Origin of the sequence: Streptomyces sp. NPDC002055 (assembly GCF_040296705.1) — a bacterium.
Taxonomy (GTDB): domain Bacteria; phylum Actinomycetota; class Actinomycetes; order Streptomycetales; family Streptomycetaceae; genus Streptomyces.
On the sequence record NZ_JBEOXS010000036.1, the window covers coordinates 1 to 55,509 of the forward strand.

A 55,509-nucleotide genomic window follows, 5' to 3' on the forward strand; every position below is an offset into this window, starting at 1 on the left:
TACATTCCGAACCCGGAAGCTAAGCCTTTCAGCGCCGATGGTACTGCAGGGGGGACCCTGTGGGAGAGTAGGACGCCGCCGAACAATCATTGAGAAAGCCGGAGTTCCCGGAACCGTTTGGTTCTGGGGACTCCGGCTTTTCTGTGTTTCCGGGCAAGTTTTCCGTATTCGGACGCTCAGGGCCCCTCTGTGCACTCCGCCGAGCCCGACGGGTAAGGTCGGGGGGCATCGTCGGTACGTTCCCCCAGGAGGCACCCGGGTGGAGGTCCAGGAGACGCGAGTTCATACGGACCGCGTCCTCACCATCCCGAACATCCTCAGCATGGCGCGGCTGCTCGGCGTACCGCTCTTCCTGTGGCTGATCCTCCGGCCCGAGTTCGGCGGTCCCCAGAGCGACGGCTGGGCCCTGCTCGTGCTGGCCCTGAGCGGCGTCACCGACTACCTGGACGGCAAGCTCGCCCGCCGCTGGAACCAGATCAGCAAACTGGGCCGGCTCCTCGACCCGGCAGCCGACCGGCTCTACATCCTCTCCACCCTGGCCGGGCTCACCTGGCGGGAGATCCTTCCGTGGTGGCTCACCGGCATCCTGCTCGCCCGTGAGCTGATGCTCCTGATCATGGTCTGGATCCTCCGCCGTCACGGCTACCCGCCGCCACAGGTGAACTTTCTCGGCAAGGCGGCGACGTTCAACCTCATGTACGCCTTCCCCTTGCTCCTGCTGAGTGACGGCAGCGGCTGGCTGCCCTCACTCGCCGCTGTCTTCGGCTGGGCATTCGCCGGTTGGGGTACAACCCTGTATTGGTGGGCAGGAATCCTCTACGTGGTGCAGGTCCGCCGTCTTGTCCGGGCGGACGCCGCGGCCGGCTGAACCGCCTCATTTCGGCACCACTGCTGTGGCGGCGGTCCTGGCCCGTGAACCGGGTGCCCATGTGCGGGGGCAGGGGGTCATCCGGACGGGTGCGGTCGGGGTGACAGTCATCTCTTCGAGGAGGACGCTTCCGACATGAAGGCCGTCGTGATGGCCGGCGGTGAGGGCACCCGCCTTCGCCCCATGACCTCGAGCATGCCCAAGCCGCTCCTGCCGGTGGCCAACCGGCCGATCATGGAGCATGTACTGAGGCTGCTCAAGCGGCACGGTCTCACCGAGACCGTGGTGACCGTCCAGTTCCTCGCCTCACTCGTCAAGAACTATTTCGGCGACGGCGAGGAGCTCGGTATGGAGCTCACCTACGCGAATGAGGAAACGCCACTCGGCACCGCCGGGAGCGTCAAGAATGCCGAGGAAGCGCTGAAGGACGACGCTTTCCTCGTCATTTCCGGTGACGCGCTGACCGACTTCGACCTCACTGAGCTGATCAATTTCCACAAGGAAAAGGGCGCACTCGTCACGGTGTGCCTGACGCGGGTGCCCAATCCGCTGGAATTCGGTATCACCATCGTCGACGAGAACGGCAAGGTCGAGCGCTTCCTGGAGAAGCCGACCTGGGGACAGGTTTTCTCGGACACCGTGAACACGGGCATCTACGTCATGGAGCCCGAGGTCTTCGACTACTTCGAGCCCGGTGTCTCCGTGGACTGGTCCGGTGACGTCTTCCCTCAGCTCATGAAGGAGGGCAAGCCGATCTACGGCTATGTCGCCGAGGGCTACTGGGAGGACGTCGGCACCCACGAGAGCTACGTCAAGGCGCAGGCCGATGTGCTCGAGGGCAAGGTGGAGGTCGAGCTCGACGGGTTCGAGATCTCGCCCGGCGTCTGGGTCGCCGAGGGAGCAGAGGTCCACCCCGACGCCGTACTCCGCGGGCCGCTGTACATCGGTGACTACGCCAAGATCGAGGCCGGTGCGGAGCTGCGGGAGCACACGGTCGTCGGATCCAATGTTGTGGTGAAGAGCGGTGCCTTCCTGCACCGGGCCGTGGTGCACGACAACGTCTACATCGGGCAGCAGAGCAACCTGCGGGGCTGCGTCGTCGGCAAGAACACCGACATCATGCGGGCCGCCCGCATCGAGGACGGCGCCGTCATCGGCGACGAGTGCCTCGTCGGCGAAGAATCGATCATCCAGGGCAATGTGCGGGTCTACCCGTTCAAGACCATCGAGGCCGGCGCCTTCGTCAACACCTCGGTCATCTGGGAGTCCCGCGGCCAGGCCCACCTCTTCGGCACCCGCGGCGTCTCCGGCATCCTCAACGTCGAGATCACCCCCGAGCTCGCGGTGCGGCTGGCGGGTGCCTATGCGACCACGCTGAAGAAGGGCTCGACGGTCACCACGGCGCGTGACCACTCACGTGGTGCCCGGGCCCTGAAGCGAGCCGTCATCTCGGCGCTCCAGGCGAGCGCGATCGATGTCCGGGACCTGGAGAACGTGCCACTGCCCGTGGCCCGGCAGCAGACGGCGCGCGGCAGCGCCGGCGGCATCATGGTCCGGACCTCACCGGGTGTCCCGGACTGCGTCGACATCATGTTCTTCGACGAGCGCGGCGCCGACCTCTCCCAGGCCGGCCAGCGCAAGCTCGACCGGGTCTACGCCCGGCAGGAGTACCGGCGGGCCTTCCCCGGCGAGATCGGCGACCTGCGCTTCCCCGCCAGCGTCTTCGACTCCTACACCGGCACCCTGCTGCGGGACGTGGACACCGCCGGCGTGGAGGAGGCCGGACTGAAGGTCGTGGTGGACGCCTCCAACGGCAGCGCGGGCCTCGTCCTGCCCAGCCTGCTCGGAAGGCTCGGCGTGGACGCCCTGACCATCAACCCCGGACTCGACGAGTCCCGGCCCACGGAGACCGCCGAGACCCGGCGGGCCGGGCTGGTGCGGCTGGGCGAGATCGTCGCGTCCGCCCGGGCCGCGTTCGGTGTCCGCTTCGACCCGGTCGGCGAGCGGCTCTCCCTCGTCGACGAGCGCGGCCGGATCATCGAGGACGACCGTGCGCTGCTGGTCATGCTCGACCTGGTCGCCGCCGAGCGGCGGAGCGGCCGGGTGGCGTTGCCGGTGACCACCACCCGGATCGCCGAGCAGGTCGCTGCGTACCACGGCACCCAGGTGGAGTGGACGACCACTTCGCCGGACGACCTGACCCGGGTCGGCCGCGACGAGGCGACGATCTTCGGCGGCGATGGGCGGGGCGGCTTCATCGTGCCCGAGTTCAGCAGCGTCTTCGACGGAACGGCCGCCTTCGTCCGGCTGCTCGGTCTGGTGGCACGCACCCAGCTGACGCTCAGTCAGATCGATGCCCGGATTCCGCGGGCCCATGTCCAGCGGCGGGACCTGGCCACCCCGTGGGCGGTCAAGGGGCTCGTCATGCGCAGCGTGGTCGAGGCGGCCGGTGACCGGTCCGTCGACACCACGGACGGCGTCCGGGTCGTCGAGGCGGACGGGCGCTGGGTGATGGTGCTGCCCGATCCGTCGGAGGCCGTCACCCATCTGTGGGCCGAGGGCCCCGACGCCACCTCTGCCGAGGCGCTGCTCGACGAGTGGGCCGCGGTGGTCGAGGGCGCCGGCCGCTGAGCCGGTAGGCCGCCGGCCGCTGTGGGGTACCGTGCCCGCGGTGCCCCACACCGGCGCGCCGGTGGGGCCATTCGGCGGTAGCGGCCGCGACGTGCGACGATGTGCGGCATGTCGCAGCAGCACCCCGTTCGGAGCACCGCTTCGCCGCCTTCGCGCCCCGACGCCTCGATGTCGCTGCTGACCAACGTGATGGACCACAGCCTCGACGACGGATACGCCGAGGCTGCGGCCCGGCGCAGCGCCGGCAGCGGCAAGGGGCTCCCGAGGACACTCCGTGCCAAGCTGGGCCTCGCCGCCGGACTGGTCCTGGCCGCGGCCGTGGTGACCGTCGGAGCGGCGCAGGCGCAGATATCGGCACCTGCCATCGCCAAGGAGCGGCAGGAACTGATCGACCGGATCGAGGCGGAGAACTCGTCCGTCGACAGTCTGCAGAAGAGCGTGGACCGGCTGCGCGACGATGTGGGGGACCGCCAGCGCGAGGCCCTGCTGAAGCACGGTGGCGAGAAGGGCCGGCAGCTCGGTCTGCTGGCCGCCGCCACCCCGGTCCACGGCCCCGGTGTGAAGCTGGTGGTCAACGACGCCAAGAAGGCGGAGTCGAGCGGCGGTGGTCCGCGGGAGAGCAGCGGATTCTCCGACACGGGGCGAGTGCGCGACCGGGACCTCCAGCGGGTGGTCAACGGCCTCTGGGAGTCCGGGGCGGAGGCGATCGCGGTCAACGGCCAGCGGCTGACCGCCCTCTCGGCGATCCGGGCGGCGGGCGACGCCATACTGGTCGACAACAAGCCACTGGTGCCGCCGTACACGGTGCTCGCGGTGGGGGACGGGCAGCGCCTGGCGACCACGTTCCAGGACAGTGCCGACGGGCAGTACCTGCATGTGCTGCAGGAGAACTACGGGATCCGGACCAGCATTTCCGCGCAGGAAGAGGTGCGGCTCCCCGCCGCGCCGAGCCTGATCGTGCGTTACGCGGAGCCGGTTGCCGGGGGCGCGGGCAGAAGCGCCGATGACACAGGGAAGGGCACATCGTGATCGCCGTACTGGGCCTCGTCGTAGGAGTCGTGGTGGGACTGCTCGTCCGACCCGAAGTTCCGGCGGTGGTCGAGCCCTATCTGCCCATTGCCGTCGTCGCTGCGCTCGACGCGGTCTTCGGCGGTCTGCGGGCCATGCTGGACGGCATCTTCGACGACAAGGTGTTCGTCGTGTCGTTCCTCTCCAATGTGGTCGTCGCCGCGCTGATCGTGTTCCTCGGTGACAAGCTCGGGGTCGGCGCGCAGCTGTCCACCGGTGTCGTCGTGGTGCTGGGCATCCGCATCTTCTCCAACGCCGCGGCGATCCGCCGGCACGTGTTCCGGGCGTGAGGCCGATGAGCAACGACGAGACGCCGGAGAACCCGCGGACGCCGGACTCCCCGGAGGAGTCGGAAACACCGAGGAAGCCGGAACAGCCGGGTCCGCGTGAGGCCGGGGAGACCCAGGAGCCCACCGGGGCCCAGGAGTCGGAGGGGCCCCAGGAGCCGAAGGGGACCCCGGAGCCGAAGGGGGCCCCGGAGGAGCGGGAGACGCCTGAGGTGCCTGAGGCCCCGGAGTCGCCGGGAGCCTCGGCCGGGCCGCACCCTCCTGCCCCGGACGCGAAGGACGGTCCGGCCGCGGGTGCCGACGCAGGCGCGCCGGAGCCCCCGCGGCGCCCGGGCCCCTCGGAAAGGGATGACTCGGAGAGGGGCGAGGCAGACCGGCCGCAGCCGCAGCCGCAGCTGCGGTCCGGGCCTGGTCCGCAGCCCGCGGACCGGCCGGCGGCGGGCCCGCAAGGCCCCGGGAGAAGCGGTCCGGGACCACGTCCGCAGGACGCGTGGGCCGCGGAACCGGCTGCACCCGAACCAGGCCCCGAGCCGGGCGAGGAGGAGCTCTCCGGCCGTCGGCGGCTGGTCGCGGGGCTCTGGCCGCCGCGGGTCACCCGGGCCCAACTGACCGTCGCCCTGCTGCTGTTCGTCCTCGGACTGGGCCTGGCCATCCAGGTGAGTTCCACCAGCGACAACAGCGCGCTGCGGGGTGCCCGCCAGGAGGACCTGGTGCGCATCCTGGACGAACTCGACGACCGGACCCAGCGTCTGGAGGACGAGAAGCGCCGCCTGGAGAACCAGCGCACCGAGCTGGAGAACAGCTCGGACCAGGCGGAGGAGGCCCGCAAGCAGACGGTCCAGAAGGAACAGCAGCTCGGCATTCTGGCCGGTACGGTGCGGGCTCAGGGGCCGGGGATCACGGTCACCGTGCGCGACACCAAGCGTGCGGTGCAGGCGGACATGCTGCTCGACGCGATCCAGGAACTGCGGGCCGCCGGGGCGGAGGCCATCCAGATCAACGGAGTCCGGGTGGTCGCCGACACCTATGTCTCGGACGCCGTGGGAGGGGTGCGGATCGACGGGAAGAGAATCGCCCAGCCGTACCGTTTCAAGGTCATCGGCAAGCCGCAGGATCTCGAACCGGCGCTGAACATCCCCGGTGGGGTGGTGCAGACGCTGGAGAAGGAGCAGGCCACGGTGTCCGTCGAGGCCTCCGGCCGGGTCACGGTGGACGCCTTGCGGCCGGCGAAGCGGCCTGACTACGCTCGGTCGTCCTCGCAGTGACATGTCCGCGCATGGCGGGCACACGGCGGGGCAAGAGGTTGCGGGGGGTCGGCGTACCAGTGGTGTGGTGTGTGGTGGAAACTGTCTGACGGTCACGGACGTTGTGTGGATGTCCGGGTCGGCCGGTGTGTGCAGCGAGGTTGTTCATCCTGCCCCACGGGCGGGTCTGTTTCGGTCAAGGGGAATCGCCCGTGAAGTTGTTTGGAAAGTTGTTCGGTAAGAGCGCACGCGAGGACGGCGGCAGCGAGACAGCACGCCACCGCGCGGGGCGCACCGCGGACGAGAGCGCCGCGGGTGAGGAGCGCCCGCTGTTCCGCGACGAGGTCGCGGGCGCCGAGGGCGGTATTTCCGGGGGGCACGGCGCGTCTGCTGTTGACCCTGCGGGTGCGGGCCGCATAGGTTCCCAGGAACCAGCAACCTCAAGTACGGGTGGAGGGTTTGCCGCTTTGCCTGTTTGCGCGAGGTGTGGTCACCGGAACGCGGAGTCCAGCCGGTTCTGCTCCAACTGTGGCGCTCCGCTGCGTGCCGGCGCCCAGCCCGAGCGGCCGTCGGAGACGACGTCCACCATTTCGATCTCGGGCCTGGAGGCCTACGAGTCCGAGAGCACGGGGCAGACGGCGCCGCCGCTCTCCCCCGAGGCACAGGCCGCGGTCGACGCGCTGCCGATGGGCTCGGCGCTGCTCGTGGTCCGCCGCGGACCGAATTCGGGCAGCCGCTTCCTGCTGGACGGCGACCTGACCACGGCCGGGCGCCACCCGCAGAGCGACATCTTCCTGGACGATGTGACGGTCTCACGTCGGCATGTGGAGTTCCGCCGCGGTCCGGAGGGCGGGTTCACCGTCTCCGACGTCGGCAGCCTGAACGGCACGTACGTCAACCGGGAGCGGATCGACTCGCTTCCGCTGGCCAACGGCGACGAGGTGCAGATCGGCAAGTACCGTCTCGTCTTCTACGCGAGCCAGCGGGGCATCTGACCCGTCGGGGAAGGAGCCATGGCGCAGACACCGTCGGGCGGTGCCGGTACCGGCACCGCCACCGCGGCAGGCAGGCTCATGAGCATCGGTGCGGTGCTGAACCGGCTGCGCGAGGAGTTCCCCGAGATCACCATCTCCAAGATCCGTTTCTTGGAGTCGGAGGGGCTCGTCGAGCCGCGCCGCACGCCCTCCGGGTACCGCAAATTCACCCCGGAGGACGTGGAGCGGCTCGGGTACGTCCTGCGCATGCAGCGGGATCTCTACCTGCCGCTGAAGGTCATCCGGGAGCAGCTCGACGCGCTGGCCAGGGGCGAGCGCGTCGAGCTCCCGGCCCCCTCCCGGCCCCGTGAGCTGCTCGACGGGGCGCTGGAGGACTCCGCCGCGGAGGCGACCGCCACCGCGGCCCGTATCGGCCGTGCGGAGCTCCTGGCGGCCGCCGAGGTCGACGAGGGCCGGCTCGCCGAGTGGGAGTCCTACGGCCTGATCGGGCCCGCCGAGGACGGCGCGTACGACATCGAGGCGGTCCAGGTCGCCAAGCTCGTCGCCGACCTGGGCGGCTTCGGGCTGGAGCCGCGGCATCTGCGGGTGATGAAGGCCGCCGCCGACCGGGAGGCGGACCTGGTCGAACAGGTGGTGGCCCCCCTGCGGCGGCACCGCAATCCGCAGACGAGGAACCACGCCGAGCAGACCGCGCGGGAGCTGGCGACCCTGTCGGTGCGGCTCCACGCGGCGCTCGTCCAGGCCGCGCTGCGGACCCGTCTGCACTGATGAAGCGGTGCCCGACTACCCAAACCGGCCGGGCACGTCCTAGGGTTACTGTGTGAACGAGCTCGACGTCGTGGGTGTCCGGGTGGAAATGCCCTCCAACCAACCGATCGTGCTCCTGCGTGAAGTGGGAGGCGATCGGTACCTCCCCATCTGGATCGGCCCCGGGGAGGCCACCGCCATCGCCTTCGCCCAGCAGGGCATGGCCCCGGCCAGGCCGCTGACGCACGACCTGTTCAAGGACGTGCTCGAGGCGGTCGGCCAGCAGCTGACCGAGGTCCGGATCACGGACCTGCGGGAAGGTGTCTTCTACGCCGAACTGGTGTTCGCCAGCGGTGTCGAGGTGAGTGCCAGGCCCTCCGACGCCATAGCGCTGGCGCTGCGCACCGGAACGCCGATCTACGGCAGCGACGGTGTGCTGGACGACGCGGGGATCGCGATCCCGGACGAGCAGGAGGACGAGGTGGAGAAGTTCCGCGAGTTCCTCGACCAGATCTCGCCCGAGGACTTCGGATCCAGCAGCCAGTAGCGGCCGTAATCCGGCACTTCCGGGCCATCCGGTCAGCCTTTCCCCGAAGAGGGCACGGAAAACCACTCTCAGGGTGATTATCACTCGGCGTGCCGAGTGTGGCGATCGTTGACGCACCCGGGGTCACTGCCTACCGTCGAGAAGGCAGGTCAAGGACGGAGGTCGGCGTGAGAAGCACCGGCGACGGTACAGCGGCGGGCGGCCCCTTTCCGCTCCACGGAGGTGCGGCGCTCCACGGAGGTGCGACGCTCCACGGAGGTGCGGTCGACCCCGCCACCGGGCACACCGCCGCGGCAGCCGCCGTGTCGGGTGAGCCGTCCGACGAGGTCGGCTATCGCGGCCCGACCGCCTGCGCGGCGGCCGGTATCACCTACCGCCAGCTGGACTACTGGGCGCGCACCGGGCTCGTCGAGCCGAGCGTGCGGCCCGCGTACGGCTCCGGCACCCAGCGGCTGTACAGCTTCCGGGACGTCGTCGTCCTGAAGATCGTGAAGCGGTTCCTGGACACCGGCGTCTCGTTGCAGAACATCCGCGCCGCCGTCCAGCACCTGCGGGCCCGCGAGCGGTCGGATCTCGCGCAGATGACGCTGATGAGCGATGGCGCGACGGTCTACGAGTGCTCCTCCCCGGACGAGGTCGTGGACCTGCTCCAGGGCGGTCAGGGCATCTTCGGCATCGCCGTGGGGGTGGTGTGGCGGGATGTGGAGAGCACCCTGTCCCAGCTCCACGGAGAGCGGATCGACACCGGCGAGACCCTGATCGGGCACAACCCCGCGGACGAGCTCGCCCGCCGCCGGAACCGCGCCGGCTGATCCCGCGGACGCGCCGCGCCGCCCGCCCGTGGGCCGTTGTCAGTGCCGTACGGCAGCATCAGGGGTGTGAGAGGCGCACCGACCATCCTCCATCTCGACATGGATGCCTTCTACGCCGCGGTCGAACAGGCGGCGAAGCCGAGCCTGCGCGGGAAGCCGGTGGTCGTCGGCGGGCTCGGGCCGCGGGGGGTGGTCGCCACCGCGTCGTACGAGGCGCGGGTCTTCGGGGTGCACTCGGCCATGGCGACGGCCCAGGCCCGGCGGCTCTGCCCGAACGCGGCCTATCTGACACCGCGCTTCTCGCTGTACCGCCAGGTCAGCGACGCCGTCATGGAGCTGCTGCACGGCCTCTCGCCCCTGGTGGAGCCGCTGAGCCTGGACGAGGCGTTCGTGGACCTGGAGGCGGAGGGGGCGGCGGACTCCGAGGCCTCGGCGCGGGCCGTGGGCGAGCGGCTGCGGGCCGACATCCGGGCCGCCACCGGGCTCAGTGGCTCGGTGGGGCTGGCGGGATCCAAGATGCTGGCCAAGATCGCCTCCGAGCAGGCCAAGCCGGACGGACTGACGCTGATAGCCCCGGGCACCGAACGCGAGCTGCTGGCACCGCTGACGGTGCGCACCCTGCCGGGCGTCGGCCCGGCCACCGCCGAGCACTTGCGCCGGGCCGGCATCCACACGGTCGGGGAGATCGTGGAAGCCGGTGAGGAGGAGCTGGTGCGGCTGCTGGGGCGGGCGCACGGCAGCTCGCTCCACACGATGGCGAGCGGGCGGGACGACCGCCCCGTGATCGCCGAGCGGGACGCCAAGTCGGTTTCCGTCGAGGACACCTTCGACGTCGATCTCCACGACCGGGCGCAGGTGAGGGCCGAGGTGGTGCGCCTGGCGGAGCGCTGTGTGCAGCGGCTGCGGGCGGCCGGGCGGTCCGGCCGCACGGTCGTGCTCAAGGTGCGGCGGTACGACTTCTCCACGCTGACCCGGTCCGAGACCCAGCGCGGCCCCACCGACGACCCCACGGTCATCCGGGAGGCCGCCGCGCGGCTCCTGGAGCTCGTGGACACCACCGGGGGCGTGCGGCTGCTGGGTGTCGGGGTCACGGGGCTGGCCGACTTCACGCAGGAGGATCTGTTCGCCCAGGCCGCCACGGCAGAGGCCGCCGCGGCGCTGGAGGCGGCCGCGGCTGCGGCCGCCGGGGACGTGGAGCGGGCCGAGGAGTCGCAGGCGGAGCCCGCCCCGGTGGCGCCGGAAGCTGGGGAGACCACGGTGGAGCAGGTGCGCCGCTGGGTGCCGGGGCACGATGTGCGCCATGCGGAGCTGGGGCCCGGCTGGGTGCAGGGCAGCGGCGTGGGCAGGGTCACCGTGCGGTTCGAACAGCCCTGGTCGGCGCCCGGCCGGGTGCGGACCTTCCCCGTCGACGACCCGGACCTGGAGCCGTCCGAGCCGCTGCCGCTGAAACCCGGCGGCCCGGGGGAGGCCGCTGCTCCGGAGGGCCGGCCGGAGGTGACCGCTGCGGGCGGTCAGTCGTCGTTGCCCGCCAGCCGCCCGAAGTCCTGGTCGTCGGGGCCCGGCCCGTCCTCCGGGGACGTGGCGTCGAGCCCGTAGTGGTGGTAGAGCTGCAGCTCCTGCTCCGGCGAGAGGTGGCGGCCGACGCCGAAGTCGGGTGCGCGCTTGATCAGCGCGCGGTGGTAGGGGACGCGCAGGGTGTCGTCGACGATCTCGCTGGGCTCCAGCGGGACGAAGGCGTCGCGCCCGAACAGGCCGGTGCGCACCGCGGCCCACTCCGGGAGGCCGGTCGCGTCGTCCAGGTACACCTCGTCCACGGTGCCGATTTTCGCTCCGTCGAGGTCGAATGCCTTGCGGCCGATCAGGCTCCGCGGATCGATATCGGTCTGCACGGTCCCTCCCGCTGTTCGCAGATCCTCTACGAGAACTACGAAAGGGCACATTCCGCCCCTCGGCCACTCGAGCGACCGGCCCGGAGAGCCACTGGTACGCTGGCAAATGGCTGCAGACCCCGTGCGGGAGAGTCCTCCACCAGCAAGAGGAGGCGCCGAAGGAGCAAATCCTCCCCGGAATCTCTCAGGCACACGTACCGCACGGACGAGGTCACTCTGGAAAGCAGGGCGGGCATCGGCCGTGTATTGCGCCGGAACCCCTCCTCACCGACGGTGAAAACCGGACCGCCCCGGCGGACCGGTGAAGCTCTCAGGTCGAGATGACAGAGGGGGAGGCCGTCGGGGCACCCGTGCCGTGGTGCCCCTCGCAGGTCGCGTCGACCAGGAGGCCTCCGCAGATGACCGCCGATCGCATCCCACTCTCCCAGCTGGAACGTGGCACTCCCTTCGAGCAGCGCCACATCGGACCCGACAGCGAGGCGCAGGCGAAGATGCTCGCCCAGGTGGGCTACGGCTCCCTGGACGAACTCACCGCCGCCGCCGTCCCCGACGTGATCAAGAACGCCGGGGAGCTGGACCTGCCGGACGCCCGCACCGAGGCGGAGGTCCTCGCCGAGCTGCGCGGCCTCGCCGAGCGCAACGAGGTGCTGGCGCCGATGATCGGCCTCGGCTACCACGGCACCTTCACCCCGCCGGTGATCCTCCGCAACGTGATGGAGAACCCCGCCTGGTACACGGCGTACACGCCGTACCAGCCGGAGATCTCGCAGGGCCGCCTCGAGGCGCTGCTGAACTTCCAGACCGTCGTCGCGGACCTGACCGGGCTCCCCACCTCGGGCGCCTCGCTGCTCGACGAGGGCACGGCCGCCGCCGAGGCCATGGCGCTTTCCCGCCGGGTCGGCAAGGTGAAGAACGGCGTCTTCCTGATCGACGCCGACTGTCTGCCGCAGACCATCGCCGTCATCGAGACCCGCGCCGAGCCGACGGGCGTCGAGGTCGTCGTCGCCGACCTCTCCGAGGGCATCCCGGCGGACGTCGCCGAGCGCGGTGTCTTCGGTGTGCTGCTCCAGTACCCGGGCGCCTCCGGGCAGGTGCGCGACCTGCGTCCGGTCATCGAGCGGGCCCATGAGCTGGGCGCGATCGTCACGGTCGCCGCCGACCTCCTCGCCCTCACCGTGCTCACCTCGCCCGGCGAGCTGGGCGCGGACATCGCGGTGGGCAACAGCCAGCGGTTCGGCGTCCCCATGGGCTTCGGCGGCCCGCACGCCGGCTTCATGGCCGTGCGCGACACGTTCGCCCGCAGCCTCCCCGGCCGACTGGTCGGAGTCTCCGTGGACGCCGACGGCACCAAGGCGTACCGGCTGGCGCTGCAGACCCGTGAGCAGCACATCCGCCGGGAGAAGGCGACGAGCAACATCTGCACCGCGCAGGTCCTGCTCGCCGTCATGGCCGGGCTGTACGCCGTCTACCACGGCCCGGACGGGCTCGCAGGCATCGCCCGCCGCACCCACCGCTACGCCACGCTGCTCGCGGCGGGCCTGCGGGCCGGGGGCGTGGAGATCGTGCACGGCGCGTACTTCGACACCGTGACCGCCCGGGTGCCGGGCCGCGCCGCCGAGGTCGTGGCCGCCGCTCGCAAGGCCGGGGTCAACCTGCGGCAGGTCGACGCCGACCTCGTCGGCATTTCCTGCGACGAGACCACCCTCCGTGACCAGGTGGCGGCTGTCTGGGGCGCGTTCGGCGTCGAGGCGGACATCGAGGCCCTGGACGCCACGGCGGAGGACACCCTCCCCGAGGCCCTGCTCCGCCGGGGCGAGTACCTCACCCACCCGGTGTTCCACCAGCACCGCTCCGAGACCGCGATGCTGCGCTACCTGCGCCGCCTCTCCGACCGGGACTACGCGCTGGACCGCGGGATGATCCCGCTCGGCTCCTGCACCATGAAGCTCAACGCGACCACGGAGATGGAGCCGGTCACCTGGCCGCAGTTCGGGGCGCTGCACCCGTTCGCGCCGGTCGAGCAGGCCGGGGGCTATCTGACCCTCATCCGTGAGCTCGAGGAGCGGCTCGCCGAGGTCACCGGCTACGACAAGGTCTCCCTTCAGCCCAACGCGGGCTCCCAGGGCGAGCTGGCCGGTCTGCTGGCCGTCCGGGCGTACCACCGGGCCAACGGCGACGATCAGCGCACCGTCTGCCTGATCCCCTCCTCGGCGCACGGCACCAACGCTGCCAGCGCCGTGATGGCCGGGATGAAGGTCGTGGTCGTCAAGACCCGCGAGGACGGCGACGTCGACGTCGAGGACCTGCACGCCAAGATCGAGAAGCACGGCGACGAGCTCGCGGTGCTGATGGTGACCTACCCGTCGACGCACGGCGTCTTCGAGGAGCACATCACCGACATCTGCGCGGCCGTGCACGACGCGGGCGGCCAGGTCTACGTGGACGGCGCCAACCTCAACGCGCTGGTGGGCCTCGCCAAGCCGGGCCGGTTCGGCTCGGACGTCTCGCACCTGAACCTGCACAAGACGTTCTGCATCCCGCACGGCGGCGGCGGTCCGGGCGTCGGCCCGGTCGGCGTGCGCGCGCATCTGGCGCCGTACCTGCCGAACCACCCGCTCCAGCCGGCCGCCGGGCCGGAGACCGGGGTCGGCCCGATCTCCGCCGCGCCGTGGGGCTCCGCCGGCATCCTGCCGATCTCCTGGGCGTACGTCCGGCTGATGGGGGCCGAGGGGCTGCGGCGGGCCACCCAGGTGGCCGTGCTCGGTGCCAACTACATCGCCAAGCGGCTGGAGCCGCACTACCCGGTGCTCTACACCGGTCCGCACGGCCTGGTCGCCCACGAGTGCATCGTGGACCTGCGCCCGCTGACCAAGGCGACCGGGGTCACCGTCGACGATGTCGCCAAGCGGCTCATCGACTACGGCTTCCATGCGCCGACCATGTCGTTCCCGGTGGCCGGCACGCTGATGATCGAGCCCACGGAGAGCGAGGACCTCGTCGAGCTGGACCGCTTCTGCGAGGCGATGATCGCGATCCGCGCCGAGATCGAGCGGGTCGGTTCCGGCGAGTGGCCGGCGGACGACAACCCGCTGCGCAACGCGCCCCACCCGGCGTCCACGCTGGGCGGGGAGTGGGAGCGCCCGTACAGCCGCGAGACGGCGGTCTTCCCGGAGGGCGTCTCCGCGGCGGACAAGTACTGGCCGCCGGTGCGGCGGATCGACGGCGCCTTCGGCGACCGGAACCTGGTCTGCTCGTGCCCGCCGCTGGACGAGTACGACCAGTGAGGTGCTGAACCCCGGGGGACGGCTGCCCTGAGAAGGGGGCCGTGCCTCGACGGGACTGTGCCGGGGGCCGGTTCGGCGGTGAGCGCCGGGCCGGCCCCTTGGTGTCGCTGGAGCAGTGTCGCTGGAGTGGCGACGCCGGAGCGGTATCGCCGGAGTGGTGCGGGTGGAGCGGTGACGGTGGTGTCTCGCGACCGGTGAGGGTCAGGCGGCCGTCGCCACTCGCCCCGTGCCGAGCGGCCGGCGCGGGCCGATGATCCGGCCGTCCGGCAGCAGCTCACCCGTGTCCTCGAAGAGCAGGACGCCATTGCACAGCAGGCTCCAGCCCTGCTCCGGGTGGTGCGCCACGGGATGGGCGGCCTCCCGGTCGGCGGAGTCGGCGGTCGGGCAGGGAGGCTGGTGCTGGCACATGGTCGGGATCTTTCGCTGAGATGGGGCGGGTGTGCTGCGGATCGGAGCAGAGTTCATGGTGCCGTCCCCCGTATCGGATCGGTCGGTCCCAGTGTTGCCCCACGCGTGGAATTCCGCAGGGATTTCCCGGGAGCTGTCGTCACTGCTTGATGACGCGTCACTCGTGCGGACGGTTCACCGCAACGGGACCGTCACTTCGGGTGGTTGAGGAATGGCCGGAGTGGGCCATGGTCCGCTCCCGCGCAGGGGAGCGCCCCGCGGCCCCCGGGCCGCGGGGCGCACACATGCCGTGCGTCCCGGAGAGGTCAGGCCGGCGTCCCCATGCCCATCAACGGGGTCGGCGCGACCCGGAGGGTGAGCACCGGCAGCAGATCGGCGACCCGGTGGGCGCGATGCGCCGCGATGCCCGGAGGGGCCGGCGCGAGCGGCACCAGAAGATCACTCGGCGCGGGACGGCCCTTGCCGGCGTCCGCGCCGGCGTCCCCGTGCAGCCACAGCGTGAGCATGTAGAGCTCCGGTACGGAGAGCAGGCGCGGCTGGTACGGCGCGGTCAGCGCCTCCGCCTGTCGCAGCGCCAGTTCCGTGGAGGCCACGTACGGGCCCTCGAAGAAGTGGGAGAACGCCCAGCCGTCCGGGGTGAGCATGGTCTCGGCCGCCGCCACGGCGCGGTCGCCGCTGCGGATCAGGAAGCGCCACCCGGCGAGCCGGGTGCGCGGAGTGCCGCCCCGTGAGGTGACGCGGTCCAGGACGTGGACGGGCAGTGGAAGGTCCGGAGTCAGCGGGCCGGTGACGGTGCGCAGGGCCGGGGTGCGCGGATCGCGGACCGCGGTGGGGGAACCGAGGGCCGTGAGCGCGCTGCGCAGGGCGGGCTGGGGTGCCGGGGGGACATGCAGCGGCATGGTGGGTCGCCTCTCACTTCGGAGACACGTGGAGCGGGGCTGTGCGGACGGCGGTGTCAGCAGCGGGGTCAGAGGGGGCCGGGAATCCGTTTGTCCGGCGGCGCACACTCTCTGCCTCGTTCGCGAAGTTTATACGACAGGTGTTCACGCAGTGTTTCGCCTAGCCGACCCGGGCATTGCGGGCAAGTCCGTATTCGGTCTTTACTGCGAGGGGGTTGTACCCATTCTGTCCGCATGGCCCGGCCCGCGGCCTTGCGTTATGTCCCGGGAACGGTAGGCCGATTTCCGTCGGCGTTTCCCACGTGCGCAATACATCCGGACCGGGACACCACGTTATGCCCATGGAATGTGCCGCATGGTGTGTACGGAGGAGCTTACTGGGCATGCGGTGTCCGCCGGGCGTTATCGATCACATTGCCTGGGCATCATCGACCGTGACACCGGCGGCCGGCGCCGTCGGCGACCCACTCGAGGAGGGACCCTTCGATGGGGGAGAAGGTCGAGGCAGGCGGGTTCGACCTGTCCGATCGGCAGCACTACCGCCGCAAGCTGCAGCGGTGCCTCCAAGCGCTGGACAGGCTGCTGGAGGAGAGGCGGTTCGACCGCCCGAAGAATTTGATGGGCCTGGAGATCGAGCTGAATCTCGCCGGGGCCGACGGGATGCCGCGCATGATGAATGCGGAAGTCCTGGACCGGATCTCCAGCGGGGATTTTCAGACCGAGCTGGGGCAGTTCAACCTGGAAGTGAACATCGTGCCGCACCGGCTGTCCGGGCGGGTTCTGGACCAGCTGGCGGAAGAGCTGCGGACCGGGCTCGGGTATGCCGACCGCAAGGCCCGGGAAGTCTCCGCGGAGATCGTGATGATCGGCATCCTGCCCACCCTGGGGCCGGACGATCTGGTGTCCGGGAACCTCTCCGAGGTCGACCGTTACATGCTGCTCAACGATCAGATTCTCGCCGCCCGCGGCGAGGAGATCGACCTCGACATCGAAGGTGTGGAGCGGCTGCGGTACAGCAGCCGGTCCATCGCCCCCGAAGCCGCCTGCACCTCGGTGCAGCTCCACCTCCAGGTGACCCCCAACCGGTTCGCCGCCGTCTGGAACGCCGCGCAGGCGGTGGCCGCGGTGCAGATCGCCATGGGCGCCAACTCCCCGTTCCTCTTCGGCCACGAGCTCTGGCGGGAGTCCCGGCCGCCGCTCTTCCAGCAGGCCACGGACACCCGCCCGCCGGAGCTCCGGGCGCAGGGGGTCCGGCCCCGCACCTGGTTCGGCGAGCGCTGGATCGACTCCGTGCAGGACCTCTTCGAGGAGAACGTGCGCTACTTCCCCTCGCTCCTGCCGATCTGCAGCGAGGACGACCCGCTGCGGGTGCTCGACGAGGGCGGCATTCCCAAGCTGCAGGAGCTCGTGCTGCACAACGGGACCGTCTACCGCTGGAACCGGCCGGTCTACGAGGTCGCCGACGGGGCCCCGCACCTCCGGGTGGAGAACCGGGTGCTGCCGGCCGGCCCGACCGTCACCGATGTCATCGCCAACACCGCCTTCTACTACGGCCTCGTCCGCGCCCTCGCCGAGGAGCCGCGCCCCGTCTGGTCCCGGCTGTCGTTCGAGGAGGCCTCGGCCAACTTCGACGCGGCCTGCCGCCACGGCATCGAGGCCCGGCTGCGCTGGCCCCGCCCCGGCCGGTCGGGCACGGTGGCCGAGCAGCCGGCCGTACGGCTCGTCCGGGAGGAACTGCTGCCGATGGCCGCGGCCGGGCTGGACTCCTGGGGCGTCGAACCGGCGGACCGGGACTTCTACCTGGGCGTCATCGAGGAGCGCTGCCGACGGGGGGTGAACGGCGCCTCGTGGCAGGCGGAGACCTTCCACCGTGCTCTGGAGGGCGGCCTCGACCGGGAGGCGGCGCTGGCCGCGACCACACGCCGGTACGGCGCGTTGATGCGCGGCGGCGACCCCGTCCACACCTGGCCCCTGGGCTTCCCGGGCTGAATCGTTCCGCCGCGGCCGACGGCCACCCCCGGCCCCCGTTGCGTACCACCGCACCGCCCCCACCGTCGCGACCCGTCTCTCCCCGGAGAGGCGGGTCGCGGCGTTCGTCGGTGCGGGCGGCGCCCTCGTGGCGGCGGTGCGGGTGGGGACGGCGTGCCGGGGAACCGCCCCCGTGCCCGGCGCGGGGGAGCCGTCGGGCAAGCTAAGACGTCCCAGGGTGGCGGACGCGGGTCCGTGGCCCGATGCCGGGCGGACCGCCCGTGCCGCGGGAGCGGGACGGTTCGGGGACGGCCCTGGGACGGGACGTCGAACGGGAGGCATGTGTGCAGTCGGATGCGGGCCGGGTGGCCGAATCGCCGTCCGGGGAGCGCCTGTCGCCGCGGATGCTGCGCAGCGAGACGCTGCTGGTGCTCGCGCTGTCGGTGGGCGCCAGCGCGCTGTCGTCGCTCATCAGCTTCCTCGGCTCGGTCACCAAGGAGGGCGGGCTGAAGGACCAGGCCGCCAACCTCAATGCCTCCGCGGCCCCCGGGCGCCCCTGGCTCGACCTCGCCTGGCAGCTGTTCGACATCGCGACCGCGCTGGTGCCCGTCGCCCTGGTGGCCCATCTGCTGCTGCGGGAGGGCGCCGGAGGGCTGCGGGCCATCGGACTCGACCGGCGCCGGCCCGGCTTCGACCTCGGGGCGGGCGCCGGGGTCGCGGCGGCGATCGGCGGCACCGGGCTGCTCTTCTACCTCGGGGTGCGCGCCGCCGGTTTCAACCTCACCGTCGTACCGGAGTCCCTGCCCGACGTCTGGTGGAAGCTGCCGGTCCTGATCGCCTCCGCGGTGCAGAACGCATTGCTGGAAGAGGTGGTCGTGGTCGGCTATCTGCTGCGCAGGCTCGGGCAGCTGGGCTGGACGCCGATGGCCGCCCTGGTGGCGAGCTCCGTGCTGCGCGGCAGCTATCACCTGTACCAGGGCATCGGCGGACTGGTCGGCAACATGGTGATGGGCGCGGTCTTCGTGCTGCTGTACCGCCGGTGGGGGCGGGTGGGGCCGCTGGTGGTCGCCCATGCGCTCATCGACATCGTGGCGTTCGTCGGATACGCGCTGCTGGCGGGCAAGGTGGGCTGGCTGCCCACCGGATGACCCCGGTCGGTGCCCGGCCGCCGACCTGCCGCCGCCCCGGCCGGATGTCCGGCCGGACCGGCGACGGGACGAGCCGCCGCGGCGAGGTCAGGTGGCGAGGAGTTCGCCGTCGATCACCGTGACGGCGTTGCCGGTCAGCAGCGTACGGTCGCCGCGGAGTTCGGTGCGGACGATGCCGGTGCGGGCCGAGGCCTGCAGGCCGGTGAGGTCGGTCAGGCCGATCCGGGGCGCCCAGAACGGTGCGAGGGCGGTGTGGGCGCTGCCGGTCACCGGGTCCTCGTCGATCCCCGAGGCGGGGGCGAAGAAGCGGGAGACCACGTCGTGGCCGAGGGACGGGTCGTCCGCGCGGGCCGTGACGATGATCCCGCGGTGGCTCAGCCGGGCGACGGCCGCGAGGTCCGGGGTGAGGGAGCGGACGGCCGTCTCGTCGGCAAGTTCCACCAGGAGGTCGCCGACCACCGAGCCGGTGTCGTGGGCGGACACGACGTCCGCGCCGAGCGCGGCGGGGACGGTGTCGGGCACCTCGACCGCGGTCAGTGGTGCGGTGGGGAAGTCCAGGGTGATCGAGCCGTCGTCGCCGGCGGTCGCCGTGAGGAGACCGCCCCGGGTGGTGAACCGGATGGTGCCCGTCGCGGCTCCGGTGGTCCGCAGGACGTGCGCGGTGGCCAGGGTGGCGTGACCGCACAGATCGACCTCGGTGGTGGGGGTGCACCAGCGCAGTGCCCAGTCGGCGGCGCCGCCCTCCGGCAGCGGATGCGCGAAGGCCGTTTCGGAGAGGTTGACCTCGGCCGCGACGCGCATCAGCCAGGCGTCGTCGGGGAACGCGTCGCCCTCCAGGAGGAGGACGGCGGCCGGGTTGCCGGTGAAGGGGCGGTCGGTGAAGGCGTCGACGATCCGAATTCTCATGATCGTGAGCGTAGGACGGGGTCGTCACCGGGGGACACGGCCAATCCCGTGTTCCTGGACCGGTGCGATGCCGCTGAGCGTCGCCGCCGGGCGGTGGTGATCCAGGCGAAGGCCAGGACCGCTGCCAGGTGGCAGCCGGCGGCGGCGACCAGGGTGCCGGGGAGCGACCACTCGGCGAGCGGTCCGGCGACACCCGCGCCGAGGGCGGATCCGGTGATCTTGAGGCTGGCCCCCGTGGTGAAGATCCGGCCGCGCAGCCGTTCCGGTGCTTCCCGGTGGCGGATGGCGAAGAGGGCGGTCAGCTGCGGTCCTTCGGCGAGGCCCGCGACGGCCATCGCCGTGACGAGGAGAGCGGGCCGGCCGGTTGCCGCGAGGAGACAGCCGGCGGCGAGGGCGAGCGCGCTCCAGCAGAGCACGGCGTCCGGCGACGGCATCGAGGGGCGGCGGGCCAGCAGCGCGTTGGCCGTGAGCGCCGTCGCGGCCGCGACGGAGAGCAGGGCCGTACCGAGGCCGGCGCTGCCCAGCGACCGGGTGCCCAGCAGCGGCGCGCAGGTGATCAGCATGCCGCTGCCGGCGCAGCAGATCACCGAGGTCACCGTGGCGCGGGCCAGGGACCGGGTCCGGACCAGGGCCCGGAAACCGGCGCCCACGTCGCCGAGGAGCTGCCGCGTCCCCGGGCGGGACGGAATCCGGGGCGCCGTGGGGCCACCTCTCGTCGGCAGCGTCCAGGCGCAGGGGAACGCGGCACAGATCAGTACCGCGGCCACCAGGACACCGGACGAGGCTCCGGCCAGGCCGGCCAGCGCCCCGGCGCAGGCCGGGCCGATCAGGCCCGCGGCGTCGTAGGTCATCGCGTCGAGCGCGGTCCCGCGCGGCAGCCGGGCCGCCGGGAGGACGCGGGGCAGTTGGGCGGTCCAGCCGCCCGAGAGGGCCGGCCCCAGCAGCCCGGCGAGCACGGCGATCAGCACCAGCGCGACGAGGGGGAGGCGGCCGAGGCCCGCCAGGAGCGCTGCCAGGGCGCCTGCGTAGAGGACGAGTGCCCAGGCCAGCAGGTGTCCCGGTCGCCCGGCCCGGTCGAGCAGAGCGCCGAGGACGGGACCGCCGACCGCCGCCGAGACGGTCAGCCCGGCGAGCAGGCAGGCCGCCGAGGAGACCGACCCGGTTGCCGCGAGCCCGGCGAGCAACAGGGCCGGTCCGGACATCTCGTCGCCCAGGCGGGCCATGGTGGCGCCGGTGAGGAAGGAACGGAACGGGTGACGCGTATGCATGGCGCGCACGGTACGGAGGTAACGCAGAACATGACCATATGCGTTACAGTCGCTCGATGCTCTCCCGCAACGACGACTGGTCCGCCCGGCATTCGGTACGGATGAACGCCCGGCGCACCGCGGCGCTGGTCAACGCCCTGACCGCCGAGGAGCCGACCGCCGGTGGGACGGCCGCGGAAGTGGCCGCCGCGGTGGCCGGGGTGCTCCGGGAGTACGGGGAGACCGGATCCCTGGAATTCTCGGCGGGCGATCTCGCGGAGCTGCGCACCGCGGCCGTCATGCTGCGGGACGTCTTCGTGGCGGACGGGATCGAGGGCGCCGCCGCTGTGCTGAACCGGCTGCTGGCACACAGTCAAGGCCCGTTGCGTCTCACCGCGCACGGCGGCGCGGGCCCCTGGCACCCGCACCTGGACAGCGATGACGACGCGCCCTGGGGTGAGTGGTTCCTCGCCTCGTCCTGCCTGGCGCTGACGGTGCTCGTCTGGGACCGGCAGCGTGCGCCCGGTGGTGTCTGCGCCTCGGCCGGCTGTCACCGCGTCTTCGTCACCGAGGGGAGCGGCCCGGCGCGCCGCTACTGTTCGCGGCGGTGTGCCACCCGCGAGCGGGTGGCGGCGCACCGGCGCGGACGACAGGGGGCGCAGGATTCAGGGGGGCCAGGGGGCTCAGGGGGTTCAGGGCAGAGGTCATAGTCCGGGTGTCTCGCTTCCCCTCCCGGGCGCGCCCGCGGTGGCGCGCCCGGGAGGCCGTTGCTGTCGTCACGGCCGCGGCCATGTCCCGGTTCTCAGCCCTGCTCGTCCAGCAGGAAGGTTCCGTACTCGGGCTTTCCCGTCCGTTCGTAGGCGCAGTACCGCACGCCCACGCTGGTGGTGCGGGACTCGCTGAGCCTCCAGGCGGACGGTGCGGCGCCCTCGGCGAAGAGCCGTTTGCCGATGCCGAGGATCACCGGGTTGACGAGCAGCCGGTACTCGTCGACGAGGTCGTGCTGCTGCAGGGTGCGGATGAGGTCGCTGCTGCCCTGCGTCATGATCACGCCGTCGAGCCGCTGCTTGAGCTGTGCGACGGACTCCGCGGCATCGCCTTGCAGCAGATGGGAGTTGTGCCACTCCAGGCTGGTCCGGGTCCGTGAGGCGACGTACTTGGGCATGCTGTTGAGCTTCACGCCGATCGAGTTGTTCTCGTCGGTGACGCGGGGCCAGTAGGCGGCGAAGATGTCGTAGGTCTTCCGGCCGAGCAGGAGATGGTCGGCGGTGTCCTCGAAGACCCCCGTCATGAGGCCCATGAAGTCGTCGTCGACATAGGGGACCTGCCAGCCGCCGTGCTCGAAGCCGCCGTCGACGTCCTCCTCCGGACCGCCGGGGGCCTGCATGACGCCGTCCAGGGTGACGAACGCGGTGACGATCAGTCTGCTCATGGTGCTGCCTTTCGGGTGCGGATTCCGCCTGCCCCCGTATTGACTCCCGGCCCGGCGGGAAATCCTCGCCCGCCGCGCGGACCCCGCCGGCCCTGAACCCGTTTCCCTGTTCCCGGCCGGTGTCCCGCCCCGTACTGCCCTGGCCGGCGTCCGGGGCGGAAGACCGGCTCCGGCCAGGAGCGGAACCGCTGGTGGGGGAGTGCGGGCCGACGATGCCGGCGCCCCGGCCGCGGCGGGCGGCCGTGGACGCGGACGGGGCGGCGTACTCCGACGCGGTGCCGGAGTACGCCGCCCCGGGGCGGAAGGAGTTGCCGGAGACCGGCCCGCGCCCTCGCGCCGGCTACTGCGGGTCGCGGTTGAAGGCCTTGGTCGACCAGAGGTAGCCGAGTGCGGTCAGGCCGAGGCACCAGGCGACGGCGAGCCAGCCGTTGGCGCCGATTTCGGTGCCGAGCAGCAGGCCGCGCAGGGTCTCGATGGCGGGGGTGAACGGCTGGTACTCGGCGATCGGCTGGAACCAGCCGGGCATCGCGTCGACGGGGACGAAGGCGCTGGAGATGAAGGGGAGGAGGATCAGCGGCATGGCGTTGTTGCTCGCGGCTTCGGCGTTCGGGCTGACCATGCCCATCCCGACCGCGATCCAGGTGAGCGCCAGGGCGACCAGGACGAGCAGTCCGAAGGCGGCCAGCCACTCCAGGGCTGTGGCGTCGTGGGAGCGGAAGCCGATGGCCACGGCGACGGCGCCGACGAGGGCCACGCTGGCGACCGACTGCAGCACGCTGCCCACGACGTGTCCGACGAGCACCGAGCCGCGGTGGATCGCCATGGTGCGGAAGCGGGCGATGATGCCCTCGGACATGTCGGTGGAGACCGACACCGCGGCGCCGACCACGGTGCCGCCGATGGTCATCAGCAGGATGCCGGGCACGAGATAGGCGATGTACTGGGAGCGGTCGGCGCCCCCGCCGCCGATGCCCGCGCTCATCGCGTCGCCGAAGATGTAGACGAAGAGCAGCAGCAGGATGATCGGGGTGAGCAGCAGGTTCAGGGTCAGGGACGGGTAGCGGCGTGCGTGCAGCAGGTTGCGGCGCAGCATCGTGGACGAATCCCGCACGGCGAGGGAGAGGGCGCTCATCGGACAGTCTCCTCGGTCTGGTGGGGCAGGGTGGTGTCGCCGGTCAGGGCGAAGAACACGTCGTCGAGGTCGGGGGTGTGCACGGTCAGCTCGTCCGCCTCGATGCCGGCCGAGTCGAGCCAGTCCAGGATCGAGCGCAGCTCCCGCTGACTGCCGTCGCTGGGGATCCGCAGCGACAGTGCCTCGTCCTCCCCGGAGGCCTCGCGCAGCGCGGCGGCGGCGGACCGGTAGTCGGCCGGGTCGGTGAAGCGGAGCCGGATGTGGCCGCCGGGGACGAGCCGCTTGAGCTCGTCCGCGGTGCCCTGGGCGGCGATCTTTCCGTCGTTCAGCACCGCGATGCGGTCGGCGAGTTCGTCGGCCTCGTCCAGGTACTGGGTGGTGAGGAAGACGGTGACGCCACCGGAGACCAGCTCGCGGATGATCTGCCACATGTTGTGGCGGGAGCGCGGGTCGAGACCGGTGGTCGGCTCGTCCAGGAAGATGATGCGCGGGTCACCGACCAGGGTCATGGCGATGTCCAGACGCCGCCTCATGCCGCCGGAGTAGGTGGAGGCGGGCTTCTTCGCGGCCTCCGTCAGACCGAAGCGCTCCAGCAGCTCCGCGGCGATACGGCGGCCCGCACGGCGTGAGAGGTGGTGCAGATCCGCCATGAGGAGCATGTTCTCCTCGCCGGTGATCAGCCCGTCGACAGCGGAGAACTGCCCGGTCACACCGATCGCGGCGCGTACTCCGTCCGGCGAGGTGGCGATGTCGTGGCCCGCCACCCGGGCCTGCCCGCCGTCGGCGGCGATGAGCGTGGAGAGGATCTGCACGGTGGTGGTCTTGCCGGCGCCGTTCGGCCCGAGGAGCGCGAAGACCGAGCCGGCCGGGATGGTCAGATCGATGCCGTCGAGGACGGTCTTGTCGCCGTAGGACTTGCGCAGGCCGACGGTGGAGACGGCGGCCTGCGACGCGTGACCGTCGGACCGGCCGGACGCGGGTTGACCGGACGAGGGCCGGTTGGACACAGGCCGGCCGGACGCGGGCTGGCCGGACGTGGGCTGGCCGGACGTGGGCATGACATATGAGGTCATGGAGTCCTCCGTTTCGAAGGCTGAAGTGAGTGGGGTGGGGCCGGTTGAGGAGCCGCGGGGCTCAGGCCTTGGCGCGGAGGACGTCGATGTTGCCGTACCGGGTGCGGGCGCGGACCTTGACGGTGTCCTCGGCCTGCTCCGGGGTCTCGGACGCGGTGAGCGTGTTGCGCACCTGGCCGGAACCCGAGCTGACGTCGAGCCAGGCGGCCGTGCCCTCGCGGACGCCGACCTCGATGGCTCCGTAGGAGGTCTCCAGCTGGACGGTGCCGCGGGCCACTTCGCCGACGCGGAGGGCACCGTGGGCGGTGGTGGCGGTGACCGAGTCCTCGGCGCGCCGGATGTCGATGTCGCCGTTGGCGCCGCTCACCCGCAGCTCGCCCGTCGCGGCGCCGACCGTCGTGGTGCCGTGCGAGTTCTTCAGGACGGCGGGGCCGTCGACGAGGCCGACGCGCAGGCTGCCGGAGCTGGTGGTGATCTCGGCCGCGCCCTCGACCCGGTCCACGGTGATCGAGCCGTGGGAGGCGGTCAGCTGCAGCGGGCCGGTCGTGTCGAGGCGGACGTCGCCGGACGAGGTCTTCACGCGGACCTCTCCGAGCCGGCCCTCGCCGAGCACCTGGGTCCAGGCGCCGGTCGCGTCGATGCGTGAGCCGGTGGGCAGCTCGACCGTCACGTCGACGGTGCCGGTGCGGCCGAGGCCGAACGGATGGGGCTTGGGCGTCCTGACGGTCAGTACGCCGCCGGCGTACGTGACCTCGGTCTGGCCGGCGGTCCGCACGTCCAGGTCCTTCTTCGGCTCGCGGGGCCGCACCTCGACGACGGTGTCGGTGCGGTCGCCCGCGGTGAACTGGAGGGAACCGGCGTCCACGTGCGCGGTGACCGAGATGGCTGCGGGAGTGTCGAAAGAAGGCATGGCTGTCCTGTCCTCGTGAGTCCTGGGGACGTCCCCGCTGGTGGGACGTGGTGTGGGTGACGTGGTGCAGTGACGCGGTGCAGTGATGTGGTGCGGGGTGGGGGCGGGGGTGCGGCTAGCGCACCCAGCCCGTGAAGCTCTGTCCGAGGGTCTGGCTCTTCGCCGTCGCGCGCGCCCGCGTGCCGCCGTCGACCGCGGCCGACACGGCGCGCACCAGCCAGGCGTTGACCGACAGGCCCTCGTGGTTCGCGGCCTCCTCGGCGCGCGCCTTGAGGTGGGCCGGCAGTCGCAGATTGACGCGGGCGGTGCCGCCCTCGTCGCCGTCGGCCGGGGCCGGGGGCCTGGGCGTTTCGACGGGCGCGGCGGACTCCGCGGGGGCGCCGCCGTCGGCGGGCGGCGGTGTCACCACGAAGTCGGGGTCGAGCCCGCGCAGCCGTACGTCGACCGAGCCGGGGGCGAGTTCGCGGGTGATCTCGTCCATCGCCGCGGACAGTACGTTGAGCATGGTCAGCCGGGTCGCCGACTCCAGGGGGGCGGTGAGCCGCTCGGCCAGCTCGCGTGCTTCCTCGCCGCCGGCTTCGGCGGCCACCGCGAGTTCACGGCGGAGGGTGTCGACATACGGGGTGAGGTCCATGACGCCACTATGGCACCACTGTGGTGCCATGCGCAAGTCTGAGCGGCACTCTCGTGGGGGCGGGCTTCAGGGTGAGTGTCCTGAACTGCGGAAATGTGAATAGGGCGCCCTGAGTCCCGACGGTGTCATGCGTGCTCAGGTGCTCTTTGGGGCGCGGAATGGCGTCGGGTGGCACCGGGTGGTGTCAGATGGCGCCACCCGGTGCCACGCGACGCCATCTGGTGCCACCCGGTGTCACCTGGCGTCATCGCGTCTCATCTGTGCCACTGGAGTGCCTCGGCAGGGGCTCGCGTTGATCAGGGTGTGCCGGTGCGACCCCGGGGCCGGCGGCGCGGAGCTGTCCTGTCGCACGGGATCCGGCTTGCGGGCGATGCTGTGACCAGCGGTGACCGTCTCGACGGAGGCGCCGGATTGCCGGCGGCCTCAGCCGATCCGGTTCGGCCCCGCAGTTTCGAACTGGTGCTACGCCTGGTGGGTGCAGGCGGCCGGCGCGATCCGCGTGTCGGGCGGGCCGCCTGCTTCGTCAGGGGCCGTGGCCTTGTTCGCCGGTCGTGTCAGTCGACGCTCAGAGGATCGGTGTCGTCTGCGCCAGGGCGATGCGCCAGTCGTCGCCCGCGCGGGTCAGGACGTAGGTCAAGACGCCGGTCAAGGGGGGCTCGGACTCGGAGGAGTCCTCCGCCTCGGATCGTTCGTCGTGGACTGTCTTGGTCAGGCTCACGATGGCGACGTCGGGCGTGGCGAATCGGATGTCGTTGACCTCCAGTACGGTCCGGATGTCCTTGAGCGGGGAGGCGAGTGCTTCGGTCATGGCGGAAGCGAAGACCTCACGCCCGAAGAGGCGCCGCCCGCCGAAGTTGATGAGCACAAGGTCGGAGGTGTGCAGTGCCGGCAGCACGTCCGGGTCGATCTGCGCCTTCTCGGTCCGTGCGACGAGGTCGCGGATCCGCTTCTCGTCGACGTCGCGGGTGGAGGGAGTTGAGTTCGAGGTGTCCATGAACGGCAACGTAGAACCTCTAGGGAAGTTGAGGTCAACGCTGCGACTGCTGCGACACCGCAACTGCCTCCCGTCATCGGCGCGGCAACTGCGATGACCGGGAACTTCGCCGCCGGCAGCGGCTGATCGGGCTGCACGTTCTCCCCGCCGCAAGCGCCAGGAGGACTTCCGGTTCGAGAAGAGTTCGCGTAGAGCTCGAGCAGAACCCCCACGTCTCACCCGGGATCATCGGCGAGCTGAAGAACCCCGGGTCCAGGAGTGCCGCCCTCCGGTCCTGATCGGCGACAGCGGCACGGGCAAGAGCAGTCATCGAAGCCGAACGAGGCGCCAACAGCGCCCGGTGGCCCATACGCCGGCCGGCTCTGCGCGCCCGCCCCTGACGGCATCGAGAACCGCTGGCAGGCAACAATTCGGTTGCCCGGGATGCGTGGCTCAGGGATAGGTTCGCGATCATGGATGAAATGGACTTACTTGAGCGTTCCGGCGCCCCCGTGGTCCGAAGCCGGATCAGCCGTGACCTGACGGCGCTCGGCCTCGCGGACGGTGACATCGTCATGTTCCACACCCGCATGTCCGCCATCGGCTACGTGGCCGGAGGGCCGCAGACCATCATCGGCGCTCTCCGTGACGTAGTCGGAACGCAGGGAACCCTCATGGTGACCTGCGGCTGGAATGACGCGCCCCCCTATGACTTCGCCACGTGGCCGCAGGGTTGGCAGTCCGCCCTGCGTGCGGAACACCCTGCTTACGACCCCGACCTCAGCGAGGCGGACCACAACAACGGCCGCCTCCCCGAAGCGCTGCGCCGCTGGCCCGGAGCCGTTCGCAGCCGTCATCCGGATGCCAGTTTCGCGGCCTGGGGAGCGGCGGCAGCCGAGCTGATGGCCGACCATCCCTGGGACGATCCCCATGGCCCGGACAGCCCCCTTGCACGGTTGGCTGCCCGCAGTGGCCGGATCCTTCTGATCGGCGCTCCTTTGGACACCATGACGCTGCTGCACCATGCCGAGGCGCTCGCCAAGGCCCCCGGCAAGCGGTTCGTGGACTACGAACAGCCCATCCTCGTGCAAGGTCAGCGGGTCTGGCGCCGCTTCCACGACATCGACTCGGAGGACGGGGCCTTCGACTACTCGGCAGTGGTGCCCGAAGGGCAAGAGCCGTTCGAAGCGATCGGCCGGGACATGCTCGCCGCGGGAATCGGCCGGCGGGGCAGGGTTGGCGCTGCCGAAAGCCATCTGTTCGAGGCCGCTGAAGTCATCGACTTCGCCACTGCCTGGATCGAACACAAGCTGAACAGGTAGAGACGCAGTAACGGCATCCGCACGTCTCCGGGCACGCTGTGATCAAGAGGGGCAGCCAGGGCATCCAGAGCCCTTCGGCTCGCTCGAAGCGGGCCGGCGAACCCCGCCTGTACGTCCGACGCGCGCCTCAGGCGGCTCCCGACTGCCCAGGCTCGCCCGGGGTTCCACGGCATGCGGGTCGCGGTCCCGCGTGACATGAGCGGCGTCAGCGGGCCGGATCAACTGAGACGGCGAATTGGACCGGATCACCTGAGGCGGGGCCAGTTCGCATGAGACGGGACGCGGGAGCTGTCCTGTCTCATCGAAGTTGGCCGTCTGCGTTGCGCTGACCTGTGTGGACTGGATTGGGTGAGACGCGTGGACTTGGTTCGTTGAGACGGACTGCATCTGTCCGTGTCGTGTGATCTCGGTCGATCCGGTTCGCCCGAGAGCGACGTCGATAGAGTGTTGACGTGCCGTCGCCGCTGATGCCTCTCGTTAATTCCCAGGTCAGCGGCTTGCTTCGGCTGGCAGGATCGGGGCCATGTCGATTGACCCGTTGGTGGTCCGAGCCCATGGGCTCTGGGAGCACCTGGCCCAGGTGCCGGTGTCGTTCGCCCCGCCGGGCGGTGTGAGCGTGGTGGTCTCCCCGCGGTCCAGGCTGTGCCCGGTTGGCTGGGTCGGAGTCGTTGCTCTGGGCGGATCAGCGATCGTGACCGCGCCGAGTGACAGTGCCGCCCGGATCGTCCGTGACGCATTGGGGAGACTGCCGGTGGAGACCGTTGTGGATAGCGCTTTGGTCCGGAAGGCCCTTCCGGTCGCTCGGGTGCTCGGGCCGGCGGTGCTGTCATATGTGTCCGCAGCGGGATTCCGGCCGACGGAGGCCGGTGCGTTGGCGGTGGAGCAACTGTCAGCTGTTCATCCGGATTTGCGGAGCTTGGAGCAGGTGACTGGTCATGAGGACGCCGGTGAGGCTGCTCTGGACGAGATTACGTCGCCCGCGTTCGTTGTCCGCGAGTATGGCCAGGTGGTTGCTGCTGCGGGATATCGTTCCTGGCCGAGGCGGACGGCCCATATCGGCGTACTGACGGCGCCACAGGCACGCGGGCGAGGGCTGGCACGGGTGACGGGCTCAGCGGCGGTCGCTCATGCTCTCGCTGTCGGGCTGCTGCCGCAGTGGCGCGCCCGCCCTCCCGCCTCCCGACGTGTTGCGGCCGCATTGGGTTTCGAGGAACTGGGTTCCCAACTCAGCATCGAGATCGCTTAAGAGGAACAGCCGGTCCCCGGCCGCCTTCGGTTCGATCCGCTCGTCCGCTCGTCCGCACGGACATCGACAACGACCGCAGAGCCGTCCGCGCGGCGCACGAAGTGGTCCGGGGTGTGGCGACGCTTCCGCTCGCCGTCATGCCAGTGGTGCAGCCAGAACGGCTGCGAGCCGATCCCCACCACGTTCGGGTCGATGTCTATCAGCAGCAGCCGGTCCCGCTCCAGCCACGACTTGAAGCCGACGTGCCGCCAGGTCGTCGCCGCCCAGTACCAGCCCGGGAAGTAACGCTCACCCCGCGACCAGCGGAAGGTTCGCACAGGATCGACCTCCTCGACGACTCGATTGAGTGGGACAGGACAGCAGCGCATCAGTCGGAGGGCTTGTCGAAAGAACAGTCCCGATATATCGTTGAGGCATCGCGACAGATCAACGATGGAAGGAGCGACATCATGCGTTCCCATGGACACGGACACTGCGGACCCGGCCATCGAGGTCATCGAGGTCAGGGTGACTACGAGGCGCGGCGCGAGGCCTTCGGGCCGTTCGGCCCGCCCTTCGGGGGGCCGCCGTTCGGCGGGCGCGGGCGCGGCGGACCGCGCGGCAGGGCCCGGCGCGGCGATGTGCGCGCGTCGATCCTGACGCTGCTCAAGGACCGGCCGATGCACGGCTACGAGATGATCCAGGAGATCGCCGAGCGGAGCGGTGGCGCGTGGAAGCCGAGCCCCGGCTCGGTCTACCCCACGCTGCAGCTCCTCGAGGACGAGGGTCTGATCAGCAGCGCCACCGACGGTGGCAAGAAGCTGTTCGAGCTCACGGAGGCCGGCCGCGCCGAGGCCGACTCCGCGCCGGAGGCCCCCTGGGAGGAGGCCGGGCGCGGCGTCGACCGGGAGTCCATGAACGAGATCCGGAAGGCCGGGGGCGGGCTCGTCGAGGCCTTCCGGCAGGTCTGGGCCACCGGTACGCCCGAACAGCGGGACAAGGCCATCGCCGTGGTCAACAAGGCACGCAAGGAGCTGTATCTGATCCTCGCCGAAGAGGACTGACCGGCATCCGTGTCGTTGCCGAAGAGGGTTGACCGGCATCCGTGCCGTTGGTTGTCGGCGTTCCCGGGACGGCAGCCGGAGAGCCGGTGTCCGGGAGCGCCGACGCGGGTGGCCGTGGCCACCGGCCCGGATCGCTCGGCTCGGGGCGCACGGACTCGCGCGGACTCCGGGCGCCTGCGTCCTGTCGGCCGGCGGCCGGAAGGCCGTCGGTGAGCCCGGGCGGCCGAGGCGGGGGTCTCAGGGGTGGGTGGCCAGTCCGCCGAGCCTGCGCAGCGATTCGGTGAGGGCGGCGGTCGCCGACTCCCGGAGCCGGCCCGCCATCAGGGACACCGCCGCCCCGGTGAACGTCCCTTCGATGCGCATGCGGGTCCCGGTCCCGTCCGGGGTGAGCAGGTAGCGCATGGCGAGGTCGACACCCATCGGCCCCTTGCCCGTGGTGTGCAGCAGCCGGGGGGCCTCGCAGGCCGCCACGGTCCAGGTCACATCGGCGGGGAAGCCCATGAGCTTCATCTGCTCCGCGTAGCTGGTGCCCGGTTCCAGTGTCGTCGGGGGGCCTGCGGGGAACGCGGTGTGCGTCGCGTTCCAGCGGCCGTACGCGGCGAAGTCCGTCAGCCGGGCCCAGACCTCGTCCGCCGTTGCCTCGACATGTGATTCCGCACTGACCTCGGCCATCGGTCCACCCTCTCCGTCGTCGGCGCCGTGCCGTGGTGCTCGCGGACGGTAGCTCCCCGCCCTGTAACAAACAAGATTGACGACTCGTCAGGTATTGGCAGTGGCTGGTGGGGGCGTGCGCGCCGGTCGTGCGCTCTCCTCCGCAAGGATGAGAAGGCGCTCAACCGTGCGCAACCATGGTGGGAGCGGCAAATGGTGCCTGCCGGGGATGCCTGGTCAACGGCGCACTGATGGGATGGGAGATGTGCAAAACGGTAGACCTTACTCCGGTTCCCTCGGCCGCCTCGGGCCGGACTCCGACGTCCGGCTCAGTGTGATGCTGGAATCGGTGGTCAGCGGTGCCCGGCGGCGCGCCGTGCGGGACGGCGACAGCCAGGTCGACACCGCCCATCTGCTGCACACACTCCTGGAGTCGGATCCCGATCTCCTGGCCGCGTTCGACGGCGGCCCGTCCCAGGTGGCCCGGCTGCTCGGCTATCTCGTGCAGCGCAGCATCGGCTATGGCCTCCGGTGGCACGGCTCCGTGGAGGACTCCGGCGCCGTCCCCACCGTGCGGGACGCCTTCACCCTCGGCTGGTCCCCGGCAGCGGCCCAGGCGATGGACGCGGCCCGCGGCTGTGCCCGCGCCCGGGGCGCCGACTGCGCCGAAGGGGCCGACCTGCTCGCCGCGCTGGCCGCCGACCGGGAATCCCGGGCCGTCGAGGTGCTGCGCTGGGCGGGTGTCGATCCGGAACGTCTCTCGGCCCGCCTCGGCGGCTGCCCCTGACGGGACCTTGCGCGATGAGCGCGCGCCGAGGCCGCGTGGTCCGGTGGGGCCGCGTGGTCCGGTGCCGTGCAGGGCATGGCGCCGGAGAGGTGCGACAGCGGATCCACCAGGGCTGTTCGACGGCGCGGCCGGCGAGGTGCGGTGCCGGAACCGCGCCACCCGGGCGGGCGCAGCACGAGGACCCGAAGTCAGGGGTCACCCGGGATGACGCTCCTGTCGTCACCTGACATCATGGCCCGATGCACGCGTCTCAGGGGAGGAGCGTCGGCCTGGGACTCGCCCTGGCGTCGGCGCTGTCATTCGGTGGATCCGGCGTCGCGGCCAAGCCGCTGATCGAAGCGGGGCTCGACCCGCTGCACGTGGTCTGGCTGCGGGCCGCCGGGGCCGCCCTCGTGCTGCTTCCCGTGGCCTGGCGGCACCGGGGGCTGCTGCGCAGCCGGCCCGCGCTGCTGCTCGGCTTCGGCCTGTTCGCGGTGGCCGGAGTGCAGGCCTGCTACTTCGCCGCGATCTCCCGCATCCCGGTCGGCGTGGCGCTGCTCGTCGAATACCTCGGCCCGGCGCTGCTGCTGGGGTGGGTGCGGTTCGTCCAGCGGCGGCCGGTGACCCGCGCCGCGGCCGTCGGCGTCGTCCTCGCGGTCGCCGGTCTCGCCTGTGTCGTCGAGGTCTGGGCCGGGCTGGGCTTCGACGCCCTGGGGCTGCTGCTCGCCCTGGGCGCGGCCTGCTGCCAGGTCGCGTACTTCGTCCTCTCCGACCACGGAAGCAAGGGCGAGGACGCCGCGGATCCCCTGGGCGTGATCGCCTACGGGCTGCTGATCGGTGCCGCCCTCCTCACACCCGTGGCCCGCCCGTGGCAGCTGGACTGGACGGTCCTCGCCGGTGAGGCGCGGATGGACGGCGTCCCGGTCTCCGCCGTGCTGCTGCTCGCCTGGGTGGTGCTGATCGCCACCGTGGCCGCCTACCTCACCGGTGTGCTGGCGGTGCGCCGGCTGTCGCCCCAGGTCGCGGGGGTGGTGGCATGTCTGGAGGCGGTGGTGGCCACCGTGCTCGCCTGGGTGCTGCTCGGTGAGCACCTGTCCGCGCCGCAGATCGTCGGCGGAGCGCTGGTGCTGGCCGGGGCCTTCATCGCGCAGACCTCGACGCCGAAGGCGCCCTCCGCGGGCCCGGTGGCGGGAAGCCTGCCGGAGAACGCGGAGTTGCCCGTCTCGTCGCCGGTGGCATGAGGGCTCGATCGTGCGCGGAGGGCCGGCGCGGTCACCCGCGCCGGCCCGCCGTCGTTCCCCGCCCGGCGCTCAGCGGCTGAGATATCCGGGGAGCGGTGCGGCGGGGTCCTGGTCCTCGGCGGGGACCGGTGTGCCGTACCGCACCGAGACCGGCAGTACGCCGCTCCAGTGCGGCAGGTCCGCGTCCGCCGGATCGTCGTTGGGGCCGCCGGTGCGCACCTTGGCCGAGACCTCGTCCAGGTCGAGGCGGAGCACCGCGGTGGCGGCCAGCTCCTTCTCGTTCGCCCGGCGGGAGTCCTCGGCCCGGCCCGGGAGCACCTGCTCGACCAGCGCGTCCAGGGCCTCCGAGCGCTCCGCGGCAGCGGTCACCGGGTACGCGGTGCCGTGCACGACGACGGAGCGGTAGTTGAGGGAGTGGTGGAACGCGGAGCGCGCGAGGACCAGACCGTCGACATGGGTGACGGTCAGGCACACCGGCAGCCCCGCGTCGGCCGCGCCCGCCATCCGCAGCGGCCGGGAGCCGGTGGACCCGTGGACGTAGAGCCGAGGGCCGACCCGCCCGTAGAGCGTGGGAAGCACCACCGGTGCGCCGTCCCGGACGAAGCCGAGGTGGCACACATAGCCCTCGTCCAGGATGGCGTGCACCAGGTCGTGGTCGTACGCCGCCCGCTCGCGGGCCCGGGTGGGGACGGTGCGGTCGGTCGGTATGTACGCGGCGGTGTCCGGCATGACATCTCCATTGCACTAGTGCATAATGTGCTTTGTGCTAGGAGAGTATCGGATCGAGGGTCGGCGCGCAGCCGACATCGCGGCGAGTGTGGAACGGGCCGTCGGTGCCGGGCACCTGAGTCCGGGCCAGTCACTGCCCCCGCTGCGGGAGCTGGCCGGGGAGCTGGGCGTCAACCCCAATACCGTGGCCGCCGCCTACCGGACCCTGCGGGACCGGGGGGTCATCGAGACCGCGGGCCGCCGGGGCAGCCGGGTCCGGGCCCGGCCCGCCACCACGCCACGGGAGTCGGTGCGGGTGGAGGTGTCCCCGGGCGTCCGTGACGCGGGGTCCGGCAACCCGGACCCGCGGCTGCTGCCGCCGCTCGCCGACGCGCTGGCCGCCGCCGCGGCCCGCAGCGCCCGGCGTCCGGCGCTCTACGGTGACGCCTCGGTCGGCCCGGAGCTGGAGCGGCTGGCGCGGGCCTCGTTCGCCGAGGACGGAGTGCCCGACGGCCCGGTCGCCGTGACCTCAGGCTCGCTGGACGCCATCGAGCGGGTGCTCGCGGTCCACCTCCGGCCGGGGGACGCGGTCGCCGTCGAGGACCCCGGATGGGGGAGTCTGCTGGATCTGATTCCCGCGCTCGGGCTGCGCGCCGTCCCGGTCGCCGTGGACGACGAGGGCCCGCTGCCCGCAGACGTCGCCCGTGCCCTGGCGGCCGGGGCGCGGGCGCTCGTCGTCACCGACCGGGCGCAGAACCCCACCGGCGCGGCCGTCGGCGCGCGGCGCGCCGTGGAGCTGCGGGACGTGCTGGCGGACCGGCCGGACGTCCTGCTGATCGAGGACGACCACGGTCACGGCATCGTCGATCTGCCGCTGCACCCCCTGGCGGGGACCTCGGCGCACTGGGTGCTGGTCCGTTCCACCGCCAAGGCGTACGGGCCCGATCTGCGGCTGGCGGTGCTGACCGGCGACGCCGTGACGATCGACCGGGTGCTCGGCCGTCAGCGCCTCGGGCCGGGCTGGGTCAGCCATCTGCTCCAGGAGGCCGTGGTGCACCTGTGGCGGACGGCCGCGGTGGATCACCGGGCCGTGGCCGCGGACTACGGCACGCGGCGGGACGCCCTGGTGGCCGCGCTGCGGCAGCGCGGTCTCGCGGCGCACGGCCGCAGCGGGATGAACGTGTGGGTGCCGGTGCCGGACGAAACGGGCGCGGTGGCCCGGCTGTTGCAGGCCGGCTGGGCGGTGGCCCCGGGAGCCCGCTTCCGGGTGGCCTCGCCGCCCGCGGTGCGCGTCACCGTCTCGCCCCTGTCCGCCGACGACATCGAGCCGGTGGCGGACGCACTGCTGTCCGCCACCGGCACGGCTTCCGTGGGGCGCTACGACTGACGCGTCGCCCGGGGGCGGTGCTGTGTCAGCGCGGCTCCGGCCAGCACGATCAGGGCGCCCACCGGGGTGTTCCAGCTCAGGTGCTCACCGAGGACCAAAACGCCCGCCGCCGTGGCGATGACCGGGATGAAGTACGTGACCGTGGTGGCCGTCGTCGGGCCCACCTCGGCGACCAGCCCGTACTGGAGCAGGAACGCCAGCCCCGTGCCCAGGGCCCCCAGGGCCACCACCGCCAGCAGCGGCACCACCGGGAAGGTGGTCGGCAGGGTGGTGAACAGCGGGGTCACCACGGCCAGTTGCGCGGTGCCGAGCAGCAGCTGGGCGCCCGACATCGACAGGTGCGAGCCCCCGGAGGCGGCGAGTGTGCGGCGGACGTACACCCAGCCGACGGCGTAGCTGAGCGAGGCGGTCAGGGCCATCGCGGTCCCCGCGGGGTCCTGACCGGAGAAGCCCTGCCAGGCGCCGAGCACGGTCAGCACACCGACGAATCCCAGCCCCAGACCGGCGACCCGGCGCCGCGTCGGCCGGTCCTCGGACAGGGCGACCACCGAGAGCACCATGCCCCACAGCGGGGTGGTGGCGTTGCAGATGCCGGCGAGTGTGGAGGGGATGGTCAGCTCGGCGTAGGCGAACAGCGTGAAGGGGAGCGCGTTGAGAAAGAAGGCGGAGACGGTCAGATGGCCCCAGGTGCGCGCGCCGCGCGGCAGTCGCTGCCGCTTCACGGCGAGCACGGTCAGCAGCACCGCCGTGCCGAACACCATCCTCCCGAGGGTGACCTGGAGCGGCGCGTAGGCCTCGGTGCCGACCTTGATCAGCAGGAAGCTGAAGCCCCAGATCAGGGACAGCAGCGCGAACCGGATCCGCCAGTCCACGGCGGAGCGGCGGGGGCCGGGCTCCGGCGGGGCGGAGGAGACGGCGGGGGACGGGGTCGTGGTCGACGGGGACGGGGGCCGGGCGGCGGCGACTGCGCTCATGGCCTCCACGATGCGGCGTTGGACTCCGTAGGACAAGCGAGAATTCGTGGCGTCATAGATTAGTATCGCTTACATGAATCTCGACCGCCTCCGGACCCTCGACGCCGTCGCCCGCCATGGCTCGGTGAGCGCGGCCGCCGACGGGCTCCACGTCACCACCTCGGCCGTCTCCCAGCAGCTCGCGAAGCTCGAACGGGAGGCCGGGCAGCAGCTGCTCGCGAAGAACGGGCGCGGCATCCGCCTCACCGACGCCGGCCGGCTGCTCGCCGAGCACGCGGCGCGGATCCTCTCCCAGGTCGAGCTGGCCCAGTCCGACCTGGAGGCGCACCGCGGCCAGGCGGTGGGCGAGCTGTTCCTGGGCGCCTTCCCGACGTCCGCCCGCGGTCTCTTCCCGCAGGCGCTGGCGGCCCTGCGCGCCGATCACCCGCAACTGCGCGTCCGGCTCCAGGAGATGGAGCCCGACGTGTCGGTGACCCGGCTGGCGCGGGGCGAGATCGACCTCGCCGTCGTCCTCGACTGGTACAACAAGCCCATCTCGCTGCCCGAGGGGCTCGCCAAGGCCCCGCTGCTGGACGACCCCGCCGATGTGGCGATGCCCGCCTTCCACCCCCTCGCCGACCGCACGGCGGTCGACCTCGAGGAGTTCGCCGACGACGAGTGGATCTCCTGGCCCGAGGGCGAGTTCTGCCACGACTGGCTGATGTTCACCCTCCGCGGCAAGGGCGTCGAACCCCGCATCTCCCATCTGGCCGAGGAGCACCACACCCAGCTCGCCCTGGTCGCCGCCGGCCTCGGGGTCGCCATCGCGCCGCGCCTCGGCCGCGGCCCCGTACCGGCCGGGGTCCGCGTGGTGCCCGTCCGGCACACCATGCGGCGCCACATCTACGCGGTGTGGCGGGACGACGCCGACCGCCGGCCGTCCATCCGGGCCGCGGTGGACGCCCTCCGCAGGGCCGCCCGGAACGTCGAGAGCTGACCGCCCGGCGGCTCCTCCCGGAGGCGTCCCTGCGCGCCGTCTCCCGCGGCGGGCGGTCCTCCGGGGCGCCCGCGGCGCTGCCCGTCAGGCCATCTTGCGGAAGTCCCAGGACACCACGGTGTCCGGGACGAGCCGCAGCCAGGCGTGGCGCCCGTCGTGCGGCATCCGGTCGAGGCCGAAGTACTTCGCGGCGAACAGCCGCTCCGGGGCGTCGAGTTCGGGGCACGGCTCCCCGGTGCGCGGCGCCTCGCCGACGAACACCCCCGTGCCGGACAGCTCCACGCCCCGCAACTCGCCGTACGCGTCGCCGTCGTCGACCACCACCGCCAGCCGCGGATCGTGGCGCAGCTGCGCCCAGCGGCGGCTGCGGGTGAGGGAGTAGAGCCAGAGCGCGGTCCCGTCCCAGCCGAACCAGAGGGCACCGGCATGGGGGTGCCCGTCCCGGCCGACCGTCGCCACCCGGCAGGTGCGCCGGTCGGTGAGATACGCGTCGAGCTCCTGCGGCTCCATCATGATCCGGCGGCCCCGGCGCTGTGTGGCGGACACCCCTCCACCTCCCATGGCTGACGATGTATCAGAAATCATGGGTGGCTCTTCCCCGGCAGCGCAAGGGTGGCTAGGGTCCGGCCACGGACTTCCCCGGCGGACCGGAAGCCCGCCCGGCGCCCCGCTCGTCCGGGCGGAGCCCGGCCGCGCCCTGCGGGTGCCCGCGGTCCGGGAGAGCCCGAGGCCGTCGGCGAAGGAGGCGTCATGGTGACGCGGGAACAGCTCACCGGACAGCTCGACCCGGCGACCACCGCGCTGCTCACGGTGGAGTGCCAGGAGGGAGTCGTCGGTGAGGAGGGCGCGCTGCCCGAACTGGCCCGGGAGGTCCGCTCGTCGGGCGCCCTCGACCGGGTCGCCGCACTGGTCGCGGCGGCCCATGACGCGGGGGTGCAGGTGCTGCACGCCATCGCCGAGCGGCGCCCGGACGGACGCGGAGCCAACCGCAACGCCCGGCTCTTCCGGGCCGCCGAGCGGCTGCCCGTCCAGCAGCTCGCCGGTTCGGCGGCCGTGCGGATCGCCGCCCCGATCCCGGTCCACGACGAGGACCTGCTCGTCCGCCGGCTGCACGGCCTCTCACCGCTCGCCGGCACCGAGGTGGACGCCCTGCTGCGCAACCTCGGCAGCCGCACCCTGGTGGTGGCCGGGGTCTCGGCCAACGTCGCCGTCCCCAACACCGTGTTCGACGCGGTCAACCTCGGCTACACCGCGGTCGTGCCCGCGGACGCCATCGCGGGCGTGCCCGCCGAGTACACGCCCGCCATGGTCCGCAACACCCTGGCCCTGGTGGCCACCGTCACCACCGCCGACGAGGTCGCCGCCTGCTGGAGGCGGCCGCGCCGGCCGCGCTGACGGGGCCACGGGCAGGGTGGTCTTTTCGGGTAGTGGTCCGGCAGCGGTCAGGCCAGCTTGATCGAGTCGCCCTCGACCTTGATCTCCTGCTTGGGCAGCGGCTTCGTGGCCGGGCCCTCCTTCACACTGCCGTCCATCACGTCGAACCGGCTGTGGTGCAGCGGGCAGCCGACCGTGCCGCCGGAGACCTCGTTCAGCAGACTGCCCTGGTGGGTGCAGACCGCCGAGAACGCCCGGTAGTCGCCCTTGGTGGGCTGGGTCACCACGACCTTCTGGGCCGGGAAGACCTTGCCGCCGCCCACCGGGACGTCGGCGGTCGAGCCCAGCGTGGCACCCCCGCCCCCGCCACCGGACTCGGTGGCGGCGCCCTGCTCCTCGGTGTCGCCGCCCGCGCCGCACGCGGTGAGCGCGGCGGCGAAACAGACGGCGCCGGCCGCGGCGAAGACATGGCGGCGGCTCGCGGTACGGCCCGTCCCGTCGGTTCCGGTCATGGTGCTGGTCCCCTTCGCTGTGGCCTTATCGGTGCCCCGGTCCTCCCGACGACCGGTGGTGATCTGTACGGAGCGCCCGGCGCGGACGTTCAGATCCCCAGTGCCCGACGGAGAAAGTCGAGCTGGAACCGGAGCAGATCCCCGGCGACGTCCTGCCGCACCGCTCGGTGCGCCACCCCGGACAGCGGCAGCACACTGTGCGGGCGGCCGGCGGCGAGCAGTGCCGCCGACAACCGAAGCGTATGCGCCACCGCGACATTGTCGTCGGCCAGGCCGTGCATCAGCAGCAGCGGACGCCGCAGGCCGGGCGCGTCGGCCAGCAGCGAGGACCGGTCGTAGTTCTCCGGCTCCCGGTCCGGATGCCCCAGAAAGCGCTCCTTCCAGTGCGTGTCGTAGAGCCGCTGGTCGGCGGGGGCGGCGCCCGCGGCGGCCGCGTGGAAGACGTCCGGACGCCGCAGCACCGCCCCGGCCGCCAGATACCCGCCGAAGGACCAGCCGCGGATCGCCACCCGGCCGGTGTCCAGGTCCGGGAACTGCTCCCCGGCCGCCCGCAGGGCGTCGACCTGGTCCTCCAGCGCGGGGCCGAGCGCGTCGCCCCGCACCTCCTTCTCCCAGGCGGGGCCGCGGCCGGGGGTGCCGCGGCCGTCGGCCACCAGCACCGCGAAGCCCTGTTCCGCGAACCACTGCGACACGGACGCGAACCAGGTGCGGGCCCGCACCGCGACCCGCAGGGCCGGGCCGCCGTACGGGTCCAGCAGCACCGGCAGCTTCCCGCTGCCCGGTTCGTACCAGGACGGCAGGTACAGCGCGGTGCGCAGTCGGCGGCGGCCCAGGCTCAGCAGCCGCGGCCGGACGGCCACCGCCGGTTCCTCGGCGAGACAGGCGATGCGGGCCGGCGGCCGGCCCTCGCGCAGCACGGTGGCGTACGGGCCCTCGGGGGTGGTACCGGTGAGGAGCACCGTGCCCCCGCCGGCCGCGGCCGAGTGCAGCCCGGGCCCCGCACTCAGCCGGACGCAGCCGCCGTCCGGTTCGTACGCCCAGACGTGCTCCTCGGACGGGTCCTCGTTCGCCAGGAAGAGCACCCGTTCGCCGGTCACCGCGAGCACCGCGCGCACCTGGAGCCCGGGCGGCGTGCGGCCCTCCGCGCCGATCCGCAGCCCCCGCGTGCCGTCCGCTTCGTACGGGCGCACCAGAGCCCCCGCGTCCGTCCGGGCCGGGGCACCCGGCACCAGCTGGACCCACGCCGGATCGCGCTGCTCGTGCAGGACCTCCGTGTCCCCGGAGCCGGGGTCGGCGGCGAGCACCCGCACCGTCCGCTGGTCCCGGCTCTGCACGGTGATCAGCGGTCCGTGGCGGTCCCACCGGGCGTCGGCGACGTACTCGAACCGTTCCCGGTCCGTGTCCACGGCGGTGCGGCTGCCGTCCAGCCGGAGGATGTGCAGCGAGACATCCGCGTTGGCGGTTCCCGCCGCCGGATAGGGAACGGACCGCGGCGGGCGCTCCGGGTGGGCCGGGTCGGCGATGTACCACCGCCGCACCGGCGCGGTGTCGACCCGGGCGACGAGCAGCGCGCTGCCGTCCGGCGCCCACCAGTGGCCGCGCAGCCGGCCCATCGACTCGGCCGACACATGGTCCGAGAGCCCGTAGCCGACCTCCGGTCCCTCCGGCTCCGCCAGTGACCGGTCCTCTCCGGAGGCCACGTCCACCACGTGCAGGGCACGGCCGGTGACGTAACCGATGTGCCGTCCGTCGGGGGAGGGGCGCGGGTCGACCACCGGCCCGGCCGCCGGGACCCGGAAGGGCCGCCCGTCCGCGGTGCGTACCGCCCACAGCGCTCCGTCCAGCGCGAAGACCGCCAACCCGGCCCGCCGGTCGGTGGCGTACGCCGTCACCCCGTCCGAGGCCTCCCCGGCCCGCTCCCGCCGGACGAGCTCCTCCTCCGGGGGCTCCGTGCCGCCGCCCAGCGCGAGCGGATCGGCGAGCAGCCGTTCGCTCCCGTCCTCCTCCTGCACCCGGAGCCGGCCGACCGGGTCACGACCACCCGACGTCCGGAGGAACAGCACCCGGCGCCCGTCCGGGGAGACGGTGAACTCCCGCGGCACACCGAGGGAGAAGCGGCGAGTACGGGCCAACTGGTGGGGAAAGTCTTCGAGATGCATGTCGACACTGTGACAGGGCCCTTCCCGCGGCCGGCGGACCGAGTCGGGGCCCCTCGTTCGGATCAGGCACCGCGAGCCCGGCCTGATCCGAACGCCATGCCCTAAGGGAGAATCGCGTCGCACTCCACCTCGACCAGCCAGGCAGGGTCGACGAAGCCGGACACCTCAACGAACGTGCAGGCCGGCAGGACGGACGCGAATCGCTCACCGTGCGCTCGCGCGGCCTCCTTCCAGCGCGTCACGTCGGTGAGCATGACGCGCGTCCGTATGACGTCGTCCAACGACGCCCCGGCCGCGGACAGCGCGCGTTCGGCGATGTCCAGACACCGCACTGTCTGGGCGTAGACGTCGTCGGGCCCGGCCGTCGAGCCGTCGTCCGCGATCGGGGCTGTGCCGGCGACGGCCACGTGGTTGCCCTGTCGCACCGCTCGCGACATGCCGATCTGCGGTTCCAGAGGTGAGCCCGAACTGACGAGCTGTCGATGGTGTTCCATGGCGCCATGCTGTCAGACGATCTTCGATGAACTGCGAGCGCCCGGTGCCGCGGCAGATCCGGTATCTCCGAAGCCGAACCATGGTCATCGCAGGTTGGCGATCACTAGGGTTCGTGACAGTGAAGTCCGAGTGGTGGGGAGTGCGGGGGCGGCAGGGGAGCGGATGCCTGCGGTTGCGCCCACATCCGCTGTCTCGGAGCGTTCGATCGGGGACAGGAGCGGTGACGATGGTGATGCGGGCGGTTCCGCTGGTGGGCGGTCCGGTGGAGTTACGGGGTGCGCTGGACCTGGAGGTCACGCCGGCCGGGGTGATGCCGCGCCGGCTTCCGGCGTGGACCAGGCAGCAGTACCAGGACCCGTCGGTCTACGGGGTGACGCTGATGCCGTCCGGTGTGCGCCTGGTGTTCCGCACCGACGCGCGAGAGCTGGAATGCGAGGTGCTCACCTCCACCGGGCAGCTCGACACCGACCCCGAACCACGCCCGACCGGGATGCTGGAACTGCTGGTCGACGGTGTCCCCGCCGGACGGCAACAAGCCCCCGTCGGGAACGTACTGCGGATGGCGGGTCCCGGCGCCGAGCAGCGACTGATCCCCGGCAGGCCGGGCACCGTACGGTTCACCGGGCTCCCCGGCGGCATGAAGACCGTGGAGCTGTGGCTCCCCCAGCAGACCCCCACCGAACTGGTGGCCCTGCGCGCCGACGGTGAGGTACTGGCGCCGCTGCCGGACGGACGGCGCCGCTGGGTGCACCACGGCAGTTCCCTCAGCCACTGCATCGAGGCCAACGGGCCGACCGGCACGTGGCCGGTGGTGGCCGCCGCGCTCGGGGGAGTGGAGGTCATCAACCTCAGCCAGGCGGGCAACGCGGTCCTGGACCCCTACGTCGCCCGGACGATCCGCGATATGCCCGCCGACCTGATCAGTCTCAAGACCGGCATCAACATCGTGAGCCTGGCCGCCTTCCGGCGGCGGACCTTCGGCCCGGCGGTCCACGGCTTCCTCGACACCATCCGGGACGGACACCCGGACACCCCGATGCTGATGGTGTCCCCGGTGAGCTGCCCGGCGCTCGAAGAGGCTCCCGGCCCGACCACGACAGGCCCGGACGGCAAGGTCAGGGCTCTGGGCACACCGGCCGATGTGGCCGGTGGCGCCCTGACGCTGACGGTAATTCGCGAGGAGCTGGCCCGCATCGTCGCGGACCGGCAGACCCACGATCCCCACCTCCACTACCTCGACGGACGCGACCTGCTCGGCCCGGAGGAGACCGACGACCTGCCCGACGGCCTCCACCCCACCGCCGCCGCGTACCGCCGGATGGGCCGGCGCTTCGCGGACCACGCGTTCGCGGACGACGGTCCTTTCCGCTGAGAGAGCCGGGTGAGGGAGCGGGTGAGGGAGCCGGGTGAAGGAGCCGGGGGTCCCACGAGGGTTCCCTCACCGGTTCGCCTCACCGTGGGACAACCGTGCTCGTCACCGTGGGACACCCGTGCTCAGCGCACCGAAGCCCGATGCCCGAAGTCCGAGGCCCGCAGCCCGAAGTGCCTCGTGCCCGCTACCGCTCAGCGTCCGCGGCCCGCCCGGTACGCCTGCCGCACCCGGGGACGGTCGACCCACATCGTCAGCAGCGTGGTCACCAGGGCGATCCAGAAGACCGTCCGCGGAATCTCCCGGCCGGTCCACGGAACCATCACCGTGACCAGCGCGCACACCGTCACCGTCACGGCCTGTCCGAGGGCCAGCCGTGCCCAGCCGTCGCGGCGCAGGAGGGACCGCACGTTCAGCCGGACCCCCTTGCGCCGCTTGCGGTAGCGCAGCAGCGCACCCAGGGCCCAGACCGCGGCGAGCACCAGCACGTCCCACAGCCGCTGTCCGAGGGGCAGCGGCAGCTGTCGCGGGGCTTCGTCCGGCCAGAGGTCGAGGCCGACGGCGGTGACGAGCAGGCACAGCAGGGCGAGCCAGCGGGTGCCGCGGAGCAGCCGGTAGGTGGCGGCATCCAGGTCCGCCGCCATCGCCGGCGAGTCCGGGGTGACGCCGAGGGCGTCGGCGAGCGCGTCCGCGGCCTCGGACGCCCGTACACCGGGGGCCTTCACGGTCTCCCGGGTGTGGCTGCTCAGCGCCTCGCTGTGCGTGGGGTCGATGCGCAGGATGGCGCGATTCATCTCGTGGAGCGTGGCGTCGTCCCCGGACAGATTGGCGATGAACCGGCGGACCTCGTACGGGCGCACCTCTTCGGGCGCGAGCCGTATCGCCTCCTCCACCAGTTCGACGGCCTCGCCGGCCACGGCAGCGACGTCCTCGTGGGTGAGGTCGCTCTGCCCGTTGGTCCGTACCCGGTGGATGATGGCCTGCCGCAGAACGAAGTCGGCGAGCATCGACCAGCAGCCCCAGAACTGCGGTCGCACCCGCACCGCCTCGCGCAGCGTCTCCACCGCCTTGTCGATGCCCTCGCCCCCGGCGATCAGCAACTGCGCGTGCAGCAGGAGAGCGTTGACGTTCTCCGGGTCCTGGCGCAGGGCCTCCCCGGTCGCCGCGAGGCCTTCTTGCGGACGGTCCAACGTATGGCAGCAGCGGGCGAGTTCGGTCCATGCCGTCACGTCGTCAGGTGCCTCGGTGACGCGGCGTGCGAGGAGTTCGCGCGCCTCCTCGTGCCGCTGGAACGACACGAGCGCTTCGGCGCGCTCGACCGCCTGGTCCGTACTCACAGCTTGCGTTTCCTCTTCAGATGGGCGACGAGATCGTCGTACTGGCCACCGTCGTTCGCGTACATCGCCACGTTGCGGGCGGAGGCGAACCACGGCTCGGTGGACGGCACGATCTGCCGGGCCGCACCGAGCAGGTCGGGCATCCCGATCATGCGCACGGTTCCGGTACGAGCCGAGTCGAGGAGCGCCGTCTCGGCGGCGCTCTCGCAGAGGTGGGCGAGGTCGGCGCCGGAGAATCCGTCGGTCAGCTTCACCAGCTTGCCCAACTCGACCTTCTCGATGGGACGGTCACGCAGGTGATAGCGGAGGACGGCCTCCCGGGCCGCGGCGTCGGGCGGCAGTACGAGCAGGGTGCGGTCGAAGCGGCCCGGGCGGCGCAGGGCGAGGTCGACGTCCCAGGGCACATTGGTGGCGGCGAGCACGAAGACACCCTCGTTGGCGGCGGCGTCGATGCCGTCCAGCTCGGTGAGGAGCTGGTTCACCGTGTTGCGCATACCGCTGGACTGGGTGCGGGAGCGCTTGCCGCCGAGCGCGTCCAGTTCGTCGAGGAACACCACGCACGGGGCCTGGCGCCGGGCCTCCTCGAAGATCTGGTGCATATTGCGCTCGGAGTTGCCGATCCACATGTCGAGCACGTCGTTGACGGACACGGAGAGGAATCCCGCCCCGAGTTCACCGGCGACCGCCCGCGCCACGAACGTCTTGCCGCAGCCCGGGGGACCGTACAGGAGGAGTCCGCCGCGCAGACTCTTTCCGTAGAGCCTGCGCAGTTCCGGGTTGCGCAGAGGGGCCAGGAACGCGGCTTCGAGACGGTCCTTGACCTCCCGCATCCCACCGACATCCGCGAGGCGTACGGCGCCGGGCACCTCCACATCCCAGGCAGCGGCGTGACCGGGGTCGCCACTGCCGTCCTCCGCGAGCGGTGCCTCCGTGCGCGAGGTCGCCACGCGTGGTGTCCCCACTTGCGGGGTCTCCACACGTGGCGTCCCCACGCGTGGCGTCTCCACACGTGGTGTCTCCACGAAGCGCGGCGGCACGGCGTCACCGATTTCGTCCTCGGCGGCCTTCCAGTCGAAACCCTGTCGTGGCGCCGGAGTTGCCGGAACTCCCATCGCCCGTGACATCAACTGGCGCGCCTGCGCGTCGCCCGGGGCGTGCTGGAGTGCGACGGCGACCTCGGCGACGGCGGCGTCAGCGGCCCCCGCGTCCAGGAGCAGTTCGGCGAGGTGCAGTCGCAGCGGCACGTCCTGGGGCGCGGCGGCGACGGCGGTCCTCAGACTCTGGATCAAGGGGGAATCGGCCGACATGGCGCCCACTCTACGAAGTGGGCGCCGGAGCCCGGAGATGGGCCCCGTCTCGAAAGGACTGCCTCCCCGTGCGTCGAGCGAGGTCTCGAGGCCCAGCAGGCTCCGCCCGGGGAGAAGGACCCCTGAGGGCGCACGGCTGACGACGGGCTGCTCGGAGGGGACGGGGGAGCGGCGTGGCAGGTGAACACGGTCCGGGCCGGAGCCCCTCGGGCAGCCCTGGAGACGTCTACTTCCCTCCGGGGCGGGTCATTCCGGGGACGTCCGCCGCGATGAGGTCCGTGGTGAGCCGGAAGACGAGCGAGCCGAAGAGGAAGCCCGCACCGATCGCTCCGATCACGATGACGTCGCCGCGCCGGGTCCGGGCCTCGTCGGCCAGCCGCCACAGTGCCGTCAGTGGTGAGGCTGCGGCGGTGTTGCCCAGGGTGTCGGCCGTGACGGGGACCCGGTCGGGTGCGGCGCCGGCCATGCGCCCGATGCGCCGCACCAGCTTGGCGTTCGCCTGGTGAACGGCGAAGCCGCTCACCTCGTCGACCGTGACACCAGCCAGCGAGAGGGCCTCGCTCAAGGACTTCGGTACTCGGGTCATCGCCTCCCGCAGCACCACGTTGCCATCCATGAAGATGTAGGGCGACCGGGGGGTCGGAGTCGTCGACGTCGGCACTTCCTGGTCCACACGCCATGCCGTCGGCATGCGGACACCGTCCGAGTAGACATGGCCGAGGTCGTAACTGAGCAGGCCGTCCGCGCCGTCGGTCTTGCGGAGCACCACGGCTCCCGCGGCGTCTCCGAAGAATATGCGGGTGAGCCGCTCCTGCGGATCGGTGATGCCGGAGCCCCGCTCGGCGCAGACGACCAGCGCCGTCTCCAGACCGGGTTCCTGCAGGAGGCAGGCGGCCGTGTACATCCCGTACACGGATGAGGCGCACGCGTGTTGCGTCAGGTCGAGGATCCGTGGGGTCTCGATGCCGACGCGCTCGGCGAGGCTCACTCCCAGGGACGGCATGATCCAGTCCGGGCTCGTGCACGCGACGACCAGCACATCGACATCGCGAGCCCTGATGCCGGCCGCCGCCATGGCCTTTTCAGCCGACTCGACCGCGAGGTCGAGGACTGTTTCGTGTGATTCGAGGAAGCGTCGTTCCAGAATTCCCGTCTTCTCCTCGATCCACTCGGGCGTGGTGTCGAGGGTTTCGCACAACTCCGCGTTGGTGACCACTTTCTCGGGCAACGCCAGTGCGACGCTGCATGGACTGACGGGTACGAGATCCCATGCGGGCATGATGAAGTCCTCCTCGGTGCTGGATTCGGGGCGCTCGGAGAGTTGCGGCGCCTACTTCTCCTCGAACGCCATGCGTACGGAGTCCCGCAAGTACGGGCTCGGCGTGGGGCGCTCGTCCAGCGTGATGCCGAACCACTTCTCGTACGCGTCCAGTACCGCGGCGTCGCCGGCGAGTTGCTCGGTGGTGGTCTCCTTTCCGCGGGTGACGGTCAGCACATCGTCTTTGAGCATCACCCAGCCGTCCTCGGTCGGAAGGGAGCAGAACATGTTCTGCAGAAGCATCGAGTCCGGGCTGGTCCGATACCAGTGGATCGGCTGGTCGAAGTCGGACAGGGACGTCGGGTCGTCGTAGAAGCGGTACTGCGGCTTTCCGTCGCGGAGGACGTCGGTGGCGCGCTCGTCCACCGTGCGGACGGAGAACACGCCGTGCGGATCGCTCTGGGCCTCCGGCGTGTCCAGGGCGATCGGATACCTGCTGCCCTTGCCGAACCCGACGTCGACGAGCCAGCTCCGCCCCTCGATCTCCGTGGTGAGCAGCATGTGGTTGTACGGATCGCGCAGCCGGCCACCGATCCAGACGCGCCCGTGCCGGAGGTGCACGACGAAGCCCAGGGCCTCCAGAAGGAACGAGAAGGCACTGTTGAGTTCTCCGCAGGCTCCGCCGCGGCGCTGGTGCACGATCTTCTCGACGATCCGTTCGTCCTTGTAGTAGATCTCCTTGCCCTGGTGGTAGTCGAGGCTTTCGAAGGGCACCGACAGCACATGGCGTTCGTGGAGGTGGCGCAGCGCGGCAAGGTCGGGCCGGTCGGGCCGGCCGGCCGAGATGCGGTGCAGATAGGCGACCGTCGTCGCTTCGTCCAGCATGCTGTTTCCCCTGTCGGTGTGCGATGTCAGTGGCTGTCGAACGAGAAACGGAGCGAGTCGTTCGTGTACGGGGTCGGCACCGGACGCTTTTCCAGTTTCATGCCGAACCACTTCTCGTAAGCCGCCAGCACCGCGGTGTCGTCGTCGAGTTCCTCGGTCCACTTCCGGTCTCCGGAAACGACGGTCAGCCGGTCGTCCCGCAGGATCACCCAGCCGTCCTCAAGGGGAAGCGAGCAGACGAGGGTCTGCAGGAACGGGGAGTCCGGGCTGGTCCGGTACCACCACATCGTCTGGTGGAAGTCGGCCAGTTCCACCGGCTCCTCGTAGAGGATGTACTGCGGTGTCCCGTTGCGGAGGACCTCGACGGACCGCCGGTCCAGACGCCGCGTGGTGAACTCGCCGTGCGGATCCGGCTGGGGTCCGTCGCAGTCCAGCAGGAGAGGGCGGCGGCTGCTCTTGCCGAACCCGATGTCGGCGATCCACCGGCGGTTGTCGACCGCCACCGTCATCACCACGTGGTGGTACGGGGCTGTGGTCCCGCCTCCCGGGAGGTGGACGCGGCCCTGGTGCAGGGTCACGTCGAACCCCATGGACTTCAGCAGGATGTAGAACGCCGTGTTGATCTCACCGCACAGGCCTCCGCGGCGCCTATGGACGATCTTTTCGACGGCCCGTACGTCCATCTGGATGTCGGCACCGCGGTGGTAGTCGAGGTTGTCGAAGGGCACCGACAGCACATGCCGCTCGTGCAGGTGCCGCAGTGCGTCGGCGTCCAGACGTTTCGGGCGGTCGGCCGAGATGCGGTCCAGGTAGGCGGAGACCGTCTTGTTGTCCAACACGGTGTCTCATACATCCTTTCCGTTGAATCGCTGCAGGAACCGTGGGAAGAGGGCCTCGGCGTTGACGTGCTCCAGCCGGCTCCGCTCCTCGTCGCCGAACCCTTCGTGGTTCATGACGCGGTGGCCGGTGTCGAGCGTGTAGTGCTCGGGCATGAGCGGGAAGTCCGAGCCGACCAGGAGCCGGTCCGCCGGGGCGAAGGACCGCAGGGCGGCAAGGGCATGCGGGTCGCCCGCCATGGCGATGTCGACATAGAGCCGCTGCAGTGAGCCGACCGGGTCCTCGGGCAGCCGGTCCGCGAGCGGCGCGCTGATCAGTCCGCCGCAGGCGAGCCGGCCGGCGTAGAAGGGGACGCCTCCACCGCCGTGCGGCAGAATCACCGGCAGGTCCGGAAACCGCTCCAGCGTTTGGTTGTAGAGGAGTTGGGCGGCCACCCGCACCGACTCGAAGGGAAACTCGTACAGCGAGGCCGGCAGGCCCAGATCCGGCTGGCCGGTCGACGGGGGAACCGTCGGATGCACGAACAACGGACTGCGCCGATGGGCCGCCGCCGCGAAGAGCGGGTCCATCGAGCGGGCCCCGACGTACAGGCCGTCATAGTTGCTCACGAGTCCCACGCCGTCCAGCCCGAGCGTGCCGACGGCGTACTCGAACTCCTCCAGCACGAGGTCCATGTGCGGGAAGGGCAGCGTGGCGAACGCGCCGAACCGGCCGGGGTGCGCGGCGACCAGCTCGGCGAGGTACTCGTTCACCCGGCGGGCGAACCGCGCGGCCGGCTCGGGCTCCAGGGTCGCCGGCACTCCCGGCCAGACGCTCACCACGGCGGCGCGGATGCCGTGCCGGTCCATCATGGCGAGGCTGCCGCGCGCGCTCCAGGTGGGTCTGTCGACCCCGGGAAGTATGGTCGCGACGCCCAGTCGGGCCAGCTCGTCGAGGTAGAAGTCCGGCAGGATGTGGTGATGCACGTCGATGGCTCGCGACCACGGCCTTCCGGTGGCTGCCTGGTTGCTGTCCGGCATCGGTCGTCCTCGGGTTGGGGCGGGTCAAGGGGGAAGTGGCCGCAGGGGGAGGTGGTGGAGCACGGCCTGCGCAGGCAGGCGCCGTGCCCGCACCCCGGCCCGGGTGGTGCCGGGCCCTTGCTGATCAGGCCCGGGTCGTGCCGGGCGGATTGCTGATCAGGCACCTCCAGATGCCGTCGGCGCCACGGCGGAGGATGTCCGCGGCCGTGCCCTCGATGCGCTGGTGCGTTCCGTCCGGCCCGGTGCCTTCGTGCACGTAGTCGCAGATCAGCAGTGCCGTGTCACCGACCGTGTAGATGTGCCGCGGCGACAGCTTGACGGGAAGGCGGTCCGGAAGAGTCTGAGCGGCCGAACTCCACATTTCCTCACCCGCCAGGAACTGGCCCGGAGTGAGAACACGCATGGCGTTCGGATCGAAGAGCTGTTGAATGGCCTCGAGGCTGCCCGAATTGAAGGCCTGCTCGAATGCCGTTGCGATCTCGCCGGGTTCGGTGGGCAGTTTGATCTGTTCGTCTGTGGAATTCGACATGGAAACAGAACAGTGCACCGTTGCAGGGCGCTCAACCCGCCACCCACCAGTTTGTCAGGTCCGGGCCTGTCGGAAGGCCGGGCGACGCGAGCCGTCCGCGAATCTGACGAACTACCGGCGCAGGCCTGGGCAGAGAGCCCGAGGGGCCGTGAGGATGACGCCTCGAACCCGGGGATCCCGCATTCCCCGTGACGACGAAAGGCGAGGAGATTCCATGGTCAAGGTAGCCATCATGTTCCATTCCCGGAGCGGCAACATCTTCGAGCTCGCCACCGCGGCGGCCGCCGCGGTGGAACAGGCAGGTGCCGAGCCGAAGCTGCTCAAGGTCCCCGAGCTCCCGGACCCGATGGTGCTGGACAAGGAGGCCTACGCCGAGCTGGAGACCGCCACCCGTGACATCCCGGTGGCCACACTGGACGACCTGGTGGCGGCGGACGCGATCATGATCGGCACACCGGTCCACTTCGGTCTGCCGGCCCCGGAGGTCCTGAGCTTCATCGACCGCTCGGGTCCGGTCGCCATCCCGGGGAAGCTGGCGAACAAGGTGGCGACCGTGTTCACCTCCGGGTCCGCGGCGCACGCCGGCCAGCAGACGACGATCCTCGCTCTCCACAACGTGCTGTGCCACTGGGGCTGCCTCATCGTCCCCAACGGCTCGAGCGTCGAGATCCTGGCATCCGAGCACAACGGATCGCCCTACGGCACGTGCAGCGTCTCGCGGCACGCGCCGAACAACGTGCACGCGGACAACCGGAAGGCGATCGAGTACCAGGCCCTGCGCCTGGTGGAGGTGGCCACCGCCTATCAGACCGGGCTTCAGCAGCAGGAATCCGCCATCGAGTTCCTCGACTTCGACTTCCTCATGAAGAAGTTCCCCCGCCTGTCCGTGGACTGACGGAATACGGACTGACGACACGTCACCACAGCAGGAACGCAGCGCATCCGCGGCACCTTTGGGCCGGGGGTGCGCTGTATGTCAACGGGCAGGTACGTCCGCCGGGTTCGGAAAATGCCCGTGGTACATTGATCCAGTCATAGATCAATGTTCGAGTGCTCGATCGATGTCCGTCGCCCAGCCGTCATCCGAGACGACAGGCGGGGGTGGCGCAGGGTCGTGAGGACGGCGGGGACACTCGCCGAGAGGGCCGGACAGCCGGTGTGCGCGGCGAGTCCTCCCGTGCGTAACGGACGCGCGGGCCCACGCCGCCCCCGCAATCCCGGTGGACATTCGCGCGGGCACAGGCCCGCGGCCGCACCATGCCGTCCCGCACAGGAGGAACACGTGAAACTGGTCATATTCGGCGCGAACGGCCCGACGGGCCGGCTGACCACGGAACAGGCACTCGCCGAGGGCCATGAGGTCACCGCCGTGACCCGTCAGCCCGACGCGTTCCCGCTGAGCGACGCCCGGTTAAGCGTGGTCAAGGCGGACATCCTGAACGCCGATGAAGTGCACCGCGTGGTGGCCGGCCACGACGTGGTCATCTCCACTGTCGGAGTGCCCTACACCAAGGAGCCGGTGACCGTCTATTCGGAGGGCACCGCGAACGTCATCAAGGCGATGAACGCCCACGGCACCCGGCGCCTGATCTGCGTCAGCTCGATCGGGGCCAACTACGAGGACGCACCCGGTGAGGCGTTCATCTTCCGCAAGGTGATCGTGCCGATCCTGCTCAAGATGGGCCGCCCCCTCTACGACGACACCAGCCGGATGGAGGACATCGTGAGCGCCAGCGGCCTGGACTGGACGGTCGTCCGGCCCGCCGGTCTCTTCGACGCCACGACCACCACCGACTACATCGTCAGCAAGTCCCGTCACCCCGGCTGGTTCACCTCGCGCAGGGACCTCGCGGACGCTCTGGTGCGGGAGGCGGTCGACAACCGCAACATCGGCTCCCGCGTCGAGGTCATCACCACCGAGGGCGTTCCCACCTACTTCCAGGTCTTCGCCAAGGAGGCGCTGCACATCGGTAAGAAGTAGGCCACGTGAGGGACGCCCGGCCTCGCGGAGAGGCCTGGTAAGGGGCGTCGCCGAACGAGGTCGTGCCCGGTGGGGCAATGAGTGGTTCACGCAGGCGCTCGGCTGGGGTTCCCAGCCGAGCGTTGTGCGTGCGCGGCCGTTGAGTGCGGCGCAGCCGTGGCGTCGAGGTGTTCGTAGCTGCGGACGGGCCCGAGACCTTGGGGAAGTAGTGCAGCGGTGGGCCGTTGGTGCCCTCGTGCGAGCCGCGCTGTCGGGAGCCGGGGCGCCGATGCGGCCCGGGACGTCGGTGGCTCCCGCCGGCGATCGGTGATGGGGGAGACGCTCTTCCTCGTGCAGGTACCGCGTCGAGGGCGCGGACGGCGGCACCACCGGGCGAACCGGTCGTGCCGCCTTGTTCCAGCCGGACGGCCTGCGGCCGTTGCACCGGCGACTGCCGGCCGTCGCGGTGATCGAGACGATCCGGCACGCGTCGTTCCAGAGCCGGAGCCCGAGCCGGACGTATCCCGGTCAGCCGGCCCGCATCAGCGTCAGCCCCATGGACATCCCGCCGCCGAACGCCGCCAGCAGGGTCAGGTCACCAGGGGCCACGGCGCCCGAACGGGACAGACGATCGAGGGTTATGGGGACCGAGGCGGCCCCGGTATTGCCGTACTCCGTCACGGTGGTGGCCATCCGGGCAGGGGGGATGCCCAGCTGGTCGGACATGCTCTCCAGGAGCCGTCCGTTGGCCTGGTGCGGCACGAAGTGCGCGATGTCGTCCTCGGTCACACCGTTGTCCTTGAGGAAATCCCGGATACCGGGGACCACTTGGGTCTCGACGAACTCGGTGACGCCCCGGCCGTTCATGGAGAAGTACTGCATACCGTCGCGCAGCGTCTCCTCCGTCGCCGGCATACGGCTGCCTCCGCCGGGCACACCGATCAGCTCACGCGCGGAGGCGAAGCTGGCCAGCCTGGTGGAGATCAGCCGCTGACGGCCGCCCGGGCCCAGGACGACGGCGCCGGCACCGTCTCCGAACAGCACGATCGTGCGGCGGTCCGTGGGCGAGAGGATGCGTGAGTACACGTCGGCGCCGATGACCAGGGCGTAGTCGGCCGACGTGTCGCCGAGCATCCGCTCGGCGATCGACAGGGCGAACGTGAAGCCGCTGCAGACCGAGTTGACGTCGCAGGCGGCGGTTCCGTGTCCGGCGCCCAGCTCGTCGGCGACGACACAGGCCGTCGCCGGCTGCGGAGAGTCCGGTGTGGAGGTCGCCACGACGATGAGACCGAGCTCGGCGGCAGTGATCCCGGCCTGCTCCAGGGCCGCCCGGGCGGCCGCGACGGCGAGGTCCGAGGTCGCCTCCTCGGGCTTCGCCCAGCGCCGCTCACGAATCGCGGTCTTGCGCAGGATGGCCACCTCGGACACCCCGGCCAGGGCGCTCATGTCCTTGTTGGTCATCACGCGACTGGGCACGTAGGACCCTGTCCCGATCACGCCCCGTGCGTCCTGGGTGGCATCGCATGTGATCATGATCTGCTCCAATGTCGTCCTGACTGGTACCGGCCACACGCCCGCGTCTGCCGCGACGGGGAACGGGGCCCGCGGCCTCCGCTGTTCGTGTGCCGTGTCGCCCGCCGCTCACTGTGGCTCGGCCGACTGCGGCGCCCCGGCGCTGTGCGGGGGCACAGCGCGCCGGGTACGGCGAATCCGCATGAGATCAGGACACTCGGCGCTCGGTCCCGGGTCCAGCAGGATCCTGCGGATCTGTCAGATGACCTGCCGCCGAGCGATCGACTCCGGCCATCCGCCGGGCCGGGAAGGGCTGTTCAGCCGGTGGCGGGGAGCTGGGCCTCCAGGCCGTCGAGGACGAGCTGCACGCCCAGGTGGAAGTTTTCCTCCCAGTCCTCGTCGAGCATGTACTCGTACTCCACGAGCGTCGGGTACGTGTCCAGTTGCCCGCGCAACTGCTCCTGCGCCGCGGCCCGTTCGGCCTTCGACCACTGGAGGTTGGACTGGCTCGCCGCGGAGCCGAGGACGTGGTTGTACAGTAGCCAACAGGTGGCCTGCGTTTGCTGTGCCTTGAATCCGGCGTACGACAGCGTGGCCTGGAGGAATTCCAGCCAGGTGAGGAAGTTCGGCCCGATCGACGGTCGCTGACGCAGTGGCAGCGCCGCGGACCAAGGGTGCCGCAGGAGCATGGCCCGACACCCGGAGAGGAGGGCCACGACGTTCTCCTGCCAGTTTCCGTCATGCCCGTCGGGGAGCGGGGCCTCGGCGAAGATGGCATCGGTCGCCAGGTCGACGACGTCGTCCTTGGTGTCGATGTGCCAGTACAGCGACGTGGCGCCGACGCCGAGCCGTTCTGCCAGGTGGCGCATGGTCAGCCGCTCCATGCCCTCCTCGTCCAGCAGAGCGATCGCGGCCTCGGTGATGCGCGTCCTGGTCAGCGGTGGCTCGTGGCGTGGCGCAGGCGGTCGGCGCAACCAGATGCTCTGCTCGGAACCCGAGCCCGTACGACCGTTCCCCCGTGACTTGCCCACGTTGATACCACCAACCTTTCCGGCCCATCCTACGCGGGCGAACTCAGCGTAGTACATTGATCCACGTACTCGAACAATGTACGAGTACTCGATCCATGTTCTACTGCCCCCTCATGTGCGCCCCCCGCCGCACACAGGTCCGGCCACCCGGCCCTCCGCCAGGAAGGAACGCATGAAGTTGGTCGTGTTCGGCGCCAACAGCCCCACGGGTCGTCTGGTCACGGCCATGGCCGTGACCGCGGGGCACACGGTCACCGCGATCACCCGGCGGCCGGCCGACTTCCCGTTCTTCGACTTCCGGGTGCAGGCCGCCGCCGCGGACGCCATGGATGCCGACGCGGTGGACTGGGTCGTGCGCGACCACGACGCGGTCGTCTCGGTGATCGGCTCGCCGCCCTCGATGAGCCCCGTCACGGTCTGCTCCCAGGTCACCTACAACATCGTCAAGGCGATGATCAACCACGGTGTGCGGCGGCTGCTCTGCGTCGGTTCCGTCGACCTCGACGCCC

At 71.3% G+C, this 55,509-nt stretch carries 54 protein-coding genes, 1 rRNA gene and 1 riboswitch (1 of these 56 only partly in view); of the genes, 27 read left to right on the plus strand and 28 right to left on the minus strand.

Translation table 11 applies throughout. The annotated features are described in order from the left end of the window. The 11 genes from rrf to ABT112_RS22180 all read left to right on the plus strand — a co-directional run. Window positions 1–84: ribosomal RNA gene (gene rrf, locus ABT112_RS22130) — 5S ribosomal RNA — on the plus strand; the annotation flags it as partial. A 175-nt stretch (window positions 85–259) separates the two neighbouring features. Continuing rightward, complete coding sequence (clsA, locus tag ABT112_RS22135) at window positions 260–868, plus strand: cardiolipin synthase ClsA (RefSeq protein WP_351512122.1); 609 nt, start codon at window positions 260–262, stop codon at window positions 866–868. 135 nt (window positions 869–1,003) lie between these two features. Continuing rightward, complete coding sequence (locus tag ABT112_RS22140) at window positions 1,004–3,499, plus strand: sugar phosphate nucleotidyltransferase (protein ID WP_351512124.1); 2,496 nt, start codon at window positions 1,004–1,006, stop codon at window positions 3,497–3,499. Window positions 3,500–3,607: 108 nt separating this feature from the next. Further along, entirely contained in the window at window positions 3,608–4,528 is a 921-nt protein-coding gene (locus ABT112_RS22145) for a DUF881 domain-containing protein (protein ID WP_351512125.1), read from the plus strand. Next, window positions 4,525–4,857 (plus strand): small basic family protein, encoded by a 333-nt coding sequence (locus ABT112_RS22150; RefSeq protein WP_019708255.1) that lies wholly within the window; start codon window positions 4,525–4,527, stop codon window positions 4,855–4,857. Before ABT112_RS22145 ends, ABT112_RS22150 begins: the two co-directional genes overlap by 4 nt. Before the next feature lie 392 nt (window positions 4,858–5,249). Further along, complete coding sequence (locus ABT112_RS22155) at window positions 5,250–6,119, plus strand: DUF881 domain-containing protein (RefSeq protein WP_351512245.1); 870 nt, start codon at window positions 5,250–5,252, stop codon at window positions 6,117–6,119. 149 nt (window positions 6,120–6,268) lie between these two features. Beyond that, on the plus strand, window positions 6,269–7,093 hold the full coding sequence (locus tag ABT112_RS22160) for a double zinc ribbon and FHA domain-containing protein (protein WP_502975409.1): 825 nt from the start codon (window positions 6,269–6,271) through the stop codon (window positions 7,091–7,093). Between the two features lie 18 nt (window positions 7,094–7,111). Further along, complete coding sequence (gene ftsR, locus ABT112_RS22165; protein ID WP_351512128.1) at window positions 7,112–7,861, plus strand: transcriptional regulator FtsR; 750 nt, start codon at window positions 7,112–7,114, stop codon at window positions 7,859–7,861. Window positions 7,862–7,913: 52 nt separating this feature from the next. After that, window positions 7,914–8,387, plus strand: a complete 474-nt coding sequence (locus tag ABT112_RS22170; protein WP_030364453.1) for a bifunctional nuclease family protein — start codon at window positions 7,914–7,916, stop codon at window positions 8,385–8,387. 167 nt (window positions 8,388–8,554) lie between these two features. Next, the gene (locus ABT112_RS22175) at window positions 8,555–9,199 is read left to right on the plus strand and encodes a MerR family transcriptional regulator (RefSeq protein WP_351512130.1); all 645 of its coding nucleotides are present in this window, start codon (window positions 8,555–8,557) and stop codon (window positions 9,197–9,199) included. A 66-nt stretch (window positions 9,200–9,265) separates the two neighbouring features. Then, window positions 9,266–10,795 (plus strand): DNA polymerase IV, encoded by a 1,530-nt coding sequence (locus tag ABT112_RS22180; protein ID WP_351512132.1) that lies wholly within the window; start codon window positions 9,266–9,268, stop codon window positions 10,793–10,795. Here the strand turns inward: ABT112_RS22180 and ABT112_RS22185 are convergent. After that, the gene (locus ABT112_RS22185; protein WP_351512134.1) at window positions 10,711–11,088 is read right to left on the minus strand and encodes a PRC-barrel domain-containing protein; all 378 of its coding nucleotides are present in this window, start codon (window positions 11,086–11,088) and stop codon (window positions 10,711–10,713) included. The two genes, ABT112_RS22180 and ABT112_RS22185, sit on opposite strands and share 85 nt — an antisense overlap. Window positions 11,089–11,202: 114 nt before the next feature. Continuing rightward, window positions 11,203–11,298: riboswitch (glycine riboswitch) on the plus strand. A 188-nt stretch (window positions 11,299–11,486) separates the two neighbouring features. On the opposite strand from ABT112_RS22185, the gene gcvP reads away from it, so the two are divergent. Continuing rightward, complete coding sequence (gene gcvP / locus ABT112_RS22190; RefSeq protein WP_351512135.1) at window positions 11,487–14,372, plus strand: aminomethyl-transferring glycine dehydrogenase; 2,886 nt, start codon at window positions 11,487–11,489, stop codon at window positions 14,370–14,372. Window positions 14,373–14,573: 201 nt separating this feature from the next. On the opposite strand, the gene ABT112_RS22195 is transcribed toward gcvP, so the two are convergent. Further along, on the minus strand, window positions 14,574–14,780 hold the full coding sequence (locus tag ABT112_RS22195) for a DUF5999 family protein (protein ID WP_351512137.1): 207 nt from the start codon (window positions 14,778–14,780) through the stop codon (window positions 14,574–14,576). Between the two features lie 305 nt (window positions 14,781–15,085). Continuing rightward, window positions 15,086–15,679, minus strand: a complete 594-nt coding sequence (locus ABT112_RS22200; protein ID WP_351512139.1) for a hypothetical protein — start codon at window positions 15,677–15,679, stop codon at window positions 15,086–15,088. A gap of 486 nt (window positions 15,680–16,165) precedes the next feature. On the opposite strand from ABT112_RS22200, the gene ABT112_RS22205 reads away from it, so the two are divergent. Together ABT112_RS22205 and ABT112_RS22210 are read left to right on the plus strand one after the other, a co-directional pair. Further along, complete coding sequence (locus ABT112_RS22205) at window positions 16,166–17,668, plus strand: glutamate-cysteine ligase family protein (RefSeq protein WP_351512141.1); 1,503 nt, start codon at window positions 16,166–16,168, stop codon at window positions 17,666–17,668. 383 nt (window positions 17,669–18,051) lie between these two features. Further along, on the plus strand, window positions 18,052–18,795 hold the full coding sequence (locus ABT112_RS22210; protein ID WP_351512247.1) for a CPBP family intramembrane glutamic endopeptidase: 744 nt from the start codon (window positions 18,052–18,054) through the stop codon (window positions 18,793–18,795). A gap of 87 nt (window positions 18,796–18,882) precedes the next feature. Here ABT112_RS22210 and ABT112_RS22215 read toward each other — a convergent pair whose 3' ends face one another. Further along, entirely contained in the window at window positions 18,883–19,701 is an 819-nt protein-coding gene (locus ABT112_RS22215; protein WP_351512143.1) for a PhzF family phenazine biosynthesis protein, read from the minus strand. Further along, the gene (locus tag ABT112_RS22220) at window positions 19,698–20,969 is read right to left on the minus strand and encodes an MFS transporter (RefSeq protein ID WP_351512145.1); all 1,272 of its coding nucleotides are present in this window, start codon (window positions 20,967–20,969) and stop codon (window positions 19,698–19,700) included. The genes ABT112_RS22215 and ABT112_RS22220 overlap by 4 nt, the downstream gene beginning before the upstream one ends. A 56-nt stretch (window positions 20,970–21,025) precedes the next feature. On the opposite strand from ABT112_RS22220, the gene ABT112_RS22225 reads away from it, so the two are divergent. Next, a complete protein-coding gene (locus ABT112_RS22225) occupies window positions 21,026–21,658 on the plus strand; it encodes a CGNR zinc finger domain-containing protein (RefSeq protein WP_351512146.1) in 633 nt (210 codons plus the stop codon). A gap of 92 nt (window positions 21,659–21,750) precedes the next feature. Here ABT112_RS22225 and ABT112_RS22230 read toward each other — a convergent pair whose 3' ends face one another. From ABT112_RS22230 to ABT112_RS22255, 6 genes are all read right to left on the minus strand, one after another. Next, window positions 21,751–22,380, minus strand: a complete 630-nt coding sequence (locus tag ABT112_RS22230) for a dihydrofolate reductase family protein (protein WP_351512148.1) — start codon at window positions 22,378–22,380, stop codon at window positions 21,751–21,753. A gap of 340 nt (window positions 22,381–22,720) precedes the next feature. Next, entirely contained in the window at window positions 22,721–23,512 is a 792-nt protein-coding gene (locus ABT112_RS22235; protein ID WP_351512150.1) for an ABC transporter permease, read from the minus strand. Then, on the minus strand, window positions 23,509–24,585 hold the full coding sequence (locus tag ABT112_RS22240; RefSeq protein WP_351512151.1) for an ATP-binding cassette domain-containing protein: 1,077 nt from the start codon (window positions 24,583–24,585) through the stop codon (window positions 23,509–23,511). Before ABT112_RS22240 ends, ABT112_RS22235 begins: the two co-directional genes overlap by 4 nt. A 61-nt stretch (window positions 24,586–24,646) precedes the next feature. Further along, entirely contained in the window at window positions 24,647–25,495 is an 849-nt protein-coding gene (locus tag ABT112_RS22245; RefSeq protein ID WP_351512153.1) for a DUF4097 family beta strand repeat-containing protein, read from the minus strand. 115 nt (window positions 25,496–25,610) lie between these two features. Beyond that, entirely contained in the window at window positions 25,611–26,129 is a 519-nt protein-coding gene (locus ABT112_RS22250) for a toxin-antitoxin system HicB family antitoxin (protein ID WP_351512155.1), read from the minus strand. Between the two features lie 565 nt (window positions 26,130–26,694). Then, window positions 26,695–27,123, minus strand: a complete 429-nt coding sequence (locus ABT112_RS22255; protein ID WP_351512157.1) for an SgcJ/EcaC family oxidoreductase — start codon at window positions 27,121–27,123, stop codon at window positions 26,695–26,697. Between the two features lie 452 nt (window positions 27,124–27,575). Here ABT112_RS22255 and aac(3) point away from each other — a divergent pair, with 452 nt between their 5' ends. Beyond that, a complete protein-coding gene (aac(3), locus tag ABT112_RS22260) occupies window positions 27,576–28,424 on the plus strand; it encodes an aminoglycoside 3-N-acetyltransferase (protein WP_351512159.1) in 849 nt (282 codons plus the stop codon). A 523-nt stretch (window positions 28,425–28,947) separates the two neighbouring features. Continuing rightward, window positions 28,948–29,670, plus strand: coding sequence for a GNAT family N-acetyltransferase (locus tag ABT112_RS22265; protein WP_351512161.1), 723 nt, complete (start codon window positions 28,948–28,950; stop codon window positions 29,668–29,670). On the opposite strand, the gene ABT112_RS35395 is transcribed toward ABT112_RS22265, so the two are convergent. Further along, window positions 29,667–30,167 carry a TnsA-like heteromeric transposase endonuclease subunit gene (locus ABT112_RS35395; protein ID WP_502975408.1) on the minus strand — a complete coding sequence of 167 codons (501 nt, stop codon included), beginning with the start codon at window positions 30,165–30,167 and terminating at the stop codon, window positions 29,667–29,669. The genes ABT112_RS22265 and ABT112_RS35395 overlap by 4 nt on opposite strands. Here ABT112_RS35395 and ABT112_RS22275 point away from each other — a divergent pair. Next, the gene (locus tag ABT112_RS22275) at window positions 30,120–30,713 is read left to right on the plus strand and encodes a PadR family transcriptional regulator (RefSeq protein WP_351512163.1); all 594 of its coding nucleotides are present in this window, start codon (window positions 30,120–30,122) and stop codon (window positions 30,711–30,713) included. The genes ABT112_RS35395 and ABT112_RS22275 overlap by 48 nt on opposite strands. Before the next feature lie 237 nt (window positions 30,714–30,950). On the opposite strand, the gene ABT112_RS22280 is transcribed toward ABT112_RS22275, so the two are convergent. Beyond that, on the minus strand, window positions 30,951–31,385 hold the full coding sequence (locus ABT112_RS22280) for a type II toxin-antitoxin system Rv0910 family toxin (RefSeq protein WP_351512165.1): 435 nt from the start codon (window positions 31,383–31,385) through the stop codon (window positions 30,951–30,953). Window positions 31,386–31,620: 235 nt separating this feature from the next. On the opposite strand from ABT112_RS22280, the gene ABT112_RS22285 reads away from it, so the two are divergent. Together ABT112_RS22285 and ABT112_RS22290 are read left to right on the plus strand one after the other, a co-directional pair. Then, window positions 31,621–32,151 (plus strand): Clp protease N-terminal domain-containing protein, encoded by a 531-nt coding sequence (locus tag ABT112_RS22285; RefSeq protein WP_351512167.1) that lies wholly within the window; start codon window positions 31,621–31,623, stop codon window positions 32,149–32,151. 239 nt (window positions 32,152–32,390) lie between these two features. After that, window positions 32,391–33,371, plus strand: a complete 981-nt coding sequence (locus tag ABT112_RS22290) for an EamA family transporter (protein ID WP_351512168.1) — start codon at window positions 32,391–32,393, stop codon at window positions 33,369–33,371. 69 nt (window positions 33,372–33,440) lie between these two features. Here ABT112_RS22290 and ABT112_RS22295 read toward each other — a convergent pair whose 3' ends face one another. Then, entirely contained in the window at window positions 33,441–34,100 is a 660-nt protein-coding gene (locus ABT112_RS22295; protein WP_351512170.1) for a pyridoxamine 5'-phosphate oxidase family protein, read from the minus strand. Between the two features lie 34 nt (window positions 34,101–34,134). On the opposite strand from ABT112_RS22295, the gene ABT112_RS22300 reads away from it, so the two are divergent. Next, entirely contained in the window at window positions 34,135–35,466 is a 1,332-nt protein-coding gene (locus ABT112_RS22300; protein ID WP_351512172.1) for an aminotransferase class I/II-fold pyridoxal phosphate-dependent enzyme, read from the plus strand. Here ABT112_RS22300 and ABT112_RS22305 read toward each other — a convergent pair. Continuing rightward, window positions 35,457–36,440 (minus strand): DMT family transporter, encoded by a 984-nt coding sequence (locus ABT112_RS22305; RefSeq protein ID WP_351512174.1) that lies wholly within the window; start codon window positions 36,438–36,440, stop codon window positions 35,457–35,459. The genes ABT112_RS22300 and ABT112_RS22305 overlap by 10 nt on opposite strands. 73 nt (window positions 36,441–36,513) lie before the next feature. Between ABT112_RS22305 and ABT112_RS22310 the strand changes: the two genes are divergently transcribed. Continuing rightward, window positions 36,514–37,416, plus strand: coding sequence for a LysR family transcriptional regulator (locus ABT112_RS22310; protein ID WP_351512176.1), 903 nt, complete (start codon window positions 36,514–36,516; stop codon window positions 37,414–37,416). Between the two features lie 84 nt (window positions 37,417–37,500). Here ABT112_RS22310 and ABT112_RS22315 read toward each other — a convergent pair whose 3' ends face one another. Next, on the minus strand, window positions 37,501–37,962 hold the full coding sequence (locus tag ABT112_RS22315; protein WP_351512178.1) for a pyridoxamine 5'-phosphate oxidase family protein: 462 nt from the start codon (window positions 37,960–37,962) through the stop codon (window positions 37,501–37,503). A 204-nt stretch (window positions 37,963–38,166) separates the two neighbouring features. Between ABT112_RS22315 and ABT112_RS22320 the strand changes: the two genes are divergently transcribed. Beyond that, window positions 38,167–38,811, plus strand: a complete 645-nt coding sequence (locus ABT112_RS22320) for an isochorismatase family protein (RefSeq protein WP_351512179.1) — start codon at window positions 38,167–38,169, stop codon at window positions 38,809–38,811. Window positions 38,812–38,858: 47 nt separating this feature from the next. Here the strand turns inward: ABT112_RS22320 and ABT112_RS22325 are convergent, their stop codons facing one another. The 3 genes from ABT112_RS22325 to ABT112_RS22335 form a co-directional block, all read right to left on the minus strand. Then, entirely contained in the window at window positions 38,859–39,302 is a 444-nt protein-coding gene (locus ABT112_RS22325) for a Rieske (2Fe-2S) protein (RefSeq protein ID WP_351512181.1), read from the minus strand. An 89-nt stretch (window positions 39,303–39,391) separates the two neighbouring features. Further along, entirely contained in the window at window positions 39,392–41,461 is a 2,070-nt protein-coding gene (locus tag ABT112_RS22330; protein WP_351512183.1) for a S9 family peptidase, read from the minus strand. 101 nt (window positions 41,462–41,562) lie between these two features. After that, a complete protein-coding gene (locus ABT112_RS22335; RefSeq protein ID WP_351512184.1) occupies window positions 41,563–41,955 on the minus strand; it encodes a RidA family protein in 393 nt (130 codons plus the stop codon). Window positions 41,956–42,188: 233 nt separating this feature from the next. Between ABT112_RS22335 and ABT112_RS22340 the strand changes: the two genes are divergently transcribed. Next, window positions 42,189–43,328, plus strand: coding sequence for a GDSL-type esterase/lipase family protein (locus tag ABT112_RS22340; RefSeq protein ID WP_351512249.1), 1,140 nt, complete (start codon window positions 42,189–42,191; stop codon window positions 43,326–43,328). A gap of 191 nt (window positions 43,329–43,519) precedes the next feature. Here the strand turns inward: ABT112_RS22340 and ABT112_RS22345 are convergent, their stop codons facing one another. The 7 genes from ABT112_RS22345 to ABT112_RS22375 form a co-directional block, all read right to left on the minus strand. Beyond that, window positions 43,520–44,662: a tetratricopeptide repeat protein gene (locus ABT112_RS22345; RefSeq protein WP_351512186.1), complete on the minus strand. Its 1,143-nt coding sequence runs from the start codon at window positions 44,660–44,662 to the stop codon at window positions 43,520–43,522. After that, a complete protein-coding gene (locus ABT112_RS22350; RefSeq protein WP_351512188.1) occupies window positions 44,659–45,969 on the minus strand; it encodes an ATP-binding protein in 1,311 nt (436 codons plus the stop codon). Before ABT112_RS22350 ends, ABT112_RS22345 begins: the two co-directional genes overlap by 4 nt. A gap of 226 nt (window positions 45,970–46,195) precedes the next feature. After that, complete coding sequence (locus tag ABT112_RS22355) at window positions 46,196–47,248, minus strand: 3-oxoacyl-ACP synthase III family protein (protein WP_351512189.1); 1,053 nt, start codon at window positions 47,246–47,248, stop codon at window positions 46,196–46,198. Window positions 47,249–47,299: 51 nt separating this feature from the next. After that, on the minus strand, window positions 47,300–48,112 hold the full coding sequence (locus ABT112_RS22360; protein ID WP_351512190.1) for an arylamine N-acetyltransferase family protein: 813 nt from the start codon (window positions 48,110–48,112) through the stop codon (window positions 47,300–47,302). Window positions 48,113–48,138: 26 nt separating this feature from the next. Continuing rightward, window positions 48,139–48,951 carry an arylamine N-acetyltransferase family protein gene (locus ABT112_RS22365; protein ID WP_351512192.1) on the minus strand — a complete coding sequence of 271 codons (813 nt, stop codon included), beginning with the start codon at window positions 48,949–48,951 and terminating at the stop codon, window positions 48,139–48,141. Window positions 48,952–48,957: 6 nt separating this feature from the next. Further along, window positions 48,958–49,968, minus strand: a complete 1,011-nt coding sequence (locus ABT112_RS22370; protein WP_351512194.1) for an amidohydrolase family protein — start codon at window positions 49,966–49,968, stop codon at window positions 48,958–48,960. A gap of 124 nt (window positions 49,969–50,092) precedes the next feature. Next, window positions 50,093–50,497, minus strand: coding sequence for a YybH family protein (locus tag ABT112_RS22375; RefSeq protein ID WP_351512196.1), 405 nt, complete (start codon window positions 50,495–50,497; stop codon window positions 50,093–50,095). A gap of 214 nt (window positions 50,498–50,711) precedes the next feature. Between ABT112_RS22375 and ABT112_RS22380 the strand changes: the two genes are divergently transcribed. After that, window positions 50,712–51,392: an NAD(P)H-dependent oxidoreductase gene (locus ABT112_RS22380; RefSeq protein WP_351512198.1), complete on the plus strand. Its 681-nt coding sequence runs from the start codon at window positions 50,712–50,714 to the stop codon at window positions 51,390–51,392. Between the two features lie 387 nt (window positions 51,393–51,779). Continuing rightward, window positions 51,780–52,478 carry an NAD(P)-dependent oxidoreductase gene (locus tag ABT112_RS22385; protein ID WP_351512200.1) on the plus strand — a complete coding sequence of 233 codons (699 nt, stop codon included), beginning with the start codon at window positions 51,780–51,782 and terminating at the stop codon, window positions 52,476–52,478. A 507-nt stretch (window positions 52,479–52,985) separates the two neighbouring features. Here the strand turns inward: ABT112_RS22385 and ABT112_RS22390 are convergent. After that, window positions 52,986–53,990 carry a 3-oxoacyl-ACP synthase III family protein gene (locus tag ABT112_RS22390; RefSeq protein WP_351512202.1) on the minus strand — a complete coding sequence of 335 codons (1,005 nt, stop codon included), beginning with the start codon at window positions 53,988–53,990 and terminating at the stop codon, window positions 52,986–52,988. A gap of 296 nt (window positions 53,991–54,286) precedes the next feature. Further along, window positions 54,287–54,943 (minus strand): TetR/AcrR family transcriptional regulator C-terminal domain-containing protein, encoded by a 657-nt coding sequence (locus ABT112_RS22395; RefSeq protein WP_351512203.1) that lies wholly within the window; start codon window positions 54,941–54,943, stop codon window positions 54,287–54,289. 229 nt (window positions 54,944–55,172) lie between these two features. Between ABT112_RS22395 and ABT112_RS22400 the strand changes: the two genes are divergently transcribed. Beyond that, window positions 55,173–55,509 carry the 5' portion of an NAD(P)-dependent oxidoreductase gene (locus tag ABT112_RS22400; protein ID WP_351512205.1) on the plus strand. The gene runs 314 nt beyond the window's last position, so 337 of the gene's 651 nt are visible here — the first part of the coding sequence; its start codon is at window positions 55,173–55,175; the stop codon falls past the right edge of the window.

What these genes read in the sequence shown, in the direction of transcription:
- ABT112_RS22255 (WP_351512157.1), bottom strand. Translation starts at nt 27,123, where the DNA reads ATGGACACCTCGAACTCAACTCCCTCCACCCGCGACGTCGACGAGAAG.
- ABT112_RS22250 (WP_351512155.1), bottom strand. Translation starts at nt 26,129, where the DNA reads ATGGACCTCACCCCGTATGTCGACACCCTCCGCCGTGAACTCGCGGTG.
- ABT112_RS22195 (WP_351512137.1), bottom strand. Translation starts at nt 14,780, where the DNA reads ATGTGCCAGCACCAGCCTCCCTGCCCGACCGCCGACTCCGCCGACCGG.
- ABT112_RS22290 (WP_351512168.1), top strand. Translation starts at nt 32,391, where the DNA reads ATGCACGCGTCTCAGGGGAGGAGCGTCGGCCTGGGACTCGCCCTGGCG.
- ABT112_RS22355 (WP_351512189.1), bottom strand. Translation starts at nt 47,248, where the DNA reads ATGCCCGCATGGGATCTCGTACCCGTCAGTCCATGCAGCGTCGCACTG.
- ABT112_RS22265 (WP_351512161.1), top strand. Translation starts at nt 28,948, where the DNA reads ATGTCGATTGACCCGTTGGTGGTCCGAGCCCATGGGCTCTGGGAGCAC.
- ABT112_RS22380 (WP_351512198.1), top strand. Translation starts at nt 50,712, where the DNA reads ATGGTCAAGGTAGCCATCATGTTCCATTCCCGGAGCGGCAACATCTTC.
- ABT112_RS22335 (WP_351512184.1), bottom strand. Translation starts at nt 41,955, where the DNA reads ATGGAACACCATCGACAGCTCGTCAGTTCGGGCTCACCTCTGGAACCG.
- ABT112_RS22285 (WP_351512167.1), top strand. Translation starts at nt 31,621, where the DNA reads ATGGGAGATGTGCAAAACGGTAGACCTTACTCCGGTTCCCTCGGCCGC.
- ABT112_RS22215 (WP_351512143.1), bottom strand. Translation starts at nt 19,701, where the DNA reads ATGAGAATTCGGATCGTCGACGCCTTCACCGACCGCCCCTTCACCGGC.
- ABT112_RS22275 (WP_351512163.1), top strand. Translation starts at nt 30,120, where the DNA reads ATGCGTTCCCATGGACACGGACACTGCGGACCCGGCCATCGAGGTCAT.
- ABT112_RS22295 (WP_351512170.1), bottom strand. Translation starts at nt 34,100, where the DNA reads ATGCCGGACACCGCCGCGTACATACCGACCGACCGCACCGTCCCCACC.
- ABT112_RS22230 (WP_351512148.1), bottom strand. Translation starts at nt 22,380, where the DNA reads ATGAGCAGACTGATCGTCACCGCGTTCGTCACCCTGGACGGCGTCATG.
- ABT112_RS22330 (WP_351512183.1), bottom strand. Translation starts at nt 41,461, where the DNA reads ATGCATCTCGAAGACTTTCCCCACCAGTTGGCCCGTACTCGCCGCTTC.
- ABT112_RS22390 (WP_351512202.1), bottom strand. Translation starts at nt 53,990, where the DNA reads ATGATCACATGCGATGCCACCCAGGACGCACGGGGCGTGATCGGGACA.
- ABT112_RS22210 (WP_351512247.1), top strand. Translation starts at nt 18,052, where the DNA reads ATGCTGCGCAGCGAGACGCTGCTGGTGCTCGCGCTGTCGGTGGGCGCC.
- ABT112_RS22225 (WP_351512146.1), top strand. Translation starts at nt 21,026, where the DNA reads ATGCTCTCCCGCAACGACGACTGGTCCGCCCGGCATTCGGTACGGATG.
- ABT112_RS22220 (WP_351512145.1), bottom strand. Translation starts at nt 20,969, where the DNA reads ATGCATACGCGTCACCCGTTCCGTTCCTTCCTCACCGGCGCCACCATG.
- ABT112_RS22350 (WP_351512188.1), bottom strand. Translation starts at nt 45,969, where the DNA reads ATGTCGGCCGATTCCCCCTTGATCCAGAGTCTGAGGACCGCCGTCGCC.
- ABT112_RS22325 (WP_351512181.1), bottom strand. Translation starts at nt 39,302, where the DNA reads ATGACCGGAACCGACGGGACGGGCCGTACCGCGAGCCGCCGCCATGTC.
- ABT112_RS22200 (WP_351512139.1), bottom strand. Translation starts at nt 15,679, where the DNA reads ATGCCGCTGCATGTCCCCCCGGCACCCCAGCCCGCCCTGCGCAGCGCG.
- ABT112_RS22235 (WP_351512150.1), bottom strand. Translation starts at nt 23,512, where the DNA reads ATGAGCGCCCTCTCCCTCGCCGTGCGGGATTCGTCCACGATGCTGCGC.
- ABT112_RS22320 (WP_351512179.1), top strand. Translation starts at nt 38,167, where the DNA reads ATGGTGACGCGGGAACAGCTCACCGGACAGCTCGACCCGGCGACCACC.
- ABT112_RS22280 (WP_351512165.1), bottom strand. Translation starts at nt 31,385, where the DNA reads ATGGCCGAGGTCAGTGCGGAATCACATGTCGAGGCAACGGCGGACGAG.
- ABT112_RS22240 (WP_351512151.1), bottom strand. Translation starts at nt 24,585, where the DNA reads ATGACCTCATATGTCATGCCCACGTCCGGCCAGCCCACGTCCGGCCAG.
- ABT112_RS22305 (WP_351512174.1), bottom strand. Translation starts at nt 36,440, where the DNA reads ATGAGCGCAGTCGCCGCCGCCCGGCCCCCGTCCCCGTCGACCACGACC.
- gcvP (WP_351512135.1), top strand. Translation starts at nt 11,487, where the DNA reads ATGACCGCCGATCGCATCCCACTCTCCCAGCTGGAACGTGGCACTCCC.
- ABT112_RS22340 (WP_351512249.1), top strand. Translation starts at nt 42,189, where the DNA reads ATGCGGGCGGTTCCGCTGGTGGGCGGTCCGGTGGAGTTACGGGGTGCG.
- ABT112_RS22370 (WP_351512194.1), bottom strand. Translation starts at nt 49,968, where the DNA reads ATGCCGGACAGCAACCAGGCAGCCACCGGAAGGCCGTGGTCGCGAGCC.
- ftsR (WP_351512128.1), top strand. Translation starts at nt 7,112, where the DNA reads ATGGCGCAGACACCGTCGGGCGGTGCCGGTACCGGCACCGCCACCGCG.
- ABT112_RS35395 (WP_502975408.1), bottom strand. Translation starts at nt 30,167, where the DNA reads ATGACCTCGATGGCCGGGTCCGCAGTGTCCGTGTCCATGGGAACGCAT.
- ABT112_RS22360 (WP_351512190.1), bottom strand. Translation starts at nt 48,112, where the DNA reads ATGCTGGACGAAGCGACGACGGTCGCCTATCTGCACCGCATCTCGGCC.
- ABT112_RS22375 (WP_351512196.1), bottom strand. Translation starts at nt 50,497, where the DNA reads ATGTCGAATTCCACAGACGAACAGATCAAACTGCCCACCGAACCCGGC.
- ABT112_RS22245 (WP_351512153.1), bottom strand. Translation starts at nt 25,495, where the DNA reads ATGCCTTCTTTCGACACTCCCGCAGCCATCTCGGTCACCGCGCACGTG.
- ABT112_RS22145 (WP_351512125.1), top strand. Translation starts at nt 3,608, where the DNA reads ATGTCGCAGCAGCACCCCGTTCGGAGCACCGCTTCGCCGCCTTCGCGC.
- ABT112_RS22205 (WP_351512141.1), top strand. Translation starts at nt 16,166, where the DNA reads ATGGGGGAGAAGGTCGAGGCAGGCGGGTTCGACCTGTCCGATCGGCAG.
- ABT112_RS22310 (WP_351512176.1), top strand. Translation starts at nt 36,514, where the DNA reads ATGAATCTCGACCGCCTCCGGACCCTCGACGCCGTCGCCCGCCATGGC.
- ABT112_RS22140 (WP_351512124.1), top strand. Translation starts at nt 1,004, where the DNA reads ATGAAGGCCGTCGTGATGGCCGGCGGTGAGGGCACCCGCCTTCGCCCC.